General features: G+C 67.2%; 44 protein-coding genes (2 of these 44 cut by a window edge). 18 read left to right on the forward strand and 26 right to left on the reverse strand.

Features of this window, described 5'->3' with window-relative positions:
* The 8 genes from BMY22_RS03370 to yaaA form a co-directional block, all read right to left on the reverse strand.
* A protein-coding gene (locus BMY22_RS03370) for an alginate O-acetyltransferase AlgX-related protein (protein ID WP_090619570.1) crosses the window boundary here: on the reverse strand, window positions 1-566 show its beginning. Its footprint begins 886 nt before the window's first position; 566 of the gene's 1452 nt are visible here — the first part of the coding sequence; the start codon lies at window positions 564-566; its stop codon lies beyond the left edge, outside the window.
* Between the two features lie 12 nt (window positions 567-578).
* Window positions 579-2156, reverse strand: coding sequence for a mannuronan 5-epimerase AlgG (gene algG, locus BMY22_RS03375; protein ID WP_425265959.1), 1578 nt, complete (start codon window positions 2154-2156; stop codon window positions 579-581).
* Between the two features lie 35 nt (window positions 2157-2191).
* Window positions 2192-3673 (reverse strand): alginate export family protein, encoded by a 1482-nt coding sequence (locus tag BMY22_RS03380; protein WP_090619573.1) that lies wholly within the window; start codon window positions 3671-3673, stop codon window positions 2192-2194.
* Window positions 3670-5055: an SEL1-like repeat protein gene (locus BMY22_RS03385; RefSeq protein ID WP_090619574.1), complete on the reverse strand. Its 1386-nt coding sequence runs from the start codon at window positions 5053-5055 to the stop codon at window positions 3670-3672. The genes BMY22_RS03380 and BMY22_RS03385 overlap by 4 nt, the downstream gene beginning before the upstream one ends.
* Window positions 5056-5068: 13 nt before the next feature.
* Window positions 5069-6232 (reverse strand): alginate biosynthesis protein Alg44, encoded by a 1164-nt coding sequence (locus BMY22_RS03390; RefSeq protein ID WP_090619576.1) that lies wholly within the window; start codon window positions 6230-6232, stop codon window positions 5069-5071.
* A 36-nt stretch (window positions 6233-6268) separates the two neighbouring features.
* Entirely contained in the window at window positions 6269-7750 is a 1482-nt protein-coding gene (alg8, locus tag BMY22_RS03395; protein WP_090619577.1) for a mannuronan synthase, read from the reverse strand.
* 115 nt (window positions 7751-7865) lie between these two features.
* Window positions 7866-9176 (reverse strand): nucleotide sugar dehydrogenase, encoded by a 1311-nt coding sequence (locus tag BMY22_RS03400; protein WP_090619579.1) that lies wholly within the window; start codon window positions 9174-9176, stop codon window positions 7866-7868.
* Window positions 9177-9908: 732 nt separating this feature from the next.
* Complete coding sequence (gene yaaA / locus BMY22_RS03405; protein ID WP_090619581.1) at window positions 9909-10688, reverse strand: peroxide stress protein YaaA; 780 nt, start codon at window positions 10686-10688, stop codon at window positions 9909-9911.
* A gap of 639 nt (window positions 10689-11327) precedes the next feature.
* On the opposite strand from yaaA, the gene BMY22_RS03410 reads away from it, so the two are divergent.
* The 4 genes from BMY22_RS03410 to moaE all read left to right on the forward strand — a co-directional run bounded on the left by BMY22_RS03410 (window position 11328) and on the right by moaE (window position 14027).
* On the forward strand, window positions 11328-12722 hold the full coding sequence (locus BMY22_RS03410; protein ID WP_090619582.1) for a PhoH family protein: 1395 nt from the start codon (window positions 11328-11330) through the stop codon (window positions 12720-12722).
* 114 nt (window positions 12723-12836) lie between these two features.
* The gene (moaC, locus tag BMY22_RS03415; protein ID WP_090619584.1) at window positions 12837-13307 is read left to right on the forward strand and encodes a cyclic pyranopterin monophosphate synthase MoaC; all 471 of its coding nucleotides are present in this window, start codon (window positions 12837-12839) and stop codon (window positions 13305-13307) included.
* Between the two features lie 23 nt (window positions 13308-13330).
* Window positions 13331-13579 (forward strand): MoaD/ThiS family protein, encoded by a 249-nt coding sequence (locus tag BMY22_RS03420; protein WP_090619585.1) that lies wholly within the window; start codon window positions 13331-13333, stop codon window positions 13577-13579.
* A gap of 1 nt (window position 13580) precedes the next feature.
* On the forward strand, window positions 13581-14027 hold the full coding sequence (moaE, locus tag BMY22_RS03425; protein WP_090619587.1) for a molybdopterin synthase catalytic subunit MoaE: 447 nt from the start codon (window positions 13581-13583) through the stop codon (window positions 14025-14027).
* A gap of 77 nt (window positions 14028-14104) precedes the next feature.
* Here moaE and rhlB read toward each other — a convergent pair whose 3' ends face one another.
* The 3 genes from rhlB to BMY22_RS03440 form a co-directional block, all read right to left on the reverse strand.
* The gene (gene rhlB, locus BMY22_RS03430) at window positions 14105-15586 is read right to left on the reverse strand and encodes an ATP-dependent RNA helicase RhlB (RefSeq protein ID WP_090619588.1); all 1482 of its coding nucleotides are present in this window, start codon (window positions 15584-15586) and stop codon (window positions 14105-14107) included.
* Window positions 15587-15693: 107 nt separating this feature from the next.
* Window positions 15694-16863: a dipeptidase gene (locus tag BMY22_RS03435; RefSeq protein WP_090619590.1), complete on the reverse strand. Its 1170-nt coding sequence runs from the start codon at window positions 16861-16863 to the stop codon at window positions 15694-15696.
* 63 nt (window positions 16864-16926) lie between these two features.
* Complete coding sequence (locus tag BMY22_RS03440; RefSeq protein ID WP_090619592.1) at window positions 16927-17586, reverse strand: alpha/beta hydrolase; 660 nt, start codon at window positions 17584-17586, stop codon at window positions 16927-16929.
* Window positions 17587-17866: 280 nt separating this feature from the next.
* Between BMY22_RS03440 and BMY22_RS03445 the strand changes: the two genes are divergently transcribed.
* Both BMY22_RS03445 and BMY22_RS03450 read left to right on the forward strand, forming a co-directional pair.
* Window positions 17867-18145 carry a GIY-YIG nuclease family protein gene (locus BMY22_RS03445; protein ID WP_090619593.1) on the forward strand — a complete coding sequence of 93 codons (279 nt, stop codon included), beginning with the start codon at window positions 17867-17869 and terminating at the stop codon, window positions 18143-18145.
* Window positions 18146-18174: 29 nt separating this feature from the next.
* Complete coding sequence (locus tag BMY22_RS03450) at window positions 18175-19110, forward strand: glutathione S-transferase family protein (RefSeq protein WP_090619595.1); 936 nt, start codon at window positions 18175-18177, stop codon at window positions 19108-19110.
* Between the two features lie 7 nt (window positions 19111-19117).
* Here BMY22_RS03450 and yejK read toward each other — a convergent pair whose 3' ends face one another.
* On the reverse strand, window positions 19118-20128 hold the full coding sequence (gene yejK / locus BMY22_RS03455) for a nucleoid-associated protein YejK (protein ID WP_090619663.1): 1011 nt from the start codon (window positions 20126-20128) through the stop codon (window positions 19118-19120).
* 223 nt (window positions 20129-20351) lie between these two features.
* On the reverse strand, window positions 20352-20561 hold the full coding sequence (locus tag BMY22_RS03460) for a hypothetical protein (protein WP_090619597.1): 210 nt from the start codon (window positions 20559-20561) through the stop codon (window positions 20352-20354).
* A gap of 752 nt (window positions 20562-21313) precedes the next feature.
* Here BMY22_RS03460 and BMY22_RS03465 point away from each other — a divergent pair.
* From BMY22_RS03465 to BMY22_RS03485, 5 genes are all read left to right on the forward strand, one after another.
* A complete protein-coding gene (locus BMY22_RS03465) occupies window positions 21314-22657 on the forward strand; it encodes an MFS transporter (RefSeq protein WP_090619598.1) in 1344 nt (447 codons plus the stop codon).
* A 274-nt stretch (window positions 22658-22931) separates the two neighbouring features.
* The gene (locus BMY22_RS03470) at window positions 22932-23633 is read left to right on the forward strand and encodes a fumarylacetoacetate hydrolase family protein (protein WP_090619665.1); all 702 of its coding nucleotides are present in this window, start codon (window positions 22932-22934) and stop codon (window positions 23631-23633) included.
* Window positions 23634-23665: 32 nt separating this feature from the next.
* Complete coding sequence (locus BMY22_RS03475) at window positions 23666-24430, forward strand: SDR family oxidoreductase (protein ID WP_090619600.1); 765 nt, start codon at window positions 23666-23668, stop codon at window positions 24428-24430.
* 36 nt (window positions 24431-24466) lie between these two features.
* Window positions 24467-25423: a 2-hydroxyacid dehydrogenase gene (locus tag BMY22_RS03480; protein ID WP_090619602.1), complete on the forward strand. Its 957-nt coding sequence runs from the start codon at window positions 24467-24469 to the stop codon at window positions 25421-25423.
* 408 nt (window positions 25424-25831) lie between these two features.
* The gene (locus tag BMY22_RS03485; RefSeq protein ID WP_090619603.1) at window positions 25832-26767 is read left to right on the forward strand and encodes a helix-turn-helix transcriptional regulator; all 936 of its coding nucleotides are present in this window, start codon (window positions 25832-25834) and stop codon (window positions 26765-26767) included.
* A gap of 82 nt (window positions 26768-26849) precedes the next feature.
* Here BMY22_RS03485 and BMY22_RS03490 read toward each other — a convergent pair whose 3' ends face one another.
* Complete coding sequence (locus BMY22_RS03490) at window positions 26850-27794, reverse strand: SdiA-regulated domain-containing protein (RefSeq protein WP_090619605.1); 945 nt, start codon at window positions 27792-27794, stop codon at window positions 26850-26852.
* A 266-nt stretch (window positions 27795-28060) separates the two neighbouring features.
* Between BMY22_RS03490 and BMY22_RS03495 the strand changes: the two genes are divergently transcribed.
* On the forward strand, window positions 28061-29503 hold the full coding sequence (locus BMY22_RS03495) for an ArnT family glycosyltransferase (protein ID WP_090619606.1): 1443 nt from the start codon (window positions 28061-28063) through the stop codon (window positions 29501-29503).
* A gap of 82 nt (window positions 29504-29585) precedes the next feature.
* On the opposite strand, the gene lon is transcribed toward BMY22_RS03495, so the two are convergent.
* Window positions 29586-31988 (reverse strand): endopeptidase La, encoded by a 2403-nt coding sequence (gene lon, locus BMY22_RS03500; RefSeq protein ID WP_090619608.1) that lies wholly within the window; start codon window positions 31986-31988, stop codon window positions 29586-29588.
* Window positions 31989-32159: 171 nt separating this feature from the next.
* Here lon and BMY22_RS03505 point away from each other — a divergent pair, with 171 nt between their 5' ends.
* Complete coding sequence (locus tag BMY22_RS03505) at window positions 32160-34181, forward strand: TonB-dependent receptor (protein ID WP_090619609.1); 2022 nt, start codon at window positions 32160-32162, stop codon at window positions 34179-34181.
* Window positions 34182-34249: 68 nt separating this feature from the next.
* Window positions 34250-37417 carry a bifunctional proline dehydrogenase/L-glutamate gamma-semialdehyde dehydrogenase PutA gene (gene putA, locus BMY22_RS03510; protein ID WP_090619611.1) on the forward strand — a complete coding sequence of 1056 codons (3168 nt, stop codon included), beginning with the start codon at window positions 34250-34252 and terminating at the stop codon, window positions 37415-37417.
* Window positions 37418-37458: 41 nt separating this feature from the next.
* Here the strand turns inward: putA and BMY22_RS03515 are convergent, their stop codons facing one another.
* Window positions 37459-40557: a transglycosylase domain-containing protein gene (locus tag BMY22_RS03515; RefSeq protein ID WP_090619613.1), complete on the reverse strand. Its 3099-nt coding sequence runs from the start codon at window positions 40555-40557 to the stop codon at window positions 37459-37461.
* Between the two features lie 135 nt (window positions 40558-40692).
* Window positions 40693-41619 carry a transcriptional regulator MetR gene (metR, locus tag BMY22_RS03520; protein ID WP_090619614.1) on the reverse strand — a complete coding sequence of 309 codons (927 nt, stop codon included), beginning with the start codon at window positions 41617-41619 and terminating at the stop codon, window positions 40693-40695.
* 106 nt (window positions 41620-41725) lie between these two features.
* On the opposite strand from metR, the gene metE reads away from it, so the two are divergent.
* The gene (gene metE / locus BMY22_RS03525) at window positions 41726-44032 is read left to right on the forward strand and encodes a 5-methyltetrahydropteroyltriglutamate--homocysteine S-methyltransferase (RefSeq protein ID WP_090619615.1); all 2307 of its coding nucleotides are present in this window, start codon (window positions 41726-41728) and stop codon (window positions 44030-44032) included.
* Window positions 44033-44175: 143 nt separating this feature from the next.
* Entirely contained in the window at window positions 44176-45165 is a 990-nt protein-coding gene (locus BMY22_RS03530; protein WP_208599220.1) for an alpha/beta fold hydrolase, read from the forward strand.
* Here BMY22_RS03530 and glpD read toward each other — a convergent pair.
* Entirely contained in the window at window positions 45089-46690 is a 1602-nt protein-coding gene (gene glpD, locus BMY22_RS03535; RefSeq protein WP_090619616.1) for a glycerol-3-phosphate dehydrogenase, read from the reverse strand. The genes BMY22_RS03530 and glpD overlap by 77 nt on opposite strands.
* 54 nt (window positions 46691-46744) lie before the next feature.
* On the opposite strand from glpD, the gene ybaK reads away from it, so the two are divergent.
* Window positions 46745-47212, forward strand: a complete 468-nt coding sequence (gene ybaK / locus BMY22_RS03540) for a Cys-tRNA(Pro) deacylase (protein ID WP_090619618.1) — start codon at window positions 46745-46747, stop codon at window positions 47210-47212.
* 5 nt (window positions 47213-47217) lie between these two features.
* On the opposite strand, the gene BMY22_RS03545 is transcribed toward ybaK, so the two are convergent.
* On the reverse strand, window positions 47218-48327 hold the full coding sequence (locus BMY22_RS03545; protein WP_090619620.1) for an ABC transporter ATP-binding protein: 1110 nt from the start codon (window positions 48325-48327) through the stop codon (window positions 47218-47220).
* Window positions 48324-49244 carry an ornithine carbamoyltransferase gene (gene argF / locus BMY22_RS03550; protein ID WP_090619622.1) on the reverse strand — a complete coding sequence of 307 codons (921 nt, stop codon included), beginning with the start codon at window positions 49242-49244 and terminating at the stop codon, window positions 48324-48326. The genes BMY22_RS03545 and argF overlap by 4 nt, the downstream gene beginning before the upstream one ends.
* A 304-nt stretch (window positions 49245-49548) precedes the next feature.
* Between argF and grxD the strand changes: the two genes are divergently transcribed.
* On the forward strand, window positions 49549-49875 hold the full coding sequence (grxD, locus tag BMY22_RS03555) for a Grx4 family monothiol glutaredoxin (RefSeq protein ID WP_090619623.1): 327 nt from the start codon (window positions 49549-49551) through the stop codon (window positions 49873-49875).
* Window positions 49876-49997: 122 nt separating this feature from the next.
* On the opposite strand, the gene BMY22_RS03560 is transcribed toward grxD, so the two are convergent.
* The 6 genes from BMY22_RS03560 to sodB form a co-directional block, all read right to left on the reverse strand.
* Entirely contained in the window at window positions 49998-51092 is a 1095-nt protein-coding gene (locus BMY22_RS03560) for a DUF1513 domain-containing protein (RefSeq protein WP_090619625.1), read from the reverse strand.
* A gap of 9 nt (window positions 51093-51101) precedes the next feature.
* Window positions 51102-52166, reverse strand: a complete 1065-nt coding sequence (locus tag BMY22_RS03565; RefSeq protein WP_090619626.1) for an imelysin family protein — start codon at window positions 52164-52166, stop codon at window positions 51102-51104.
* A gap of 14 nt (window positions 52167-52180) precedes the next feature.
* A complete protein-coding gene (locus BMY22_RS03570) occupies window positions 52181-53599 on the reverse strand; it encodes a di-heme oxidoreductase family protein (protein WP_090619628.1) in 1419 nt (472 codons plus the stop codon).
* A gap of 57 nt (window positions 53600-53656) precedes the next feature.
* Window positions 53657-54982: an imelysin family protein gene (locus tag BMY22_RS03575; protein ID WP_090619629.1), complete on the reverse strand. Its 1326-nt coding sequence runs from the start codon at window positions 54980-54982 to the stop codon at window positions 53657-53659.
* A gap of 113 nt (window positions 54983-55095) precedes the next feature.
* Window positions 55096-57150: a putative bifunctional diguanylate cyclase/phosphodiesterase gene (locus BMY22_RS03580; RefSeq protein WP_167363691.1), complete on the reverse strand. Its 2055-nt coding sequence runs from the start codon at window positions 57148-57150 to the stop codon at window positions 55096-55098.
* Between the two features lie 151 nt (window positions 57151-57301).
* On the reverse strand, window positions 57302-57671 hold the 3' portion of the coding sequence (gene sodB / locus BMY22_RS03585) for a superoxide dismutase [Fe] (RefSeq protein ID WP_090619632.1). 212 nt of this gene lie beyond the right edge of the window; the window shows 370 of its 582 coding nt (coding positions 213-582); the start codon falls outside the window, past its right edge; the stop codon is at window positions 57302-57304.

Here is a 57671-nt window from a genome sequence, read left to right on the forward strand (position 1 = left end):
ATCTTGGCGGTGCGCTGGGCGCCGTAGGAGGTCCAGTGCTGGTCGCCGCGGAAATAGAAGGCCGGCTCGGCCTGCTCGTCGGTCAGCGGCGTCAGGTCGGGAACCCAGAAGCCGAGTTCGGCGAAGCGCGCCAGGGTCTGCCGGTAGTTCTTCACGGCCTTGTCGAAGTCGAAGCCGGCGCGCTGGACGGGGGCCAGCTTGCTGCGGTTGACCATGCCGCGGGTCGGCTGGTAGACCACCACCAGCTCGACGCCGTGGCGCTTGAAGGCCTCGCGCAGCTGCTTGAGCTGGCGGTAGCCCTCGGGGGTGGTGCCGAACTCGGTGCGCAGATCCTCCCGGCTACGGAACAGCCAGTCGCTTTCGTTGCCCTGCACCAGGGTGACGAAGTTCTTCATGTAGCTGGTGGCGTAGAGGCTGGCATCGGCGGCGGCCGGGCACAGGTTGCAGCAGTCCTCGGCGCGGTAGACCGGCGCCTGGCGGTCTTCGGCGCGCAGGCCGCCGGCCGTCAGGGCGAGCGCGGCGGCCAGCGTGGGGATTCCGGTCCATTTGAGGCGATGGGTTTTCATGGGCTGTTCTCGTCAGTTCTGCAGCTCGGCCTGGGTTTCGACGGGGTCGATCAGCACGGCCTTCTGGCGGCGCACCAGCAGGTCGAGGATTTCCTGCTGCTTGTCGCCGAGCACGCCGGTGAAGGACAGGCCGGAACTCTTGGTCGGGGCGAGCATCTCCACGCGGTAGAGTTCCAGGCTCAGCGGCGAGTCCACGGCGATCGGCGCCGAGCCGTTGCCGAGCAACTGGCCGCCGACCACGATCATCGACACCTTGGCGTCGAAGGGGTCGAGCTTGAAGTTCCGGTCGGTATGGCTGAGGTCCTTGATGTGCCCGTAGATGCCGGTCAGCTGGTTGGCGGCGGCGAGGTTCTCGTAGATGCGGACGTTCAGGCTGTTGCGCAGGCGGATGCCGTGGCGCGCGTTGTTGATGATCCGGTTGCCCCAGATGAGGTTGTTCGAACTCTCGTAGAGGGTGATGCCGTCGGAGTGGTTCTGGAACACCTCGTTGTAGGCGATCAGGTTGTGTTCGCTGTTGCGGTCGAGAACGATCCCCGACAGCTTGTTGTCGTGGGTGCGGTTGTTGACGATCCAGCTGTTGTTGACTTCCCGCGAGACGATGATGCCGTGCTTCTTCTTCGTCCCGTAGACGTGGTTCCCGGCGATGATCAGGCGTTCCGAGCGGTCGTGGGGGTCGATGCCGTAGACGATGTTGTCGCGGTAGGTGTTGTCCTTGAGCACCACGTCGTCGGCCTCGTAGCAGTAGAAGCCGTAGTAGATGTCCTCGAATACCGAGTCGATCAGCCAGCCGCTCGGCCGCGGGCGCTGCAGGCGCTTGTGCATTTCCGGGGTGTACTGGGTGATGCTCACCCCGTAGGACTTGCTGGTGTTGTAGCCGAGGCTGGCGAGGGTGCTGCGCGAGATATAGGTTTCGGTGCCGCCCCAGGAGACCAGGAAGGGGCGGAAGACGTTCTCGCCGCGAAAGCTCGACGGGCCGTTGCTCGCCTCGCGCCAGCCGGTCACCTTGGTGTCGGTGATGAACAGCGTGCCGTCGTTGACCAGGAAGGCGCCGCGCTCTTCGGAGAGGCGCAGCTCCTTGACCTTCTTGTCGATGTGCAGGGTCGCGCCGCGCTCGACGACGATCGGCAGGCGCGCCACGTAGACGCCCGGTGCGGTTTCGGCGAACTGGCTGGCCGGCAGCTGCCGGGCCAGTTGGCTCAGCTCGACGTAGCCGCCCTCGATGAAGATCGCCTGGGGGATGCCGCGCTGGCGCGCGATCCACTCGCGCAGGCGCGTCCCGTTGCCGCCGGTGAAGTCCTTCAGGGTGTCCTGGCGCAGCATGCGCTGCACCGCGATGCGCCCGCCGGCCTTGCGCTGGATCTTCGCCTCCACGGCCTCGGGGGTATAGCCGGAGAGGTCCGGCAGCGTAGGCGGATCGAGGTGCAGCGCCTCGATCGAGGCGCTGGTAACGCTGTATTGCTTGGCGTTCAGGGTGGGCGGGGCAGCCTGCCCCGCCTCCTGCGGCGGAGCGGCCTGGCTCCAGGCGCCGGTGGCCAGCAGCACGCCGAACAGCACGGGTTTGAGCGGGGTGGATGCACGTTTCCGTTGCATGTTCATGTTCGATCCTCTCAGCATGCCAGCGGACCTCAGAAGTGCCAGACCATGTCGACGAAGACCCGGTGCATGGTGGTGTCGCCCTTGCTGGCATAGGCGTTGCCGGGGAAGAACAGGCCGCCGCGCAGACGGATCAGCGCGGATTCCTCGCCCTGTTCGCCCCAGCCGGCCGGCAGCATGCCGTCGTTGAAGTAGCGGGTGACCACCAGGTCGACCTCCTGGCCGAGGTCGCTCTTGCCGGTCGCCAGGGCGTCCTTGCCGTTCCTGGCGACCGGGCTGATGGCGTTCTGGCCGAGGTTGTCGTTGTCGTCGACCCGCCAGAAGTGGTGGTAGATCAGGCTGCTTTCGTAGTTCTCGGAGGGCTTCCAAGAGGTGAACAGGGTGCCCACCTGCAGGTTGGTCAGCTCGCCGCGGAAGGCTTCGCCGAAGCGGTGGATGCGCGTCTGCTGGCCGGTGAAGCTGGAGCGGTTGCTGTTCATGCCGGTCTGGACGAACTGGTTGGAGCTGTTGCTGTCCTCGCCGCCGCTGCCGCGGGCATAGGCGGCGCCGACCTTCCACTGGTCGTTGAGGTTCCAGCGCAGGCCGAGGTCCACGGCCCAGGCGTCGACGTCCATGTTGCGGTAGTGGTCGGCGCTGCCGTCGCTGGCGAAGTGCCGTTTGTCCACCTCGCCGGTCAGCCAGGTGAATTCGGCCCAGTAGTTGAGCGGCATGGTCGAGCGGTAGTTGAAGAAGTCGCCGTCCACGTGCAGGCCCAGCCAGGTCAGGTCGCCGGTATAGGTCTTGCTCTGGCTGTCTTCGTAGACCCTCTGCTGGGTGTCCGGCAGATGGCCGCCGTTCCAGGTGTGGTGCACCTTGAAGCCGACCCAGTGGCCCTGCCGCCACTGGTAGTCGAGGCCGCCGAACACGTTGGTGCGGTCCTCGTCCTCGGCGCTCAGGTCCTGGAGGTCGGTACGGTAGTCGCTGAAGCGCTCGGCGGCGCCGATCTGGGCGCGCAGCAGGCTGGTGTCCATGGTCCAGTTCAGCGACTCGATGCGGATGTCCCACCAGGTGGCTTCGCCGCTGAGGCTGCGCACCCGCTGGCGGCCGAGGCGCAGGTGTTCGCCGGGATAGGGGGTGAGGCCGGCATAGTCGATCCAGAACTCGCGCAGGGCGAGGTAGCTCTTGTTCGGGTCGCGGCTCTTGTCGCGGTTGTTGCCGCCGTTGCCCTGATAGTCGACGTTGGGCTGGATGGGGTCGGTTTCGACGATGTCGGTGGCGGTCACCGCCTGGAGCATCACCATGGCGCCCCAGTTGCCGCGCTGGCCGTAGACCCAGGGCCTGACGTCGAGGGCGACGCCCTCGGCATCGCCGCCGCTGCGGGTATCGAGGTCGCGGTCGTCCTCCGACTGGGCGGTGATCTTCACATCCAGGCCGTAGTTGCGGTCGGGTCCCACGACCGATGCCAGCAGCGGGTCGCTGCAGAGCAGGGTGGCTCCCAGACCCAGTCCGGCGCCGATGTAGTGTTTCCTTCTCATAGTGCTTCCTGTTCGTTTTGCAGGGCGTGCAGCTGCGTCGGGGCTTGCCACGCGCCGTAGCGGACCTGTTGTTCGTCGCGCAGCAACCGTTCGCCCCGGCTGCGTTCCTCGGGCGTGATCCGGGACTCGATTTCCTGCAGCAGGGGTTCGGAGTCCGGTCGTCCCTGCAGCACGGCGAGGCGCGCGAAGACGTAGGCGTTGGCCCGGTCGATGCGGATGCCGCGCCCCTGGGAGAACAGCTGGCCGAGGGCATAGTCGGCGCTCGCCTGGCCGCCGCGGGCGGCGGTCAGCAGGCGGTCGACGGCCTTCTGCGGGTAGACCTTGCCGAGGAAGCCGCGGCGGTAGAGCTGGCCCAGGTAGTAGTTGGCGCTGTTTTCCGTGGCGGCGGCCTTGAGGAAGTGTTCCTCGGCCTTGAAGGGGTCCTGGGGAAGCAGCTTGCCTTCGTAGTAGAGCCGGCCGAGCAGCAGGTCGGCCGCCGGCTGGGCGGCGGCGCGGCCGCGCTCGAGATAGTCGAGCAACTGGTCGGTGTCGCCGGTGCCGGGGAAGTCGTAGAGCAGGCGAGCCAGACCGACCCAGGCGGCGGGATGGACCGGGGCGATTTCCTCGAGCATGGCCCGAGCGGTCTTCTCGTCCGACTGGCCGAGCTGCGGGTTGGAGAGCACGCCGGCGACGTCCATGACCAGCTGCGCCGGCACGGTGCCGCTGCGATAGGCGCTCAGCTGCTGTTGCACCAGTGCCTGCAGGCGGTCGTTCTGCCCGCGCTTGAGGTAGACGGTGGCCAGTTCGACGTAGCAGTCGCCGTAGTCGGCGAGGCGCTTCTGGCAGATCCGCTCGATCTCGTCGAGGTGCTGGTCGTAGCTGCCCTGGGTGCGGTAGAGGACGATCTGCGCGATGTCCGCCTGGGGATGCCCGGCGGCCCGCCACTGGTCGATGCGCTGCTGCAGGCTGACGTCCGGGAAGCTCTGCGGATTCTTCAGGTAGAGCATCGCCAGGGGCAGCAGCACGCCCTCCTCGCCGGCGGCGAAGGCGTCGCCGAGCAACTGCGCGGCCTCGCGCTTCTCCGCCTCGCTGCTGGTCGGCTTGTAGGCCAGCAGCTTGCCCAGGCGGGCCTTGGCCCGCGGCGAGGCGTCCAGCGCCATGCGGTAGGTCTGCTCCGCCTTGCGCAACTGCTCGGGGTCGCCGCTGGCCAGCTGCATGTCGGCCAGGCCGAGCTGGGCGTCGGTGAAGCCCATCTCGGCGAGCTGGCGGAAATGCCGCTCGGCAGTCTGGGTATCACCGCGCTGCAGGGCTTCCTTCGCCAGACGCTGGTCGGGCAGGTCGAGGTTGGCGCAGGCCGTCAGGCCGGCCAGCGCCGAGAGCAGCAGGGGCTTGGTCAGGTTCACCTGAGGGTTCCTTTCAGAGTCCGGCGGTCACGGCCTTGTTGATCAGCCAGTCGTAGGAGGGGCCGCGGTCGATGACCACCTCCACCGGCTGGCCGGCCAGGGTGCTGTCCAGCGGTTGCTCGGGCTGGATGATCACGCGGATGTCGCTGGACAGGCCTTCGTCCTGCAGGGCGCTGCTGAGGATCTTCCCGCGGCGCGGCTGCTCCTCGCCGGGCACGCTGAAGCTGACCGGGGTGCCCGGCTTGACCTTGGCGAAGTCGCGGTAGGGGAAGCGCGCCTCGACGGCGGCGGCGGCGTCGCGCGGCAGCAGCTCGAAGATCACCTCGCCCTTGGAGGCGTACTGGCCGTTGGCGACGCGCTGGGCGACGACCTTGCAGTCGCAGGGGCTGGTCAGAGTGCCCTGCATCTGCCGGGTGAACAGCTTCTCGACGTTGGCCGGGTTGAGCTGCTCCTCGTTCAGGTGGCCCTTGAGCATTTCCAGCATGGAGGAGGAGAAGGAGGCGATCGGCGCGCCCTTGGCGACCAGGCCGTCCGGGCCGACCAGGCTCTGCACCGTGCCTTCGCGAGGCATGGTCACTTGCATGCCGGCCACGCTGACCATGCCCGACTCGGCATGGGTGACGAAATAGAGGTCGTAGAGCTGCTTGAGGATCAGGCCGAAGGCGCCGAGGCCGACGACGAAGATCGCCAGGCTGAAGCTGACCGCGCGCAGGCGTTCGAGGGCGGTCTGCTGGGCCAGCCCCTTGCCCTTGCGCGCCTTGGTGAAGTTGTCGCGCTGCAGGGTGCAGATCACGTCGCCGACGGTGACCAGCTCGCCGCTCAGGTGGGAGGTGATCAGCTGGCGCAGGGTGGCGATCTCGCGGGCGCCCAGGCCGTGGAACTGGCAACCGGTGCGGCCGGTTTCCGGATCGAGGTTGCGCACCTGGAACTCGACGTCCATGGCCAGGCCCAGGCTGTCGAGCTGGAACAGCAGCTTGCCGCGGTGGTAGGAGCCCTGCTGGACGACCGGCTTGCCGCTGGCGAAGCTGAAGCCGCCGGCGGAGACGTCGATCAGGCGCTGCTCGATCGTTTCCCGGTTGGCGCCGAGGAAGCGGATCTTGCCGGGCAGCTTGACCCGGGCGTGCTGCCGCTGCGCCTCCGACTCGTGGACCACATTGACATTGAGAGCGGTATTCATGGTTGGTTGTCTTCCTTCTCGATCATTCAGTCCCGGTCAGACCGACAGCATCAGCACAGCGATGAAAATGCTGGTCGCTGAAAAGGTCATGGCCTTTGACGACCAGTTGTTGAACCAGCTCTGGAAGCTGGCGAGTTCTCGGTTGAGCTTGGTGTCCTGGCGCGTCCAGGATTGCTGGTCGAGGCGGAAGAACACGTGGATCTTCACCAGGGCCCCGACGATCTGGTTGTAATAGAGGATCAGCGGGTAGGCCGGTCCGATGTGGTGCCCGGAGGCCGCCAGCAGCAGGGTCAGGACCAGGCGGGTGGAGCAGATCCACAGCAGGTAGGCGATGAAGATGGCGATGCTGTACTTGATGGAGCCGATGATCGCCACGGTCAGGCCGAGCAGGCTGGTCCACATGGACACGCGCTGGTCGAACAGCACCACCGAGGTGAACCAGCCCAGGCGCCGGACACCGAGCTTGAGGGCGCGGGAGTTCTGCCGCAGGTTGTTGCCGTACCAGCGGAACATCAGCTTGCGGCTGGCCTTGACGAAGCGCTTCTCCGGCGGGTGCTCGACGGTGTGGATCGCCGCGTCGGGCACGTAGAAGGTGTCGTAGCCCAGGCGCATCAGGCTGAACCAGCTGGACTTGTCGTCGCCGGTGAGGAACTTGAAGCGGCCCAGACGCCAGTGGTCGAGGTTGTCGTTTTCCACGTCGACGATGAACTCGGGGTCGGTGACGACCTCGGCGCGGAACACCGACATCCGTCCGGTGAGGGTCAGCACGCGGTGGGACAGGGCCATCGAGCACATGTTGATGTGGCGCTGGGCGAAGCGCAGCTTGTGCCACTCGCTCATGATGTAGCCGCCCAGCACTTCGCAGAATTCGTTGGTGGTCAGGCCACCCATGTTGGGAAAGATCTTGAAGTAGGGCACGGTCTTGCGTACTACGCCTTGGTTCAGCACGGTGTCGCCGTCGATCACCGCGACCACCGCGTTTTCGTCGGGCATGTGCCGGGAGATGGCGCGAAAGCCGTTGGCCAGACCGTCGCGCTTGCCGGTGCCGGCGATGCGCACGAAGTCCAGCTTGACCCGCTCGGGCGGGGCGAGCTTTTCCCAGAGGCTCTTGATCAGCAGCTCGTCGGACATTTCCACGATCGAGCAGACCACGGTGGTCGGGTAGCCGCAGTCGATCGCCTCGCGGATCACCGAGCCGTAGACCTTGCCGGTGGTCAAAGCGTCGATGCGAAAGCTGGTGACCATCAGGAACACGTAGGAAGGATCGGCGTCCTTGCCCAGCTTCTGCACCTTGCGCCGGTAGTAGGGGTAAACCACGTAGAGGAACAGCATGCCGCGCAGGAAGTGGATGACCCCCATGGAATAGCGCCAGAGGCCGATCAGGCCGATCAGCAGGATGAACTGCTTCGACTCCGGGTCGAACACCTGCGGCGGCAAACCGAGCGCCAGCAGCATCAGGAAGCTGAGGAAGAGCAGCCAGCCGGTGGCTTCCCCGAGGGCATGCTTGAACCTGTCCATAATCGTCATGAATCCGTCGTCTGTATTCGCGGGCCGGCCGGGGCGGCGCCGTCGTCGTTCTGGCGCACGCCCGGTCCCGGTCCGCCCCCGGCGAAGGGGGCGGACCGGGGGCGGCTTACCAGCAGATCCCTTCGGCGGTGCCGTTGGTGCGCTGGGGCATGAAGCCGATCAGGTCGATGACCTTCTTGCCGGCCGGAACCTGCTTGGCCAGCTTCTCGAAGCGCGGATCGGCGTTGCCGAGGACGATGACGTCGGCCTCCGCGACGACCTTCTCCAGGTCGGAGTCGAGCAGGGAGGAGACGTGGGGGATTTCGTTCTTGATGTACTGGCCGTTGGCCCCGTGCTCGCGGGCGTATTCGACGTTGCTGTCGAAGATGCTCAGCTTGAAGCCCTTGCCGATCAGCATCTCGGCCAGCTCCAGCTGCGGGCTTTCGCGCAGGTCGTCGGTACCGGCCTTGAAGCTCAGGCCGAGCAGGGCGACCTTGCGCGAGCCGTGGTTGTCGATCATGTCGTAGGCTTTCTGCACCTGGACGGCGTTGCTGCGCATCAGCGAGCTGATCAGCGGGGCGTCGACGTCCCACTGGCCGGCGCGGTAGTTGAGGGCGCGCACGTCCTTGGGCAGGCAGGAGCCGCCGAAGGCGAAGCCGGGGCGCATGTAGTACTGGGACAGGTTGAGCTTGTGGTCCATGCAGACCACTTCCATCACCTCGCGACCGTCGACGCCGGCGGCCTTGGCGATGTTGCCGATCTCGTTGGCGAAGGTGACCTTGGTGGCGTGCCAGACGTTGCAGGTGTACTTGATCATTTCGGCGACGGCGATGTCCTTGCGGACGATCGGCGCGTCGAGTTCGGCGTAGATGGCTGCCAGGGCATCGCCCGAGGCCTTGTCCAGCTCGCCGATCACGGTCATCGGCGGGAAGTTGTAGTCCTTGATCGCGGTGCTCTCGCGCAGGAACTCGGGGTTGACCGCCACGCCGAAGTCGACGCCGGCCTTCTTCCCGGAGAATTTCTCGAGGGCTGGAATCACCACGTTGTGCACGGTGCCCGGCAGCACGGTGCTGCGTACCACCACGGTGTGACGCTCGTTCTTGTCGCGCAGGGCGGTGCCGATCTCGCGGCACACCGCCTCGATGTAGTCGAGTTCCAGATCGCCGTTCAGCTTGCTCGGCGTGCCGACGCAGAGCATGGACAGATCGCTGGCGAGAATCGCCTCGGACACATCGGTGGTGCCGCGCAGGCGGCCGGTCTTGACGCCTTCGGCGAGCAGTTCTTCCAGTCCCGGTTCGACGATGGGGGATTTGCCCTGGTTGATCATGTCAATCTTGGCGGCGGAAATATCCACGCCGAGCACATCGTGCCCGCGCGTCGAAAGACAGCCGGCGCATACTGCACCCACATAACCCAGTCCGAAAATACTGATACGCATCGCGTTCACCTCGTCCTTTATTTATGACGCTACAGAAAATCGACGACTAAAATCCTTAGCCGTCAGGTTGCCGGTGACCCATAAGCCAAGTTGTGGGCCAAACTTCAGATATATAAATGCTGCGCCCGCGAAATCAGGCACCAAAAGACAGGCAGGTTATGTCAGGGAGAGTGCGCGGAGACTGCTGGCATATTGCTGCCAATACTTTGGTCCGCTTACGACAGGCCGCGAAGAGCCTATTCTCACTGTGTCGGAGAGTCTTGTTTTTGTTGGTTTTCTTCCGTTTTATCAAACCTTCCGTGACGTTTTATGGTTCATGCTTTGGGGCGATTTCGTCATGGGTGTAAGAAACGGTTTCGCTTCGATAGTTCCCTGGAATTTATCTTGGCGTACCGACTCAAGCAATTTGCCAGTAGTCGTTTCGCCTTGGCCAATACAGATTTCCGGCGTCGAAAGAAGTTCCGTGGCATTGGCTGGCTATCATGGGAAATGCCGAAATTTTTCTTGTTTCGGCGTGAATTAATATCGGGGCGATATCACTTTTCAGATCTTTCGGTGGACTTGCTACTATATGGCTATTATTCAAAGCCGCATCTGCGGCTATTGGCCAGTATAGTAATGACCGTTTGTCGGGAATTAGTGTTGGAAGTTGTAGCGGGTGGTTTTCCGACGAAGTGTCATACGCCGGCAGTCTCGAACGGAAACCGACCGGCGGGCGACGGGAGGGGGCGATCAGTCCTGGGGCGCGTCGCGCAGGAACACCAGGCGGTCGGGGCCGGACTGCCCGGCCGAGAAGCGATAGCCGGCGGCGTCGAAATCCTTGAGTCCTTCCGGGTCGCGCAGGCGCTCCTTGATCACGTAGCGGGCCATGAGGCCGCGGGCCTTCTTGGCATGGACGCTGATGATCTTGTACTGGCCGTTCTTCAGATCGCGGAATTCGGTGTCGATGACCCGGGCCGCCAGCGCCGGGCGCTTGACCGCCGAGAAGTACTCGGTGGAGGCCAGGTTGAGGAGGCGGTCGTCGCCCTGTTCGGCCAGCGCCTGGTTCAGCCAGAGGCCGATGCGCTCGCCCCAGAAGGCGTAGAGGTCCTTGCCGCGGGCGTTGGCCAGCCTGGTGCCCATTTCCAGGCGGTAGGGCTGCATCAGGTCCAGCGGGCGCAGCACGCCGTAGAGGCCGGAGAGCATGCGCAGGTGGGCCTGGGCGAAGTCGAAGTCGGCGTCGTCGAAGTCCTCGGCGTTCAGCCCGGTATAGACGTCGCCCTTGAAGGCGAGCAGGGCCTGCTTGGCATTGTCCGGGGTGAAGGCCGGGCTCCACTCGGCGTAGCGCGCGGCGTTGAGTCCGGCGAGCTTGTCGGACAGGCTCATCAGCTCGGCGATCTGTGCCGGGGTCAGCTCGCGCAGCCGGGCCATCAGCTCGGCGGCGTGGTCCAGGTACTGGGGCAGGGTGTGGCGGGGGGTGACCGGCGGGGTTCGGTAGTCGAGGGTCTTGGCCGGGGAAATCACCATCAGCATCGTCGTTCTCCTTCGCGTCTGCGGCGATTCTAGCGCCCACAGCCCGCCTTTGGCGTTGGGCCGTGCGTGCCCCTTTTTCGCGGAGATTGTGCGATGAGCGAATAGGCGGGGGACTCGTCGGGGCCGGCAGGATGCCGCTCGAGCGGGAGAGGGGCCGCCCATTGGTCGAGCGGGGGCGTGCCACTCTGGAGCGCGAGCCGGATAGCGAGGGAACCGGCCCGCGACCGGGCGTGCCTGACGGGCAGCGCCGGGCCGGTTCGGACACTGTGGAGGTGAACCGCTGGGGGAGTCGCCGGTCACTCCGGCACGCTTAATCCAATGACTCTAGCGGTCCCCGGCGGGGCCGCCAAGGTTATTCCGCAATGGGATAAAAAAAGCCTGGAAGACGCTGAAAAGTATTTTTTCTGTCATCCATTTTGCTGTATCAACGAAGCCAGACTGCCTGACAGACCAAGGAAAACGCCTTGCGCGTCGTACGCTTGTCCACGGTCTGTCGAACGCGAGCACGCCCTGCGGCTTTTGGCCGGCAGCGTGCGCGGCTTCTCCCGCTCGGCGCCGGAGAGGACGGCGGTTTCCCGCGGCGGAGCGCCGTATCCGGCATTCCGTCGCCTGCCCCCCGCTAGAGAAAGGTGACAGATTATGGATGACCACGGATGCGCCCACCCCACCCAGTCGACCCTCTACGTCCTCGACACCAACATCCTGATCCACGATCCCAACGCCTTGCTGAATTTCCAGGAGCACCACGTCGGCATTCCGATGACGGTGCTCGAGGAGCTGGACAAGCTGAAGACCGGCAAGCACACCGTGGCCGCCGAGTGCCGCCAGGCGATCCGGCTGATCGATCAGGTGCTCGGCGAGGCGACGCCCGAGCAGGTCGAGCAGGGCGTGCCCATCCAGCGCGGCAAGAGCGGTCCCTGCGGCTGGCTGTCGATTCTCATGAGCCGCAGCGCGGAGGCTGAGGCCCGGCTGCCGGACCGGGACAACAACGACAACCGCATCATCAATCTGGTGGTGGAGCTGAAGAAGCGCCGTCCGGGGGTTCCCGTGGTGCTGGTCACCAAGGACATCAACATGCGCCTGAAGGCGCGTGCCTGCGGGGTGGCGGCCGAGGACTACCACACCGACCAGTTGATCGACGACGTCAGCCTGCTGTCGCGCGGCTACCACAGCCTGCCCGGCTCCTTCTGGGACCGGGTGAGCAAGGTGGAAACCCGCCAGGACCACGGCCGTACCTGGCATCGCGTGCAGCTCACCGACAACCTGCCGGCGTTGCACCTCAACGAGTTCATCCTCGACGAGCAGGGCTTCGTCGGCTGGGTCAAGGGCATCAAGGGCGACGAGCTGCTGATCCTCGACCTGCACCAGGAGCCCCTGCTGCACCAGGAGGCCTGGGGGCTGCGGCCGCGGGACGTCTACCAGTCCCTGGCGCTGTTCGCCCTGCTCGATCCGGACATCCACCTGGTCAACCTGACCGGCGCCGCCGGCTCGGGCAAGACCATCCTCGCCCTGGCCGCGGCCATCGAGCAGACCATGGTTAACAAGCGCTACCGGCGGATCATCGCCACCCGCAGCGTGCAGGGGCTGGACGAGGACATCGGCTTCCTGCCCGGCACCGAGGCGGAGAAGATGGAGCCCTGGCTCGGCGCCATCACCGACAACCTGGAGGCGCTGCACATGGACGACGAGAACACCCACGGTAGCGTCGACTACATCCTGCAGAAGGTGCCCCTGCAGTTCAAATCGCTGAACTACATCCGCGGGCGCAGCTTCCAGCAGAGCCTGATCCTCATCGACGAGTGCCAGAACCTCACCCCGCACCAGATGAAGACCATCATCACCCGCGCCGGCAGCGGCTCCAAGGTGGTCTGCCTGGGCAACCTGGCGCAGATCGACACGCCCTACCTGTCCGCCACCAGCTCCGGTCTGACCTACCTCACCGAGCGCTTCAAGGACTTCCCCCACGGCGTGCACATCACCCTGCAGGGGGTGCCGCGCTCGGCCCTGGCCGAATACGCCGAGGTGCACATGTAGCGGATCGGCCGCGGGGCTGCCGCCGGCACCCCGCGGTTCCTGCCGGGAATCGGCGGGCGCGCCGCCGGCGTATACAATGGCTTCCCTTTCGCTTCGCTGCAGGAGCCGCCGTCCATGCTCACCCACCTCGATTCCCAGGGCCATGCGCACATGGTCGACGTCACCGACAAGGCCAGCACCGCCCGCGAGGCCGAGGCCGAGGCCTGGGTGCGGATGCTTCCGGAGACCCTGCGGCTGATCCAGCAGGGCGGCCATCCCAAGGGCGACGTGTTCGCCGTGGCGCGCATCGCCGGGATCATGGCGGCGAAGAAGACCCACGAGCTGATTCCGCTCTGCCATCCGCTGCTGCTGACCGGCGTCAAGGTCGAGCTGAGCGCCGTGGGCGAGGACCGTGTGCATATCGTCGCCCGCTGCAAGCTGGCCGGGCAGACCGGCGTGGAGATGGAGGCGCTGACCGCGGCCAGCGTCGCCGCGCTGACCCTCTACGACATGTGCAAGGCGGTGGATCGCGGCATGTTCATCGAGCAGATCCGCCTGCTCGAAAAGCAGGGCGGCAAGAGCGGCCACTACCGGGCCGACGCCTGATTCCGACGGAGAGCAGCATTCCGATGATTCACGTGCATTACTTCGCCCGCTACCGCGAGGCGCTGGGCGTCGATTCCGAACAGCTCGGCTGGGAGGAGGGCTTCGCCCGCCTTGACGACCTGCGTCGCCACCTGCTGGCACGCGGCGGCGACTGGGCGGTGCTCGGCGAGCGCAACCTGATGTGCGCCCGCAACCAGGAACTCTGCGGCCTGGACGAGCCCTTGGCCGACGGCGACGAAATCGCCTTCTTCCCCACCGTCACCGGAGGCTGAGATGGGCATTCGGGTGCAGGTCGCGGCCTTCGATCCGGGGGCCGAACTCAACGCGCTGCACGCGGCCAACGTCGGGGTCGGCGCGGTGGTCGGCTTCGTCGGCTACGTGCGCGACTTCAACGAGGGCCGCGAGGTCGGCGGGATGTTCCTCGAACACTATCCGGGGATGACCGAGAAGGCCCTGGGCAAGATCGCCGACGAGGCCGCGCAGCGCTGGCCGCTGCTCCGGCTGGAGATCCTCCACCGCATCGGCCGGCTGGAGCCGGGCGAGCCGATCGTCTTCGTCGGCATCGCCAGCGCCCACCGCCAGGCGGCCTTCGACGCTTGCAACTTCGTCATGGACTACCTGAAGACCCGCGCGCCCTTCTGGAAGAAGGAGGACACTGGCGAAGGGCCGCGCTGGGTCGAGGGCCGCGACAGCGACCAGGCGGCGGCACAGCGCTGGTAGGGGGGCAGCCCGCCGATTCCGGTGCAGGCCCTTGCCACGTCTGGCGGGTTTCGCCCGCCCGACGGGTTCGCCTGGTTTCAGGCGTGGCGCGGCACCGGCTGGAGCAGTTCGGCCGGCGGCATCTCGCACTGGATCTTGCGACCGATCAGCGCCTCGATCGGCGGCAGGGCGAAGGCGTCGTCCTCGCCGGCGAAGCTGATCGAGGTGCCGCTCGATCCGGCCCGGCCGGTGCGGCCGATGCGGTGCACGTAGTCGTCCGGGTCTTCCGGGAGGGTGTAGTTGATCACGTGGCTGACGCCCTCGACGTGGATGCCGCGGCCGGCGACGTCGGTGGCCACCAGTACTCGGATCTGGCCCTCGCGAAAGCCCTCCAGCACCTTGATGCGCTTGTGCTGCGGCACGTCGCCGGACATCTGCGCGGCGCTGATGCCGTCGCGGGTCAGGCGTTCCTCGATGCGCCGTACCTCGTCCTTGCGGTTGGCGAACACCATCACCCGCGCCCAGTTGTTCTGCGCGATGAGGTTGTACAGCAGGCGGTACTTGTCGCTGCCGGCCACCGCGTAGACGTGCTGCTCGACGGTATCGCTGGCGACGTGCTCCGGCTCGATCTCGACGATCGCCGGATCGACCGTCCATTGCTTGGCCAGGTTCATCACGTCCTCGGTGAAAGTCGCCGAGAACAGCAGGGTCTGCCGCTCGCCCTTGTAGGGGGTCTGGCGGATGATCTGCCGCACCTGGGGGATGAAGCCCATGTCGAGCATGCGGTCGGCCTCGTCGAGCACCATCACCTCGACCATGTCCAGGTGCACCTCGCCGCGCTGGTTGAAGTCCAGCAGGCGGCCGGGGGTGGCGACCAGGATGTCGCAGAACTTCTCTTCCAGCTGCTTGAGCTGCTTGTCGAAGTCCATGCCGCCGACGAAGCTCATCACGTTGAGGCCGGTGTAGCGGGTCAGGGCCTGGGCGTCCTTGGCGATCTGCACCACCAGCTCGCGGGTCGGCGCAATGATCAGCGCGCGCGGCTCGCCCATGTAGCGCTCCTTGGGCGGCGGGGTCTGCAGCAACTGGCTGATGATCGAGACGAGGAAGGCGGCGGTCTTGCCGGTGCCGGTCTGGGCGCGGCCGATGGCGTCGCGGCCCTTGAGGGTGAAGCCGAGCACCTGGGCCTGGATCGGCGTGCAGTAGGGGAAGCCGGCGTCGTGGATGGCGTGCATCAGCCGCGGATCGAGGACGAAGTCGTGGAAGCGGGTCTTGCCCGGCACAGGCTCGACGACGAAGTCCTCCAGCCGCCATTCCGCTGCCGGCTTGCTCGGCGGCGGCTCGCGGCGCGGTGGCTCGACCCTCGGCTTGTCGGCGGCCTTGAGGTTGCCGGGCGTCTTGTCGCTGGAGGGTTTCCGGCCGGCGGGCTTGCCTTCGGCGCGGGGCGGCTTGGTTTTCTGCCGGGGCGGCTTGGGTGGGGTAGCGGGAGCAGCGGGGCGGGTGGCGGGAGCTGGCGTGTCAACGGCTACAGACGGTGGCGTCTGTTCGCCCATGCCTAGGAGTTTCTTGAGTGCTTTGAGCACGATTATCTCGTCGATGGATGAGGGAATTAGAATTAATTGTTGTCAGTGTAAAGCATGAGGCCGGTCTGGCGAAGGGCGAGGCCGGCCGCAGGGTGGTGCGGTGCCGGCTAGCGCTCCGGCAGGCCGGCGAGCAGCAGGCGGCGCACGTTGCCGCCCATGATCGCGGCGATTTCGGCTTCGTCGAAGCCGGCGGCGAGCAGACCCTCGGTCAGCAGCGGCAGGCCGCCGACGTCGAACGGGGTGCGCACGGTGCCGTTGAAGTCCGAGCCCAGCGCCACGTGCTCGACGCCGATCAGATCGGCGGTATAGCGGATCGCTTTGACGATGGCCGCCACCGACGTGTCGCAGACGGCGATGTCCCAGAAGCCGATGCCGACCAGCCCGCCGTTGACGGCGATGCGCCGCAACTGCTCGTCGGACAGGTTGCGCACGCCCGGGCAGGTGCCCTGGACGCCGCCGTGGGAGTACAGCACGGGGCGCTTGGCCATGGCCAGCACCTCGTCGATCACCGCGGGCGAGGCGTGGGCCAGATCGACCAGCATGTGTTTTTCCTCCAGGCGCGCAACCACCTGATGGCCGAAGGGGGTGAGGCCGCCCATGTTCACGCCATGGGCCGAGCCGCCGACCTCGTTGTCGAAGTAATGGGTGATCCCGGCGATGCGAAAGCCCGCGTCGTAGAGGCGGTCGACGTTTTCCAGACGGCCCTCCAGCGGGTGCAGGCCCTCGGCGGCGAGCACCGCGGCGACCCGGCCGCGATCGCTCGCGCGCCGGTCGAGGAAGGCCTGCAAGTCGGCCCGGTTGCGGATCTGCACCAGGCGTCCGTCGCTGGCGGCAGCCGCCTCGCGCAGCCGTTTGGCCTGGTAGAGGGCGCGTTCGAGCAGGCTGTTCCAGGTCGCCGGCGGCCAGCGCTGGGCGATGGCCAGCAGGGTGATGTCGTCGGGGCCGTCGGCGGCGTTGTGTTCCTGCTTGAGTCCGTGCGGGCTCTTGGTCACGGTGGAGAACACCTGCAGGGCGAGGTTGCCCTCGAGCTGGCGCGGCAGGTCGCTGTGGCCGCGCCACGAGCGCTCGAGCAGGCTGCGGTTCCAGAGCAGGGCGTCGTTGTGCAGGTCGGCGACGAACAGCCGTTGGTGCAACTGCCGGGCCGCCGGCTCGACCGGGTAGGGCGGCGGGTTGGCGACGGCGTTCAGGCGCCAGTCGGCGACGACCGGCAGCAGGAAGAAGAAGCCGCCCAGGGCGAGCAGGACGAGCAGGAGCAGGGCGATGGACAGTTTGCGCATGGGGTGGTCCGTGCGAGGGAGGCGCCTTTCGGTCTGACAAGGCGCAGGAGGGTTGCGTCCGGCTCAGCGCGCCAGGCGCTCGGCCAGCCAGGTGCCGATGTCGTGGATTTCGTCCGGGATCACCTCGTGGCCCATCGGATAGTCCCGCCACTCCACCGGCACGCCGCGGGCAGTGAGAGCGTCGTAGGCGGCGCGACCGAGCGCCGGGGGCACCACCTCGTCGTGGCTGCCGTGCAGGTGCAGCACCGGCAGGCGGGCCTGCTCCGGGTCGAGGACGAGCCGGCTGAAGGTCGGCGCATAGGTGGAGAGGGCCAGGACCCCCGCCAGCGGGCCCTTCCAGCGCAGGAAGGCGGTATGCAGGACCACCGCGCCGCCCTGGGAGAAGCCGGCCAGGACGATCCGCGCCGGATCGATGCCGGTCTCGCGCTGCGCCTCGATGAGGTCGATGGTGTGCTGTGCCGACTCCTCCAGCTGCTCCTCGTCGATGGCTCGGGAGCTTGGGCTCATGGCGAGGATGTCGTACCAGCTGGGCATGCTCCAGCCGCCGTTGATGGTCACCGGCCGGCTCGGTGCCTGCGGCAGGACGAAGCGCACGCCCTTCAGGCGACGCTGCAGGAGGCGGGCGACCGGCTCGAAGTCGTGGCGGTCGGCGCCGAGGCCGTGCAGCCAGATGACGCAGGCATCGGCAGCGACCTGCGGTTCGAGGATCAGCGGTTCGGTCATGGTGGGGGGCTCCGGGCTGTGGTCTGGCGCAAGAGTACACAAGTTTGCCGCGGCTCTGCGCTGTGCCACGGTCGGCGATTGGAGATCCGCCGGATAATCGCCTACCCTCGCCCCAGACCCCTCGCCGGCCTGCGCCCATGATCAGCTTCTACCCGTTTCCCACCGCCTGCGGCGTGCCCACCCCCAGTCTCCGCCGCTTCCCGACGAGCCTTCCGCGCCTGCCTGGGCGCCGTGCCCGGAGGCCGGCCTACGGCGAGCGGCGGCACGCGAGGGGGCGGGCATGAGTGCGGAACTGCCCCGGCCCTGGTTCGTCTACCTGGTACGCGCCGCCAATGGCGCGCTCTACTGCGGCATCAGCGACGATCCGCAGCGGCGCTTCGCGATGCACCGGAGCGGCCGCGGTGCGCGTTTCTTCCACACCAGCCCGGCCCGCGAGCTGGCCTACGTGGAAGCCTGCGCCGACAAGAGCGCCGCCCTGCGCCGCGAGCGGGCGATCAAGCGTCTGGCCAAGCCGGCCAAGGAAGCCCTGGTGGCCGCCGGCGTCGGCGTGCGCCTGTAGTCCCCGACCTATCCCCGGAGGAAGTTGCGATGCACGAGCCTATCCTGCACCACTACCCGAGTTCGTCGTTCGCCGAGAAGGTGCGCCTGATCCTCGGCTTCAAGCAGCTGTCCTGGCATTCGGTGACCATTCCGCGGGTGATGCCCAAGCCGGACCTGCTGGCCCTGACCGGCGGTTACCGGCGCACTCCGGTGCTGCAGGTCGGCGCCGACATCTACGGCGACAGCGCGCTGATCGCCCGCCGCCTGGAGGCGGAAAAATCCACCCCGGCGCTGTTTCCGGAGGGCCAGGAGTTCACTGTCGCCAGCCTCGCCGCCTGGGCCGACGGGGCGCTGTTCCTGCACGCGGCGAGCCTGGCCTTCCAGCCCGAGGCGGTCGCCCAGCGCTTCGCCCAGTCGCCGCCGGGGACCCTCAAGGCTTTCGTCGAGGACCGCGCCGCGCTGTTCAGCGGCGGCGTCTTCGACCGCCTGCCGCTGGAGCAGGCCCGCCAGCAGTGGCCGACCCTGATGGCGCGGCTGGAACGGCAGCTGGCGCATGCGGACGGCGACTATCTGTTCGGCGCGCCTTCGCTGGCCGACTTCGCGGTGGCCCACCCGCTCTGGCTGCTGCGCGCCATGCCGCTCACTGCCGCGCTGGTCGACGCCTGGCCGGCGGTGGCCGCCTGGCTCGACCGGGTGCTCGACTTCGGCCACGGCTCGTCCAGCGAGCTGTCCGCGGCCGAGGCCATCGAGGTCGCCCGCGCGGCGATCCCGGCGCCGCTGCCGGCCGAGCCGGATATCGAGGGAAGCAGCTGGCGCATCGGCCAGCGGGTGGCCGTCGCCGCCACCGACTATGGTGTCGAGCCGGTGGAGGGCGAGCTGCTGCATGCCGGCCTCGAGGAGCTGATCCTGCGCCGCGAGGACCCGCGCGCCGGTCTGCTGCACGTGCACCTGCCGCGCCTGGGGTTTCGCGTCGAGGGCCGCTGAGCCTGCGCTATGGGTCCTGGCGGCGCTTGAGCTGGTCCTTCAGCTGGCTCGGTAACTGGCGGATGGTCAGGGTGTCGTGCTCCTCGTCGTACTCGACCCGCGAGCCGAGCAGGTGCGCCTCGAAGCTGATCGACAGGCCCTCGGCGCGCCCGGTGAAGCGGCGGAACTGGTTGAGGGTGCGCTTGTCCGGCGGGATCTCCGGCGCCAGGCCGTAGTCCTTGTTGCGGATGTGCTCGAAGAAGGCCCGCGGGCGGTCCTCGTCGATGATCCCGGACAGCTCCTCCAGGGCGATCGGTTCGCCGAGGCGGGCCTGGGCGCTGGCGTAGTCGACCAGCGCGCTGGTCTTCTCGCGGGCGTCCTCCTCGGCCAGGTCCTCGCTCTCGACGAAGTCGCTGAAGGCCTTGAGCAGGGTGCGCGTTTCGCCGGGCGCATCGACGCCCTCCCGGCAGCCGATGAAGTCGCGGAAGTAGTCCGAGACCTTCTTGCCGTTCTTGCCCTTGATGAAGGAGATGTACTGCTTCGACTGCCGGTTGTTCTTCCACTCGGAGAGATTGATCCGCGCCGCCAGGTGCAACTGGGCGAGGTCCAGGTGCTTGGCCGGCGCGACGTCGAGGCTGTCGGTGACGGTCACCCCTTCGCTGTGGTGGAGCAGGGCGATGGCCAGGTAGTCGGTCATGCCCTGCTGGTAGTGGGCGAACAGCACATGGCCGCCGGTGGACAGGTTGGACTCCTCCATCAGCGTCTTCAGGTGCTCGACGGCCTGGCGGCTGAAGGCGACGAAGTCCTGGCTGCCCGCCAGGTAGGCGCTCAGCCAGCCGCTGAAGGGATAGGCGCCGGACTCCTCCTGGAACAGCCCCCAGGCCTTGCCCTGCTTGGCGTTGTAGCTGTCGTTGAGGTCGGCGAGCAGGTTCTCTAGGGCCTGCGAGTCGGCCAGCGCCGAATCGCGGGCATGCAGCGCGGCGGGGCTGCCGTCGGGTTTCTTGTCGATCAGGTGAACGATGCAGTGGCGTATCGGCACGGCGGTCTCGGGCAATGGAAAGGATCGCGGAAGTTTAACCGAGGTGCGCTACGGGTGCGGGACGAGGTTCCGGCAAAAGCGCCGTGGGGATCGATGGAGGGACTGGCGGAGGGGGCAGCGGTTTGGCTCGACCTGCCCGGTATCACTGCGCATGCGCGCGGAGCCGGCTTCACGCAGCCTGAAAAGCCCGCGTCCTGCGGGCTTTTCGCTTTTTACGCTCGTCCTATCTTCTTCTCTTGCGGCCCGCCAGCTGCTGCAGGTGCCGCCAGGCCTGTTCCTGCGCGGCGATCTCCTGCCGGTCCCATGGATCGGCCCGCGTGGCCTCGAATTTATCTGACGCCCTCGCTCGCATCCAGCGATTCAGATACAGCCTCCGGCCAATCAGGGCGCAGCCCAACAGCACAAGGATAAGAGTGGTACTGATCGTGAGCATCGGTCGCTCTCCATTGCGGGATGTTCTGTAACTCTAGCAGGCGATCGCGATGGGCTCGGCGGATGGGGGAGGAGCGGGTTTGCCTGCCGTACACCGGGGGCTGCCGGTCGATACGGTGTGGGCATGTGTTCTGAGCGAGCAGTCGCCAAAATCCGCACCTGATGAAAGATGTCGTATGACTTCTCGAAAAGCAGGTTTCAAAGGCGCCGTTTGGATTCTGGTGGCGTCCAATAATCTGTCGTGGCTGTAAGTGCCTTTTGATGGCTCTATAACGGGTTTTACAGAGATTTTTTTGTTGGCTTGACGGGGCCGGCATTCGATCCGTTTTTCTTGGATAAGTTTGATTTTGAGGCCTGTAAAATTCAAAAACGTTATAAAAACAACCTTGTCTTTCTGATGTTGTACGATAACTTTGGGGTGCGTTTTAACCAGATACCTATCAAAAATAACTAGAAGGTGTGCATGCGATGATCCCCAATCCAGTGGCCGTTCCTACCCGTTTCCACCCTCCTTCAGCGTCTTTGTGCATCGCCACGCTCGGTTCGTGCGTATCGGCCCTCGGGGCGAGCCAGCCAAAGGTTGCCAGCGACCGATAGGCCGTGTGCTGACGCTGTTTCGCTGTCTTCAGTCATCGCTGACTGTCCAGTGCGCGCTGACGACTCAAATGAGTCACAGGCGTCGCAAAGGCCCGATATCGGCTCTGAACAGCGTATCCACAACTCGATACCAAATAAGAACAATGAGGAAGTCTCATGTCGAGCAATCCTGAAATCCATGCTCTCGATGTCGATATGTCCGCTCCTGCGGCAGCAGCGCCAACTCGGCTGCCTAGCCGCCGCCGGTGGTTCATCTTGTCGCTGTTGCTGATAGCAACCATCATCAACTACGTAGACCGTGTGAACATCTCCATCGCGGCGCCCTTCATGGCGAAAGATCTGGGCCTGGATAAGGTCGAGATGGGGCTCATTTTTTCGGCATTTGCGTGGACTTATGCCTTCGCCTTGGTGCCGGCAGGTTTTATCGCCGACCGATTCGGGTCGCGTTTCACCTATGGCGTGTCGCTGATTTCCTGGTCCGCGGTAACGGTGTGCCAGGGTCTGGCCGGCGGTTTTGCATCCCTGCTGGGTTTGCGTCTCGCTGTTGGTGCGATGGAAGCGCCCGCGTTTCCGGCCAACAGCCGGGCGGTGACCGTCTGGTTTCCGGCCCGAGAGCGGGGATTGGCCAGTAGCGTCTATGTCTGCGGTCAATACTTGGGAACGGCACTCTTTTCCGGCGCGCTGCTCTGGCTGGCCAATACCTATGATTGGCGTCATATCTTCTACAGTACGGGCGTAGTGGGGATCTTGTTCGGCATCGTATGGCTCTATTTGTACCGCGATCCGATGTCCTGCAAGAAAGTCAGCAAGCAAGAGCTTAAGTATATCGAGGACGGCGGTGGTCTGGTCAAAAGCAGCCAGGAGCGCACCAAGTTCAACTGGCGGCAAATAGCGGAGCTGTTCCGCTATCGGCAGGTTTGGGCCATCTGTATCGGTAAGTTTGCCAGCACTTCCGCACTCTATTTTTTCCTGACCTGGTTTCCCACCTACCTGATCGAAGAGCGTCATTTGACCATGGTCAAGGCCGGGATTTTTGCGGTGCTTCCGTTTGTCGGCGCTACGGTAGGTATTCTCCTGGCGGGAATTGTTTCGGATGGTTTGATCCGTCGCGGATATTCTTTGTCGTTTGCCAGGAAACTTCCTTTGGTGGTCGGGTCGATGTTGGGAATGTCGATTGTGTTGGTCAACTTTACCGACTCCAACACCGTTTGTATTGCCTTGCTGACCTGCGCTTTCTTTGCTCAGGGTATCGCCTCGTCGTCATGGGCCGCGGTATCCGAGGTCGCTCCCAAGGAGTTGATTGGACTGACTGGCGGCGTCACCAGCCTGGCGGCCAATATAGGCGGCATCGTTACCCCCATCGTGATCGGTGCGATCGTGCAGGCCACCGGGTCCTTTGCATGGGCGTTCTGGTTTATCGGCGGGGTGGCCTTGATGGGGACATTATCCTACTCGCTGTTGCTGGGGCGGCTGTATCGCATCCAATTGAAGACCCATTGATTATTGGTTCGGCCTAAGAGCTGATCTGCTGTGGGGTCGGATCTTTAGCGAGTTTGACGGATTTTCAGACTTTCATTTAAGCGTCTTCTCAATAACCGGCATGCTGCTGGATTGGCTTTCATACCATGGGTGTGAGGCGTGCTTTGGCACGCCTTTTCCAGGATTGGATTCGCGTTGTTTACTCCAGTCGAAGCATGGTTTTGTCCAACTGTGGTCTCGGGTTATCCCGTACGCTGTCATTCGCATACTGTCCGTAAACGAGCGCAAGCGAGGAATAAAAATGATCAACTACGTGTTCGAACCCACTATCGTACCCAGCTTGCCTGTGGACAAGAGTCATGAGCGTTTTCCTGTATCGAGAGTGTTCTGTCTCGGTCGTAATTATCATTGGGGAGACGCTCCGAATACCAAAAGGGAAGTGCCGGTTTTTTTCATGAAACCCGCCACCTCGGTCATCGACGCCGCGGGTGAGTTGGCATTTCCGCCTTTGACCGAGGAGTTTTGCCACGAAATCGAACTGGTTGTCGCGATAGGCAAGGGTGGTTTTGACATATCCGAAGAGCATGCGCTGGAACATGTCTGGGGGTACGCCGCCGGCATGGACCTTACTCGCCGCGATATGCAAATGGCGGCCAAAGCCGCCGGGCACCCTTGGGAGCCCGCCAAGGCTTTCGATGGTTCCGCACCGATCACCCCCATCGTCCCGGCAAGTCGTTCGGGGCATCCCACCCAAGGCGCGGTCTGGTTGCACGTCAATGGTGCGGAGCGGCAGCGCTCCGACCTCGAGAGTCAGATCTGGTCGGTCGCCGAGGTGATCAGTCAACTCTCCCGTTCTGTGACCCTGCGGGCCGGCGATCTGATCATGACCGGCACTCCCCCGGGTGTGGGGGCTTTGCAGCCCGGCGATGCGATCAGCGGGGGCATCGTCGGTATTGGTCAATTCGAAGTCGTTGTGGGTAATCGCCGGAACAGTTGATTCATACAAGCGAGAAAGCAGGAGAAAGCACAATGTCTAACAATTCACTTTCGAAAATTGCCCTGGTGACCGGTGCCGGCAGCGGCATCGGCCGCGCGGTCGCCCTCGGGTTGCTCGCCGATGGCTATAAGGTCGTGTTGGCAGGGCGGCGGCCGGAGCCGCTCCAGGCGCTCGTCGAGGCTGCCCGAACTGAAGGTCGCGAGGCGCTGGCCGTCCCTACTGACGTCCGCGATCCGGCCAGCGTCGATGCGCTGTTCTCGACGATCGCCGAGGTGTACGGCCGGTTGGACGTCATGTTCAACAATGCCGGCGTGAATACGCCAGCCGTGCCAATCGATGAACTGGCTGTCGATCAATGGCTGAACGTGATCGATACGAACCTGACGGGCGTGTTTCTGTGCAGCCGTGGTGCTTTCGGCTTAATGCGCAGACAAGTGCCGCAGGGGGGAAGAATCATTAACAACGGATCTATTTCCGCGCACACGCCACGCCCCTTCAGCGCTCCTTACGCAGCCAGTAAACATGCCGTGCTGGGGCTGACCAAGAGCCTCGCGCTCGATGGCCGCGAATTCAACATCGCTTGCAGTCAAATAGACATCGGTAATGCACTGACCGAACTTTCCGTGCGCATGACGAAGGGCGTGCTTCAGGCCAATGGGCAAATTGCCGTCGAGCCCATGCTGGATGTGAAGCACGTAGCCGATGCAGTGCGCTATATCGCCGCTCTTCCCTTGTCGGCGAACGTGCTGAACATGACGGTGATGGCCACCAACATGCCGTTTGTTGGACGCGGTTGATATCGAGTCTTTAACCCCGAGTTGAGCGAGTCTGCCATGAAACCTGAAGTGCTACAGTTGAGCCCCATATTAATCCCGGAGATCAACGCGAAACTGCACGATCTTTATACCGTGCGTCCTTACTATCAGCAGTCCGACAAGGCCGCTTATATACGCGAGCACGGCGCCCATATTCGCGGTGTTGTCACCGGTGGGCATACCGGCATCACCCAGGCACTGATGGCGCAGCTGCCGGCCCTGGAGGTTGTCGCGGTGAACGGCGTGGGAACCGATGCAGTGGACCTGGCCTATGCGCGAGACCGAGGCATTCACGTCACCGCCACTATTGGCGCCCTGACCGAAGACGTTGCCGATCTTGCCATCGGCCTGCTGATTGCCGCATGCCGTGGCCTGTGCACGAGCGATCGCTATGTGCGCTCCGGCCAGTGGCCGCAAAGCCCTTCGCCACTTGCTCCGCTGCCGCTGGCTCGGCAGTTCAGCGGGATGCGGATCGGGATCGTCGGTCTTGGCCGGGTCGGGCGGGCGGTAGCGACGCGAGCCGCCGCGTTCGGATGTCCCGTCAGCTACACCGATCTGCATCCCATGACGGACGTACCCTATGCCTTTGTGTCCGACCTGACCGAACTGGCCCGGCAAAGCGATGCCCTGGTCTTGGCCGCCGCGGCCGACAAGGCGGAGGGCATCGTCGATGCCCAAGTGCTGGAGGCGCTGGGAGAGCATGGTTACCTGGTGAACGTGGCGCGCGGCCGTCTGGTCAACGAAGCCGACCTGGTCGCAGCGCTCGCGGCGGGCTCTATTGCCGGCGCAGGGCTGGATGTGTTCGTCGACGAGCCCAATGTGCCTGCGGGCCTTTTCGACCTGGACTCCGTGGTGCTTCAGCCGCATCGGGCCAGTGCCACGGTGCAAACCCGCACGCGTATGGGCGAAATGGTGCTGGCGAGCCTGGCGGATACGTTTGCCGGTAAGACGCCGACAGGATGCGTGTGCTCTTGATACCGGCAAGGGCGCTGCGGCGGCCGTTCGACTAGCGGCTGCTCGCCGATCCGGCACAGGTCGGGATTGCGCACGCGGTCGACGTACTCTCGCCGCGGGTGCGTCGAGCAGCCGCTTCCGGCAACGCGGGCAGCCCTTGCGTGGATGGGCGGCTGCCGCCGCCCTCGGGGCATCGAGTGGGGACTGCCTCGGCAAGCGTGGCCTGCAAGAGGTGGCGGGGCTGCATGCCGGGTGCGGTTTTCGCTGGGCGACAGACAGCGTCGCCGGCTCCTGCGGATCTTTTCAAGTTCCACCTCATTGAGCTTTCCGGGAGGTTTCGGTGGATCGCTCGGGGGGACTGTGATAGATCGGGCGACTCGGTCGCTATCCTCGACCGGCTGACGATGTTGCGAGAACAAGGACGCTTCCATGGATTCACTAGCTCGAGTGCCCACCTACGGCATGCAGCAACGCTGCGATCGACCGGATTTCCATATTCGAGACAAGGCCGCCCATAGCGCCGAGACGGGTCCGCACCGCCATGAGTATTTTCAGATACAGGTCAATCTGGGGAGCGATACGGTTCAGCATATAGGCGGCGTGGTACGTCCCTTTCCTCGGAATAGCCTCGCATTCATTCTCCCCCACAGGCTCCATTTCATACCGCATCCACTGGACGGTAATTTTCTGCTGATCAATTTCTCGCAGACATTCCTGTTGCCGCAGTTGCAATGCGATCCCCTGGACCTGGAAGACGTGTACATCGCTCTGGCACCGGAGCTATCGCCCTTTCGGTTTCAAGAGCACTTGGATTTCATCCTCGAAGCACCGGACTTCGACGAAGTTTGCCGGTTGCTCGTGCGGATGCAGGAGCTTGACCAGCGTCGTCGGTTCGGTACCCGCGAGATCATCAAAGGGTGTCTTCTGCAACTGATAGGCACGGTCTGCGAGCTATTCGGGGCGCCCATCAAAGCCTTGGCGGAGGACAACGCCCCACAAAAAAGCCGGCGAGATGCCTTGGCCAGAATGTCGGAGTACGTGCGGCAAAACCTGAGCGATCCGGAGCTGAGTTTGAAAAAGGCCGCGTCGGCCGCTTTTCTCTCTCCGAACTACCTGACCCACTGGTTGCGCAAGGAAACCGGGAAGACATTCAGCGAACTGGTGCTGGAACGTAGAATGCATCTGGCCCGGACGCTGTTGCTCAATGGAACCAGGCCCGTGGGTGAAATTGCACGGCTGTGTGGATTCGCCGATGAGGCTTATTTTTCTCGACGGTTCCGGCATGCGCATGGGCTGCCGCCTGGACAATTCAGGCGACAGGCGGAGCCTGAGTGGGCGCCGGAAATTTTCCGGAAAGATCCATGAGGCCGGATTTGAACGGATCCGCAGGGGCCGGCAGCGTTGCCGGCCGCCAAACGCCGGCAGCGTCCCCGGCCCCCAGCAGTCTTCAGTCCCCGCGACTGAAGACGTAAAACAGGTTCGGCTCGCTGACCAGATAGAGATTGCCGTCCCCGTCGAAGGTCACCCCCTCGCCCTGCGGCACGCTCTGCTTCAGCCCGGCAAAAACGCCCCACAGCGAGCGATAGCTGACCAGATTGCCGTCCTGGTCCAGTTCCATCATCAGTTTGGATTTGTCGCTGAGCAGGACCAGGTGACCGGTACGCTCGTCGAACTCCACGGAGGACAGGTCGGCGGCGAAGTTCTTGTTGCGAACCCAGGCGTCGCGGTCGATCACCGTCAGGTTGGGGTCTCCGCGCAGGTTGGCCTTGAAGCCGCGGATCTCGTACAGCCGGCGCGGCGACTTCTCCTTGACCACGAACAGGCGGTCGCCCGCGCGGTCGTAGCCGAGCCCCTCGAGGCCATGGTTTTTCCGCTTCGGATTGTCGATGTCGAGGGTCAGCGCCCGATAGTCGGCGCGCCGCAGGGGACCGGGCAGGCTCGGCAGCGGCACGGCGACAAGCTCCTGGCGGCGCTCGTCGGCCAGCACCAGCAGGTCGTCGCCGAGATAGGCCACGGCCTCGACGTCCTGGAAGCCGTTCAGCGGATAGCGCGCCAGCACGTCGCCCCGCGTGCTCATGGCGAGCAGCTCCGGTGGCGTGTTGATCACCGCCCAGAGCTGCTGGCGGTCGTCGTCGTAGCTCAGCCCGGAAAGGTTCCGGGTGACCCCTGCCACCGGCCGCGCCTCGACCCGTACCCGGTATTCCGACAAGCGCAGACTGCGCACTTCCGAGGGGGGTGCGGACGAGGCGGTCTTCAACCAGAAGTACAGGCGCTCGTGCAGATGCAGCGTCAGCGTCGGGTAAACCAGCAGCATGGTCAGGCCCAACAACGTCCATACTTTGTTGCGCCGGCCGGGCAAGCGCCCGAGCAGGCTTTTGCTAACGACGGTCATCCTGATCGTCCTTGTCGTGGGGGCAATGCTGGAGAGTCTAGGCGGGGAATGCTGTCGCCGTGGGGTAAGCCTTGCCGTCGAGGCACCCGCGGATCGGCCGGCCGCCCCGAGTGGATGACCCCGAATACGCTTCGGTACTTTCCGGAGCGCGCCGGCGGGCCGCGGCGTCGTTTCAGGATGCAACGTTGCGCTGGAGGCTATCCGTATCACCCCGCCAGCGCTGTGCAAGGACGCCAGATTGACCATTTCCCGAGACCGTCGAAAAGATGAACTTCCGCGCCGATGAAGCCGAGGGCACGCTGCTCGCGGTTGCCGTCCTGGGGCTGGTGGCCCTGTTGTGTTTCTGGGGGCTGGGCGATATCCCCTTGCTCAGCGTGAACGAGGCACGCCGCGCCGTGGCGACCCGCGAAATGTACGAGAGCGGTCAGTGGCTGCTGCCGTACATGAACGGCGAGCGCTATCTGGCCAAGCCGCCGTTGTTCAACTGGCTGACGCTGCTGCCGACGCAACTGCTCGGCGCCGCGACGGAGTGGGCGCTGCGCCTGCCTTCGGCACTGTTCGCGTTTTCCTCGTGCGCGGTCGTCTATGTGCTGGGCAAGCGCCTGGGCGGGCGGCGGGTCGGCCTGTATGCGGCGATCATTCTGGCAGCCAATACCGGCTTCAGCATGTTCGCCCGGCGTGCGGAAATCGAGATGACCCTGACCGGGCTGAGCCTGTTGTCCCTGCTGGTCGCCTGGCCCTACCTGTTCGGCCAGGGCGGCCGGAGCAGGGTGTGGCTCAGCTTCGGCCTGATCGGCCTGTGCCTGCTGAGCAAGGGGCCGGTCAGCCTGTTGTTCGTCGCCGCGCCCCTGCTGGCGTTCGCCGCGCTCCGCCAGCCGCGGGCAGGCGCCTATCTGCGCGACGTCCCCGGCTGGCTGCTCGCGCTGCTGATCGGGGGCACCTGGTACCTGGTCGTGAGCCTGCGCCTGGGCTGGGACGTGTGGTCCTCGATTCTCCACCAAGACATCGTGGCCAAGGTCGGCGGCCTGCAGGGTGGCGAGCCGTGGTATGCCTACCTGATCTACCTGGCCGGCGATTTCGCGCCGTTCTGGCTGGTGCTGCTGGTGCGGCCGCGGCAGCTCTGGCAGCAGATCCGCGCACGTGCCGAGCTGCAGTTGCTGGCCTGCAGCGTGCTGCTGCCGCTGCTGGTGTTTTCCCTGTTCACCGACAAGCACGGCAAATACCTGTTGCCGGCCTACCCGGCCGTCGCGCTGCTGCTGGCCTGGCACTGGAGCGGCGTGCGCGATTCGCTGCAGGGGTGGCGGCGCGAGCTGATGACCTGGCTGCCGCCGCTGCTGTTGCTGGCCTTCGTCGGTTTCTACGCCTTCTTCGAGGCGCGGGTGTTCGCCTACCGCCTGCAGGCGCTACCCGAGATCGAGCAGGCGCTGCTCGACTACCCCGGCCGGCCGCTTTACAGCCTCGGTACCCCGGACATGCGTCTGGTGTATTACGCCGGCCGCACGGTGGCGGCGCTGAAGGCGGACGCCGTGGCGAAGCATGCCGGCGAAGACGCCTTGCTGTTCGTCCGGGAGCCGCTGCCGAAGAAGCTGGACTGGCTGGCGAACTGCACCCAGACGCGCTTCGCGCCCTACCTCAAGCGCAAGAAAACCGCGCTGCTGATTCGCCTGGGCCCGACCTGCCGGAGCACCCCGCCAGCCCAACCCGGGTAGAGAAACGCTCATCCCCGGCCCGCTGGGGTCTGGGGAGCGCGGGAAACGGGAGGTGGCGGGCGGGGGCGCCCGCGCGGATCGATCAGGCCCGGTCCTGGGGAAACAGCACCTTGGCCACGTCGGCGAAGCGTTTGGCGAAGTGCACGGTGAGGCCTTCCTTGAGGTAGTCCGGCAGCTCCTCGAAGTCGCCGCGGTTGGCTTCCGGCAGGATCAGCTCGAAGAGCTTCTGCCGGCGGGCGGCGATCACTTTCTCGCGCACCCCGCCGATGGCCAGCACCTGGCCGGTGAGGGTCAGCTCGCCGGTCATCGCCACGTCCTGCTTCGGCGCCTGGTTGCGCGCCAGGGAGAGCAGGGCGCTGGCCATGCTAATGCCGGCGCTCGGGCCGTCCTTGGGGGTGGCGCCTTCCGGAACGTGCAGGTGGACGAAGGCCTGGTCGAAGAAGCCCGGGTCGCCCTTGTACTGCTTGAGGTGCGAGCTGACGTAGCTGTAGGCGATCTCCGCCGATTCTTTCATCACCTCGCCGAGCTTGCCGGTCAGCTTGAAGCCGCGGTTGAGGGTGTGGATGCGCGTCGCCTCGATCGGCAGGGTGGCGCCGCCCAGACTGGTCCAGGCCAGCCCGGTGACGATACCGACGCCCGCCAGATGCTGCTCCTTGCGAAACGGCGCCATGCCCAGGTAGTCCTCGAGATCCTTCGGCCCGATCTTCAGCGTGGCGTCGGGGGCTTCCAGCAGCCGGACCACCGCCTTGCGCACGATCTTGCCGAGCTGCTTCTCCAGCTGGCGCACGCCGGCCTCGCGGGCGTAGCCCTCGATCACCGCCTTGAGCGCGGCGTCGCCGATGCTCAGGCGCTTCTTCGGCACCCCGGCCTTCTCCAGCTGGCGCGGCCACAGGTGGCGCTTGGCGATGGCGAACTTCTCCTCGGCGATGTAGCCGGACAGGCGGATCACCTCCATGCGGTCGAGCAAGGGGCCGGGAATCGAGTCCAGGGTGTTCGCCGTGCAGACGAACAGCACCTTGGAGAGGTCCAGGCGCAGGTCCAGGTAGTGGTCGAGGAACTCCGCGTTCTGCTCGGGATCGAGGGTTTCCAGGAGCGCCGAGGCCGGGTCGCCCTGATGGCTGGCGCCGAGCTTGTCGATCTCGTCGAGCATGATCACCGGGTTCATCACCTCGACCTCCTTCAGCGCCTGGACGAGTTTCCCCGGCAGGGCGCCGATGTAGGTGCGGCGGTGGCCCTTGATCTCCGCCTCGTCGCGCATGCCGCCGACGCTGAAGCGGTAGAACGGCCGGCCGAGCGATTCGGCGATCGACTTGCCGACGCTGGTCTTGCCGACGCCGGGCGGGCCGACCAGCAGCACGATGGAGCCGGCGATCTCGCCCTTGAAGGCGCCGACGGCGAGGAACTCGATGATCCGCGCCTTGATGTCGTCCATCCCGGCGTGGTGCTGGTCGAGCACCTTGCGGGCGTGGGCCAGGTCGAGGCGGTCCTTGCCGTAGACGCCCCACGGGATGCTGGTCGCCCAGTCCAGGTAGTTGCGGGTGACCGCGTATTCCGGCGAGCCGGTCTCGAGGATCGACAGCTTGTTGAGTTCCTCGTCGATGCGCTTGCGCGCCGCCGCGGGCACCGTCTTGCCTTCCAGGCGGGCGCGGAACTCGTCGGCGTCGGCGCTCCGGTCGTCCTTGGTGATGCCCAGCTCGCGCTGGATGATCTTCAGCTGCTCCTTGAGGAAGAACTCGCGCTGGTGCTCGCCGATCTTGCGGTTGACCTCGGCGGACAGTTCGCTCTGCAGGCGCGCGACCTCGACCTCCTTGCGCAGCAGCGGCAGGACCTTCTCCATGCGCTTGAGCACCGGCACGGTGTCCAGCACCTCCTGCAGCTCGTTGCCCGGCGCGGTGGTCAGCGCGGCGGCGAAGTCGCTCAGCGGCGAGGGGTCGTTGGGGCTGAAGCGGTTCAGGTAGTTCTTCAGCTCCTCGCTGTACAGCGGGTTGAGCGGCAGCAGTTCCTTGATCGCGTTGATCAGCGCCATGCCGTAGGCCTTGACCTCGTCGCGCGGGTCCTGGGCGCTCTTCGGGTAGTCGACTTCGGCCAGGTAGGGCGGCTTGCGGCTCAGCCAGCCGCGGATGCGTACCCGCGCCAGGCCCTGGGCGACGAACTGCAGCTTGCCGCCCTCCTGGCTGGCGTGGTGGATGCGCACCAGGGTGCCGTGCTCGGGCAGCTTGTCCGGATCGAAATCCTCGGCGTCCTCCGGCGGCGGGTCCATGTAGAACAATGCCAGGCTGTGGTGGGGGGTCTTGCCCACGCGCTTGAGGGTTTCCGCCCAGGGCTCGGGATTGACCACCACCGGCAGCACCTGGGCCGGGAAGAACGGGCGGTTGTGGATCGGGATGACGTACACCTGGTCGGGCAGGGTCTGGTCGGGCAGGGCGAGACTGTTGGCCGAGGTTTCTTCCTCGACGATCTCGGGTGCGATTTCCTGGTCGTTCATGACTCACCTGGTCTGGCAACTTTGCGCACTAGATGGGGATCGCGACGGTTTTTTCAATCCGTGGAGCGGGGCGTCGGGGGGTTAATTGTTATGATATAACATGTTATTTTTCCGCCCCGACGCGGCCCGGCTCCTGCCCGCCCTTCCGCCATCCGTACCCTGGAGACACACATGAAGCGCCATCCCCTCGCCTGGACCTTCGGACTGAGCCTGGTCCCGGCTGTCTGGGCGAGCGAGCCGCTGGAGCTGGAGTCCACTGTGGTCAGTGCCAGCGCCCTGGCCAAGAAGCCCCACGAAATGACCACCCCGGCGGAGGTGCTGGAAGGCGACGCGCTGATCCTGCGCCGCGAGGCGACCCTCGGCGAGACCCTGGAAGGGCTGCCCGGCGTGCGTTCGGCGAGCTTCGGCGCGGGCGTCGGGCGGCCGCTGATCCGCGGCCAGCAGGGCGCGCGGGTGAAGATGCTGAGCGACGGCGTGGACACGCTCGACGCCTCGAGCGTCAGCCCGGACCACGCGGTGAGCAGCGAGCCGCTGCTGGCCGAGCGCATCGAGGTGCTGAAGGGGCCGGCGACCCTGCTCTACGGCGGCGGCGCGATCGGCGGGGTGGTCAACACGATCGACAAGAAGGTGCCCACCGCCGTCCCGGAGAAGGGCTACGAGGGCGAGCTGGAGCTGCGTGCCAACAGCGTGGCCAACGAGGGCTCGGGGGTCTTCGGCATCACCGCCGGCAGCGGCAACCTCGCGGTGCGGGTGGAGGGGGTCAAGCGCCAGGCCGACGACTACGAGATCCACGGCTCGCCGAGCAAGCAGGAGGGCTCCTACAACGACACCGACACCTTCAGCCTGGGCGCCAGCTATATCGGCGAGCGCGGCTACCTCGGCGCGGCCTACAGCGAGCAGAACAACCGCTACGGGCTGCTCGGCCACCAGCATGCCGAGTGCCATCTCGACGGGCCGGCCGCCTGGCATTGCGGCGACGAGCACGAGGACGAGCACGAAGGCGAGGAGCACGACGAGCACGCGGAGGAGGGCGTGCCCTACGTGGATCTGCGCCAGTATCGCTGGGACCTGCGCGGCGAACTGGCCGATCCGCTGCCCGGCTTCGAGCGGGCGCGCCTGCGCGTCGCCCACAGCGACTACCGCCACGAGGAAATCGAGGGCGGCAAGGTCGACACCCGCTTCGACAACGACGCCAGCGACGCCCGCCTGGAACTGACCCACCAGCCGCTGTTCGGCTGGCACGGCGTGCTCGGCGGGCAGAGCCTGCGCCGCGACTTCGAGGCCACCGGCGAGGAGGCCTACGTGCCGCCGACCATCACCCGCAACCACGCGCTGTTCCTGCTCGAGGAATACACCGCCGGCGCCTGGCGCTATGAGGTGGGCCTGCGCCACGAGTGGCAGGACATCGAGGCCGAGGGCCGGCCGGACACGGACCACCGCGGCACCTCGTTTTCCGCCGGCGCGGTGTGGAGCTTCGCCCCCGAGTACTCGCTCGGCTTTTCGCTGAGCCGCTCGCAGCGCCTGCCGAGCGCCGAGGAGCTGTATGCCGACGGTCCGCACGCGGCGACCCGCACCGTCGAGCTGGGCGATCCCGAACTGGACGAGGAAACCTCGCAGAACCTCGAACTGACCCTGCGCAAGTTCGCCGGGCGCACCACCTTCAGCCTCACTCTGTACCGCAACCAGGTGGACGACTACATCTACGCCGCCGACACCGGCCGCGACATCGGCTCCGGCTACCGGGAGATCGAATACCGCCAGGAGGACGCGCTGTTCACCGGGGTCGAGGGCGAGGTGCGCTTCCAGGCCAGCGACGCCACGGCCGTGACCCTGTTCGGCGACCAGGTACGCGGCAAGCTGCTCGATGGCGGCGGCGACCTGCCGCGGATTCCCGCCGGGCGTCTCGGCGTGCGCTTCGACCATGCCTTCGCGTCCCGTCTCGACGGCCAGCTGGAGTTCTATCGGGTCGACCATCAGCACCGGCTGGCCGATTTCGAGACCGAAACCTCCGGCTACAGCATGCTGGGCGCCAGCCTCACCCATCACGGCCTGCTCCGCCATGCCGACTATCAGGTCTACCTCAAGGGCGACAATCTGCTGGACGAGAAGGCCCGCGACCACAGCTCCTTCATCAAGGACGACGTCGTGCAGCCGGGGCGCAACCTGACCCTGGGGGTGCGGATGACCTTCTGAGCCCTGGGCGACTGGCCAGCCTGCCACTTGCTATCGTCTAATCCGACTCAGGCAAAAGGAGGTGGATGATGTTCAAAGCCAGTCGGGTCCTGCAGGGCGATGTGCTCGACACCAGCGCCGGGGAGTTCTTTCCGCTCATCAGCGCCAACTACTGCGTCGACGAGGCGGCCTGGCTCGGCGAGCTGATGCCGCTCGCCGATCCCGGCGAGGCCGGTACCGCGGCGATCCGCGAGAAGGCCCGCGCGCTGATCGAGGCGGTGCGCCGGCGCGGCAACGCGGAGGACACCCTGGACGCCCTGCTGCGCGAGTACAGCCTGGATACCCAGGAGGGGCTGATGCTCATGTGCCTGGCCGAGGCGTTGCTGCGGGTACCCGACCCGGCCACCGCCGAGGCGCTGATCCGCGACAAGCTGAGCGCGGCGCAGTGGGCGCAGCACCTCGGCCACAGCGACAACCTGCTGGTCAACTTCGCCGCCTGGGGGCTGCTGATGACCGGTCGGCTGGTCAGCCCGGAAAGTGCCGACGGCCAGCCCAAGAAGGTGATCGGCCGGCTCCTGCAGCGCTCCGGCGAGCCGGTGATCCGCGCCGCGTTGAGCCAGGCGATGAAGCTGATGGGCAGCCAGTTCGTCCTCGGCCGGAGCATCGTCGAGGCGCTGCGCAACGGTCGCCGGGACCGCGAGCGGGGCTACAGCCATTCCTTCGACATGCTCGGCGAGGCCGCCCTGACCGAGGGGGCCGCCGAGCGCTACCTGACCGACTACCGCCTGGCCATCGAGGCCCTCGGCCGCGAGCCGCAGGTCGGCAGCGGGCCTCGGCCGTCGATCTCGATCAAGCTCTCGGCGCTGCATCCGCGCTACGAGGCGGCGCAGCGCCAGCGGGTGCTCGTCGAGCTGTTCGCCAGCGTGCGCGAACTGGCCGAGCTGGCCCGCTCGCTGAACGTCGGCATCACCATCGACGCCGAGGAGGCCGACCGCCTGGAGCTGTCGCTGGAGCTGTTCGAGAAGCTCCTCTGCGATCCGGCGATCCGCGGCTGGGGCGAGTTCGGCCTGGTGGTGCAGGCCTATTCCAAGCGTTGCTTGCCGGTACTGGTTTGGCTGACCCTGCTGGGCCGCGAGCTGGATACGCGCATCCCGGTGCGCCTGGTCAAGGGCGCCTACTGGGACAGCGAGATCAAGCAGTCCCAGGTGCAGGGGCTGGATGGCTACCCGGTGTTCACCCGCAAGGAGGGCACCGACATCTCCTATCTGGCTTGTGCCCGCTACCTGCTCGGCGAGCACACCCGCGGGGTGCTCTACCCGCAGTTCGCCACCCACAACGCACATACCGTCGCCTGCATCCTGACCATGGCCGGCGAGGCCCGTGCGCCGCGCGACTTCGAGTTCCAGCGGCTGCATGGCATGGGGGATGCCCTGTACGACTGCGTCCTCGAGCAGCACCGTGCCCGGGTGCGCATCTACGCGCCGGTGGGGGCGCATCGCGAGCTGCTGCCCTATCTGGTCCGGCGTCTGCTGGAGAACGGCGCCAATTCCTCGTTCGTGCACCGGCTGGTCGATCAGCGGGTGCCGGTGGAGGCGCTGATCGAACATCCGCTGGAGCAACTGCGCCGCTACAGCGCCCTGGCCAACCCGCGCATTCCGCTGCCGGCGGAGATCCATGGGGCGGAGCGGCGAAACTCGCGGGGCATCAACCTCAACGTGCGCAGCCAGTGGGAACCGTTCGAGCGGGCCTTGCGGGTGCAGCTGGAGCACCGCTGGCAGGCCGCGCCGCTGATCGACGGAGAGGTCCTCGCCGGCGAGGTGCGCGAGGTCCGCAGCCCTCAGGACCTCGACCGGGTGGTCGGTACCGTCTGGTTCGCCGCTACCGAGCTGGTCGGCCAGGCCATGGAGCGGCTCGCCGCCGCCTGGCCGCGCTGGAACGCCACGCCGGTGGGGCAGCGTGCCGCGATTCTCGAGCGGCTCGCCGAGCTGCTCGAGGAGCACCGCACCGAACTGGTGGCGCTGTGCACCCTGGAGGCCGGCAAGACCCTCCAGGACAGTCTCGACGAAGTGCGCGAGGCGGTGGATTTTTGCCGCTACTACGCCCGCCAGGCGCGCCTGACCCTGGGGCGCACGGAGCTGCGGGGGCCGACCGGCGAGCGCAACGAACTCTTCTACGAAGGGCGCGGCCTGTTCGTCTGCATCAGTCCGTGGAACTTCCCCCTGGCAATCTACCTGGGGCAGATCGCCGCCGCGCTGGTCGCCGGCAACTGCGTGCTGGCCAAGCCGGCCGAGCAGACCAGCCTGATCGCCGCGCGCGCCCTGGAGCTGCTGTTCGCCGCCGGCCTGCCGAAGGAGGCGATCGCCTTCCTGCCCGGCGACGGCCCCGGCCTGGGCGCCGCCTGCTGCGCCGATCCGCATCTGGCCGGGGTCTGCTTCACCGGCTCCACCGACACCGCGCGGCTGATCAACCGCCGCCTGGCCTGGCGCGACGGGCCGCTGGCCACGCTGATCGCCGAGACCGGCGGGCAGAACGTGATGATCGTCGACTCCACCGCGCTGCCCGAGCAGGTGGTCAAGGACGTCCTGCATTCGGCCTTCACCAGCGCCGGGCAGCGCTGCTCGGCGCTGCGCGTGCTCTACCTGCAGAACGAGATCGCCGGGCGGGTGATCGGCCTGCTCAGGGGCGCCATGGCCGAGTTGCGGATCGGCCAGCCGCAGCGGCGCGACAGCGATGTCGGCCCGCTGATCGACGCCGAGGCCCGCCAGGGGCTGCTGGCGCATGTCGAGACCCTGCGGGGCGAGGGCCGGCTGCTCGCCGAGGCGCGCCTGCCGTCCGGCCTGAACGGCCACTTCCTCGCCCCGCTGGCGTTCGAGATCGGCGGCATCGGCGAACTGAAGAAGGAGCACTTCGGGCCGATCCTGCATGTGGTGCGCTATGCCGCGGAGGATCTCGAGCAGGTGGTCGCGGCGATCAACGCCAGCGGCTACGGCCTGACCCTCGGCGTGCACAGCCGCAACGAGGCGACCGCCCGGCGCATCGAGGCCCTGGCGCGGGTCGGCAACCTCTACATCAACCGCAACCAGATCGGCGCGGTGGTCGGCGTGCAACCCTTCGGCGGCTGTGGCCTGTCCGGCACCGGGCCGAAGGCCGGCGGGCCGAACTACCTGCTGCGTTTCGTCCACGAGCGCTCGACCGCGGTGAACACCGCGGCGGTGGGCGGCAATGCCTCGCTGCTCTCCCTGACCGACGTGGAGTGAGGGCGCCGCGCTCCCCGCTAGGGAGCGCGACGGCCTTGCGCTCAGTTTTGCGCCGTTGCCGTCGGCGCCTGGCAGAGGCTGTTCGGTCCCTGCAGGTAGGGCTGGAGGATCGGTGCCATGCCCTTGAGCACCTGCACCGGCAGGGCCGAGGTGAACTGGAACTTCTCTGCGGCACGGCCGGGGACGTAGGCGGTGAGCGTGCCGAAGTGGTTCGGCCCGAGGTAGAAGACGAAGGTGGCGGTGCGGTTCAGCGCCTGCGAGCTGACCACGTAGCCGCCGCGGGCGACCCGCTGGATGCGGTTGTCGCCGGTGCCGGTCTTGCCGCCGACTTTCAGCGGCGAGCCGTCGGCCTGGCGGAAGCTGCCCAGCAGACGCCGTGCGGTGCCCTTTTCGACCACCTGGGCGACGGCGTCGCGCAGGGCCGCCGCGATTTCCGGGGCGAGCACCCGGCGGGCGCGGTCCGGAGCGAGGCCGAGACGGGTCTCGTAGGGCGTGTCGACGGCGAATTCCAGGTTGTCGATTCGCACTACCGGCAGGCGTACGCCGTCGTTGAGGATGATGCCGATCAGCTCGGCGAGCGCCGCCGGGCGATCCCCCGAGCTACCCAGGGCGGTGGCCAGCGACGGCACCAGGTGGGAGAAGGGGTAGCCCAGCCGCTGCCAGCGCTGATGGATGTCGAGGAAGGCCTCCACCTCCACCATGGTGCGGATGCGGCTGTCCCGGGCGCTGCGGTGACGGCTCTTGAACAGCCAGCTGTAGACCTCCTGGCGCTCGTCGCGGCTGGCTTCCACGACCTCCTCGTAGCTGGCCGCCGGATGCTGGATCAGGTAGCCCAGCAGCCACAGGTCGAGGGGGTGGACGCGGGCGATGTAGCCTTGGTCCGGGAGGCTGAAGGCGCCGGGGCCGTAGGTCCGGTAGAGGCTGTCGAGACGCTTCTCGGTGAGGGTAGGGTCGTTCGGCAGCTGGGCGCGCAGGAAGGTGTCGAAGGTGGCGCGGTCGCTCTGTGGCAGCAGGTAGCGGTGCACCGCGGCGAGCCGCACCGGGGTGACGCGCAGGCCTTCGAGGAAGGTGGCCAGGCGCACGTCGGTGTTCTTGCCGCGGTACTTGTTCCAGAAGCGCTTCAGGTACACCGTGCCCTCGCGGTCGGCGAAGCGGGTCAGGTACTCCAGGCGGCGCGGGTCCTGGTCGTCCTTGAGCAGGGCGACGCTGTTGTTCGGCGAGTGGTAGGTGGTGTAGCGGACGATGTCGCGCAGCAGGCGCACGAAGGGCAGGTTGATCGACTCGCGCAGCGCCTCGCGAAGGGTCGGCAGGCGGCCGTTGTCCTCCTTGCGGAAGTTGGCGAAGGTGTGCAGGCCGCCGCCGGTGAAGAAGCTCTCGCCGGGGCTGGCCGAGTACTTGCGGTCGAGGGCGGCGTCGAGCATCGCCGGCAGGCTGGCGGAGGGATTCTCCATCAGCCACCCCAGCGCCCAGCGGGTCAGCAGGTCCAGCGGCTCCAGTTCCGCCTCCGCTGCCCGCAGCGCGGTCCGATCCTGCCCGGCGAAGCGCGCGTGCAGTTCGGCGACGATCTCCAGGTAGGTGGTCAGCACCCGCAGCTTGGCGGTCGAGCCCAGTTCCAGCTTGCTGCCCTCGTTGATGTCGAAGGGCTGCGTGGTGCTGTCGGTCTGCACCCGCACGAGGAAGCTGTCGCCGCTGCGCTCGAACAGCGTGAAGCTGTAGCGCACCTCGTGGGTCTTCTCCGGCGACAGCAGGTGCTCGCCGAACAGGCCGACGCGTTCGGCGAAGGCCGGGTCGGTCAACTGGCCCAGATAGCGGGTGACGGCATCCTGCAGCTCGCCCTGCAGGGGGGTGCTGGCGGACAGGTCGAAGCGGTCGAGGTCGTACAGCGAACGCTGCAGCAGGGTGGCCAGGCGGCTGCGGGCGACGCTGATGCCCTTGGTGGTTTCGATGGGCTGGACGGCGGGCTCCTGCAGCCAGTCGCGGAACACGGCGTGCTGGGCCAGGGCGGCCTCGGCCAGGCCGGCGTCGAGCAGCCCGCCGCTGCGCAGCAAGCGGATGTGGCTGTCGGTGAGGGCGGCCAGTTCGTCGCGGCCGAGAATCAGGTAATGGGAGGGGCGGCGCTGGGCAATCAGCAGCGAGAGCACCTGGCGCAGCGCCAGGCCGCGTTCGGCGGGCGGGGCGTCCGGCGCGGCGAGCAGCTGGTTGACCCGGGCGAAGTCGGCGCCGTACCAGACCCGCAGGCCGTCGGCCAGGCCGTGCACCTCGCCGTAGCCCGGGGCGGCGGAAAGCGGCACGCTGTTCAGGTAGTCGCGCACGATGTTCTGCCGCGCTTCCATGGTCTGCGGCCCGCCCTGGTAGGCGCGCACGCTGGCGGAAAACATCTGCCGCAGTTTTTCCATGGCCGAGTCGGTCAGCCCGTCCGGCGAGTGGCGGTATTTCTCGATCTGCGTGGCCAGGGTGCTGCCGCCGGCCGCCTGGCCGGACAGGCCGAACAGCTCGCGAACCTGGGAAAGCGCAGCCTTGGCGAAGCGCGGCCAGTCCACCGCGGGGTTGGCCAGCGGTTGCGCGGGATCGAGCAGGTAGCGGTTCTCGATGAACAGCAGGCTGTTCACCACCAGCGGCGGGATGCCGCCGTAGTCGGGATAGAACTCCTTCGGCAGGCGGTAGCTGTAGAGCGGCACGCCGCGGCAGTCGCTGATGGTCAGCCCGGCCTGGGCTTTTTCCGCGTAGGGCGGGAACAGGTTGTGGCGGCTGTAGTCCAGCAGCGGCTGGGAGAAGCGCGCCTGCCGGGTGATCTGGAAGCCCCGCTGTTCGAGCCGCGGCAGCCATTCGGGCAGCGCCGTGTAGCCCAGGCGACGGTCGTAGGGGCCGCGCGCGGGGAAGTGGATCGCCGGGCTCGGGCCGTCGCCCACCGAGTAGCCGAGGGTGGCGGCGTAGCGGCTGAGTTCCCGCGATTGCAGGCGCGAGGTCTGCAGCTCGCTGCGCAGCAGCACGCCGAGCACGCCGGCGCCGACCAGCACCAGGAACCCGAACAACAGACCCCAGCGCAGCCGGCGTGGCGGCGGCGACGGCGGCGCGCAGACCGGCAGATCGTGTTCGGGGAGTTCGGGGCGTTGTTCATCTGTCTGCCAAAGTGCACCCATGTCGACCTGTACCCGGCGGTTCCCGCCTATCTGCCTGTCCTGTCAGCTCATTAGCTTAGCCGTTGCCTGAATGGCCTGGGGGGCCTCTTTTGCCACTTGGTCGTGCTTTGTCTCGCCTGACCGGGGGCTTTCCGTTCAGCGGCTTTTCTGCGCCGCACTGACGCCCTCCAGGGTGGCGAAGGAGGTGTCCTTGGCGGTCAGCAGGAAGTCGCGCATGAAGGGCGCATCCAGCATGTCGGCGCGGATCGCCGCTTGCAGCGTGGCGTACAGGCCCTTCTCGCCGAGCCGCCGGGCGGTGACGTAGCCGCGCGAGCTGTACTCGTGCAGCGCCCAGTTCGGCAGGCAGCAGACCCCGCGTCCGGAGGCCACCAACTGCAGCATCATCACCGTCAGCTCGGCGGTGCGCACGCCAGCCGGTTCGATGTCGGCCGGATCGAGAAAGCGGGTGAAAATGTCCAGGCGGTCGCGCTCCACCGGGTAGTGGATCAGCACTTCCCCGGCTAGGTCGGCGGGCTGGATGTACGGCCTGCCGGCCAGCGGGTGCTGGTTGGCCACGGCGAGCAGCGCCTCGTAGGTGAACAGCGGCACGTAGGCGATGCCGGGCATCTCCAGCGGGTCGGAGGTCACCACCAGGTCGAGATCGCCGCGGGCCAGCGCCGGCAGCGGGGCGAAGGGGAAGCCGGAGGCGAGATCCAGCTCGACCTCCGGCCAGGCGTCGCGGAACTGGTCGATGGTCGGCATCAGCCACTGGAAGCAGCTGTGGCACTCGATGGCCATGTGCAGGCGGCCGGCGGTGCCGCCGGCGAGGCGCGCCAGGTCGCGCTCGGCGCTGCGCAGCTGGGGCAGCAGGGCGTCGGCCAGTTGCAGCAGGCGCAACCCGGCGCTGGTGAAGCGCAGCGGCTTGGTCTTGCGCACGAAGAGTTGCAGGCCGAGCCGATCCTCCAGCTCCTTGAACTGGTGGGAGAGTGCCGACTGGGTCAGGTGCAGGCGCTCGGCGGCCTCCACCAGGCTGTCGGCCTCGCGCAGGGCGTGCAGGGTGCGCAGGTGGCGCAGTTCGAGCATGACGGCCTCTCATGAAAATTTCTAAAGATAATCAGGAATTAGTTGAGTTTGTCTCATGCCTTGCGCCTTGTCGACAATGCGTCCCTCACTGACATGGAGAAAGCGCATGGCCCTGGCCCATACCCTCGGATTCCCCCGCATCGGTCGCGACCGCGAATTGAAGCAGGCCCTCGAAGCCTACTGGCAGGGGCAGCTGGACGAAACCGGCCTGCGCGCGGTTGGCTGCTCGCTGCGCACCGCCCACTGGCAGATGCAGAAGGACGCCGGCATCGAGCTGCTACCGGTCGGCGACTTCGCCTGGTACGACCAGGTGCTCGCCCATTCGCTGCTGGTCGGCGCGGTTCCCCGGCGCTTCCGCCCGGCCGACGGGCGAGTCGGCCTGGACACCCTGTTCGCCATGGCGCGTGGCGCCGGGCAGGGCTGCGCCGGCGCCCAGGCCCTGGAGATGACCAAGTGGTTCGATACCAACTACCACTATCTGGTCCCCGAGTTCGCCGCCGACCAGCGCTTCCGGCTGAGCTGGGAGCAGCTCTTCGAGGAGGTGGCCGAGGCCCGCGAGCTGGGCTATCGGGTCAAGCCGGTGCTGATCGGCCCGTTGACCTATCTCTGGCTGGGCAAGGCCCGGGACGGTGCATTCGACCGCCTGGAACTGCTCGAACGGCTGCTGCCGATCTACGGCGAAATCCTCGGCCGGCTCGCCGCGCTCGGCGTGGAGTGGGTGCAGATCGACGAGCCGATCCTGGTGCTGGATCTGCCGCAGGCTTGGAGGAGCGCCTTCGAGCGCGCCTATCACCTGCTCCAGCAGGCGCCGCTGAAGAAACTGCTGGCGACCTACTTCGGGGCGCTGGACGACAACCTCGGCCTGGCGGCGAACCTGCCGGTCGACGGCCTGCACATCGATCTGGTCCGCGCCCCGCAGCAGTTGGCCGGGGTACTCGACCGCCTGCCGCCGTACAAGGTGCTGTCCCTCGGCGTGGTGAACGGCCGCAACGTCTGGCGCTGCGACCTGGAGCAGGCGCTGCAGCCGCTGCGGCTGGCCGCCGAGCGCTTCGGCGAACGGCTGTGGGTGGCGCCGTCCTGCTCGCTGCTGCACAGCCCGATGGAGCTGGCGCGGGAGGACCGGCTCGACGAGGAGCTGAAGGGCTGGCTGGCCTTCGCCGTGGAGAAGTGCCGGGAGGTCGCGCTGCTGGCCAAGGCCGTCGAGGCGCCGGAATCGGCCGAGGTACACGCCGCCCTGGCGGATAGCCGGACCGCGCAGGACGCGCGCCGGCATTCCCCGCGCATCCACAATCCGGCCGTGCAGGCCCGTCTGCGGGGTATCGGCGAGAACGACTGGCGGCGCCCGACGGCCTTCGTCGAGCGCATCGGCAGGCAGCGCGCGCAGCTCGAGCTGCCGCCGTTCCCCACCACCACCATCGGTTCCTTCCCGCAGACCGCACAAATCCGCCAGGCGCGCCAGGCCTACCGGCGCGGGACGCTGGACGAGGCCGGCTATCGCGCGGCGATGCAGGCCCAGATCCGTCGGGCGATCGAAGTGCAGGAGCGGCTCGGGCTGGATGTGCTGGTGCACGGCGAGGCCGAACGCAACGACATGGTCGAGTACTTCGCCGAGCAGCTGGAGGGCTATGCCTTCACCCGCTTCGGCTGGGTGCAGAGCTACGGCTCGCGCTGCGTCAAGCCGGCGCTGGTGGTCGGCGACATCCAGCGGCCGCGCCCGATGACGGTGGAGTGGATCCGCTATGCCCAGAGCCTCACCGCGCGGCCGATGAAGGGCATGCTCACCGGGCCGGTGACCATGCTGATGTGGTCCTTCCCTCGCGAGGACCTGCCGCGCGAGGAGCAGGCGCTGCAGCTGGCCCTGGCGATCCGCGACGAGGTGCAGGACCTGGAGGCGGCCGGCATCCGCATCGTGCAGATCGACGAGGCGGCCTTCCGCGAGGGCCTGCCGCTGCGCCAGGCCGAACGCGGGCATTACCTGGACTGGGCGGTGCAGGCCTTCCGCCTGTGCAGCGCGGGAGTGCGCGACGAAACCCAGATCCATACCCACATGTGCTACAGCGAGTTCAACGACCTGCTCGAGGCCATCGCGGCGCTGGATGCCGACGTCATCTCCATCGAGGCCTCGCGGTCGCAGATGGACCTGCTCGAGGCCTTCGAGGACTTCGCCTACCCCGGCGAGATCGGCCCGGGGGTCTACGACATCCATTCGCCGCGGGTGCCGGGCCGGGAGGAAATGCTCGCGCTGCTGCGCCAAGCCGCCGAACGCATCCCGCCGGAGCGCTTGTGGGTGAACCCGGACTGCGGCCTGAAGACCCGCGGCTGGAGGGAGGCCGAGGCGGCACTGGCCAACATGGTGGCGGCGGCGCGGGCGATGCGCGCCTCCCGGGCGCCGGTGAGCGAAGGCGACGCCTGAGCGGCCGGTCGCGGCGGGAGGGACGGGGCGGCGTTCGACCGTCCGGCAGGCTTCATCAAATTGTCACGGTTCTGTGGTAACGCGCTCGAACGAACATCCGCACAATCCTGCTCCAATGGGGTTCTGTTTTCCGGGTGTTGGCGATGCGCGCATTGTTCCTTCTGGCTCTCCTGCTGTGCGGCCTGCCAGGCCTGGCGGCTTCCCGCTGCGATCTCCAGACGCCGACCGCATTGGCCGATACGGGCGCGGTGCGGCTGGCCTACCAGAGCATCGGGCGGGATTCCGACCCGGCGCTGCTGCTGGTCATGGGGCTCGGCGGTCAGCTGATCGACTGGCCCGACGAGGTGCTGCTCGGCCTGTGCCGGCAGGGCTTCCGGGTGATCCGCTTCGACAACCGCGACGCCGGCCTGTCCGTCTGGGCGGGGGAGGCACCGCAGGCCAGCCTGACCTACGGGCTGCTGCGCCACCGGCTCGGGTTGTCGGTGCCTGCGCCCTATGCGCTGCGCGACATGGCCCGGGATGCGCTGGCGCTGATGGCGCGGCTGCAGGTGCCGCGCTTCCATGTGCTCGGCGTCAGCATGGGCGGGATGATCGCCCAGCACATGGCCGATCTGGCGCCCGAACGGGTGCAGAGCCTGACCCTGATGATGACCAGTTCCGGGGCGACGGGGTTGCCGGCGCCCAGCGAGACGCTGCTGAAACTGCTGGCGCGGCGCGAGGCGGAGAGTCGTGAGGTGGCGATCGAGCGGCAGGTCGAGCTGCTCGCCGCACTCGGCAGCCCGCGGGTCGAGGTCGACCGCGAGCAGCTCCGGCGGCAGGCGGCGACGGCCTACGACCGCGCCTTCAATCCGCAGGGCGTCCAGCGGCAGATCCTCGCCCTGCTCGCCGAGCCCAGTCGCGTCGAGCTGCTCGAGCGCCTCCGCCTGCCGACCCTGGTGGTGCACGGGACCGCCGATCCCCTGCTGCCGGCGATGCATGGCGTGCATGTCGCCGCCCATGTGCGGGGCAGCGAACTGCGGCTGATTCCCGGTCTGGCCCACCGCTTCCAGGAGGCTTTCAAGGAGCCGCTGCTGGCGGCGGTGCTGCCGTATCTGCGCAGCCAGCGCAAGGCGGCTGCGCTGGCTCGGCTGTAGCCGGGGCGCGTGGGACGGCCGGCCGTTCGCGCAGATACTCGGCGAGCCGCCGCTGGGCGGCCGGCGGCAGCTGCAGGCCGAGCTTGGTGCGCCGCCAGAGGATGTCCTCGGCCTGCTCGGCCCATTCCTCGCGGCACAGGTAATCCACTTCCCGGCCGTACAGTCCGCCGCCCAGGTGCTCGCCGAGATGGGCGGGCTGGCTGGCGCCCTCGAGCAGCCGATAGGCGCGGCTGCCGTAGGTATGGGCCCAGCGCTGGGTGAGTCCGTCCGGCAGCCAGGTGAACTCCTGCAGCAGGGTGCCGGCCAGCACGTCCGGATCGTCCAGTTCTTCGCCGCCGGGCAGCGCCGTGCCGGCGGTCCAGCTCGGTCCCATCGGTGGCAGGAAGGGCGCCAGCCGCTCCAGCGCCGCCTCGGCGAGCCGGCGGTAGGTGGTCAGCTTGCCGCCGAACACCGACAGCAGCGCCGCCTGGCCCGGCCCGGCGGAGAGGCTGAGGCAGTAGTCGCGGGTGAGGGCGGCGGGATCGCGGGATTCGTCGTCGAGCAGCGGGCGTACGCCGGAAAAGCTGTGGCGGATGTCGCTGCGCTGCAGCGGCCGCTTGAAGTGGGCGTTGACCACCCGCAGCAGGTAGTCGATTTCCGTTTCGCTGATGGCGACCTGGGCCGGATCGCCGGCGAACTCCCGGTCGGTGGTGCCGATCAGGCTGTAGCGCTGCAGGTAGGGGATGACGAAGACGACGCGCCGGTCCTCGTTCTGCAGGATGTAGGCCTCGTCGCCTTCGTAGAGGCGCGGCGCGATCAGGTGGCTGCCCTGGACCAGGCGGATGCGATGGGGCGGGCGCTGGTGCAGGGCGTCTTCGATGAAGCGGGTCACCCAGGGGCCGGTGGCATTCACCAGCGCCCGGGCGCGAACGCTCTGGCGACGGCCATCGGCCTGCTGCAGCTCGATCTGCCACAGGCCCTGCTGGCGCTGCGCGGACAGGCAGCGGGTGCGCGGGCAGATGGTCGCGCCTCTTTCCCGCGCGGCGATGGCGTTGAGCAGCACCAGGCGGGCATCGTCCACCCGGCAGTCGGCGTATTCGAAGCCGCGGCGGATTTCCGGCTTGAGCGGGCTGTCCGCCGTGAAGCGCACGGCATGCGAGGCGGACAGCTGCCCGCGGGCACTCAGGCGGTCGTAGAGGAACAGGCCGGCACGGATCAGCCAGGCCGGACGCAGCTGGGGGCGATGGGGGAGGATGAAGCGCAGCGGTCTGACGATGTGCGGCGCCTTGGCGAGCAGCACCTCGCGCTCGGCCAGTGCCTCGCGCACCAGGCGGAATTCGCCGTGTTCGAGGTAGCGCAGGCCGCCGTGGATCAGCTTGCTGCTGGCCGAGGAGGTGTGGGCGGCCAGGTCGTGCTGTTCGCACAGCAAGACGCGCAGGCCGCGTCCGGCGGCATCGGCGGCGATGCCGACGCCGTTGATGCCGCCGCCGACCACGACCAGGTCGTAGAGTGGGGTGTCGAGCGAAAGGGGGGAATTGGTGTCCATATTCGGCTAAGGTAGCGGTTCAATGCGCAATGCGTCCATTTTCCACTGTCGAACATGACTCCCGCCATCGATCTGCTGAAAAAAGCTCGCGCCGAGTTCCGGGTGCACAGTTACGCCCACGATCCGAAGTCCGCTTCCTATGGCCTGGAGGCGGCCGAGAAGCTGGGCTTGCCGCCGGAGCAGGTCTACAAGACGCTGCTGGCCGCGACCGAGAGGGGCGAGCTGCTGGTGGCGGTGGTGCCGGTCGCCGGCAGTCTGGACCTGAAGGCCTTGGCCACTGCCGCCGGGGTCAAGAAGGTCGACATGGCCGACCCGAGCGTCGCCCAGCGCAGCACCGGCTACCTGGTCGGCGGTATCAGTCCGCTGGGACAGAAGAAGCGCCTGCGCACCTTCGTCGACGAGTCGGCCCGGCGCTTCCCGAGCATCTTCGTCAGTGCCGGCCGTCGCGGGCTGGAGGTGGAACTGGCGGCACAGGTGCTGGCCGATCACACCGGGGCGAGTTTCGCGGCCATCGGGCGCTGAAGGGATCAGCCGTCCTCGCTGTAGCGGCGCACGCCCGAGCAGGCCGGGTCGGGCTGGAGGGTGCCCTCGCCCTGGGCGGGGAAGACCACCAGATGTTCGGCCGCTACGCCGATGCCGACCTGCTCTCCGGGCAGATGGTCGATGTGGCTGGGGAAGATGGCTTCCAGCGGGCTGCCGGTAGGCAGCTGCAGGCGGTAGAGGGTGGAGGCGCCGAGGAAGGTCTTGCCGGTGATGGTCGCCTTGAGAGCGCTGTGGGGCATGTAGACGATATCGTCCGGACGCAGCAGGACCTCCACGGTACTGCCGGTGGGGCAGGAATAGGCGCGGTTGCCCTGGATCGCGCCGAGTTCGGTCTGCACCGTCTCCGGGCTCAGTAGCTGGCCGCGGATGAAGTAGCCCTGGCCGACGAAGCTGGCCACGAAGGGGGTGAGCGGTTCGTGGTAGAGGTTGTAGGGGGTGTCCCACTGCTCCAGGCGGCCATTGCGGAAGACCCCGACGTGATCGCTGACGGCGAAGGCCTCTTCCTGGTCGTGGGTCACCAGTACCGCGCTGGTGCCGCGCGCCTTGAGGATCTCGCGCACCTCGTGGCTGAGCTTGCGGCGCAGTTCCACATCCAGGTTGGAGAAGGGCTCGTCGAGCAGCAGCAGTTGCGGCTCAGGCGCCAGGGCTCGAGCGAGGGCGACGCGCTGCTGCTGGCCGCCGGAAAGCTCGTGGGGGTAGCGCTGGGCCAGCGGGGCGAGTTTGACCAGCTCCAGTAGTTCGGCGGTGATGCGTTCGCGCCGGGGATGCTGGCGGATGCCGAAAGCGATGTTCTCCGCCACCGTGAGGTGCGGGAACAGCGCGTAGTCCTGGAACACCATGCCGATGTGGCGCTTCTCCGGCGCCAGGGTGAATCCGGCGCGGGAGATCACCTCGCCGGCGAGCTGGATCTCGCCGTCCTGCACCGGCTCGAAGCCGGCGATGGCGCGCAGGGTGGTGGTCTTGCCGCAGCCGGAGGGGCCGAGCAGGCAACCGATATCCCCCGCGTTCAGGTGCAGGTTGATCTGCTGGACGACCTTGTGACCCTGGTAGCCGCAGACCAGGTCGCGCAGGTTGAGCAGCAGCGGATGGGTCATGCGTGGTGGTAGGCGGGTTCGATGAGAAACTCCAGCAGCGCCTTCTGCGCGTGCAGGCGGTTTTCCGCCTGGTCCCAGACCACCGAGCGCGGGTCGTCGAGCAGGTCGAAGCTGATCTCCTCGCCGCGATGGGCCGGCAGGCAATGCATGAAGAGGACGTCGGCGGCCGCCAGGTCGAGCAGTTCGCCGCTCACCTGGTAGGGCTTGAAGAGCGCCAGCCGGTCTTCGGCCTCCTTTTCCTGGCCCATCGAGGTCCACACGTCGGTACTGACCAGATGGGCACCGGCGACGGCTTCGCGCGGATCGCGGACGATCTGCACGCGCTCCGGGGCGATGGCGACAAATTCGGGCTTGGGTTCGAAGCCCTGCGGGCAGGCGACCCTGAGCTGGAAGTCGAACTGCCGGGCCGCTTCGATATAGGTGTTGCACATGTTGTTGCCGTCGCCGACCCAGGCCACGGTCTTGCCCTGGATCGAACCGCGCTGCTCGAGGAAGGTCTGCATGTCGGCCAGCACCTGACAGGGATGCAGATCGTCGGACAGGCCATTGATGATGGGGACCTGGGAATTCTCGGCGAACGTCGTCAGGGTGCTGTGGGCGAAGGTGCGGATCATCACGGCATCGAGCATGCGCGACATGACGATGGCCGTGTCGCTGATCGGTTCGCCGCGGTCCAGCTGGCTGTCCCGCGGCGAGAGGAAGATGGCCTGGCCGCCGAGCTGGATCATCCCCGCTTCGAAGGACAGGCGGGTGCGGGTCGAGGCCTTCTCGAAGATCATGCCCAGCACCCGGTTCTTCAGGGGCTCGAACAGGGCGCCGCGATTGCGCAGATCCTTCAGCTCGATGCCGCGACGAATCAGGTTGGCCAGCTCCTGGGGCGTGCAGTCCATCAGTGATAGAAAGTGCCTTGCGCTCATCATCGGTTCCTTTCTTGTATCGGTACAAGCCGCAGGTTGAGAGCGGATCTCCGCCGGAAATGACTGTGCCTGCAGCGGCCACTCAAGGGGTGGCGAAAATGGGAAAACGGCGATCTTATAGGGAAAAGGCAAAACCGCGCAAACCGCCCCTTAGAACGAAGAAAGCAAAGTCCATGCCTGTATTGGATCGTGGAGGTGTGCCGTCCGGCGGGCGGTTTTCGTGAAGTCTGAGCGCTGAGCTTGGTTTTACGTTACACTGCCGCCATCGCTCGACTTCGTCGGAAATCCCAGCCGAGGTGACTTAATGGATATCATCGAAACCATCAAAGAACAGATCGCCAGCAACAGCGTGCTGCTGTACATGAAGGGCTCGCCGAATGCGCCGCAGTGCGGCTTCTCGGCCCGCGCCTCGCAAGCCCTGATGGCCTGCGGCGAGCGGTTCGCCTATGTCGACATCCTGCAGAATCCGGAAATCCGCGCGACGCTTCCGAAGTACGCCAACTGGCCGACCTTCCCGCAACTCTGGGTCAAGGGCGAGCTGATCGGCGGCAGCGATATCATCCTCGAGCTGTTCGAGAAGGGCGAGCTGCAGCAGATCGTCAAGGGAGCGGCCGATCAGGCCGATGCCTGAGGCGCGGTAAAACCGCACCATCGCCGCGCCCGGCCCCTCGGACGCGGCGATCCGGGAAATGCCCGCATCGAGAGATGCGGGCATTTTCGTTTCCATGCCCTGCGTATCTCCTGCCCCGGCGTTCAGGCCAGGCGCAGATGGTTGTCCCAGAGCCCGGCCGGCAGCGCCAAGTGGCGGGTTTCGATCCGGGCCCGGCGGCAGTCGTACAGCCGGCAGCGACTCTGCCCGGAGCTGACGACGAAGCCTTCGGCGATCGCGGCGACGCCGGCGCAGTCGGCCAGCGGGGCGTCGAGGCGCAGCTCGGCGCTGTCCAGACTCCAGATCAACACCCGGTTGCCGCGCGGTGCGGTCACGGCCAGCAGGCGCAGTTCGTTGTGGATCGCCACGCTGGCGGTGTACTGGTTCATCGCCCGGCGCTGGGTCTCGCCGAGGGGGAAGGCCCGGAAGGGCTGGCCGGGACGCTTGATCGCCAACAGCGGCACGGCGTCCTGCGGGCCGCCCTCGTATTGCTGGCCGCTGACCACGGTGCCGTCGCTGGCCACGGCCAGGTGGCGCACGCTGTTCATCGGTTCGGGCAGCCGTTCCTTGGCGAGCAGGCGGCCGTCGCGGTGCAGCAGCACCAGGCTCGGCTCCATGGCGTCGAGGTTCATCTTCTCGCGGCTGTCGGCCTCGGTGCGGATGCCGCCGTTGGCCACCACCAGCGTCTCGCCGTCGGGCATCCACAGCAGCTGGTGCGGGCCGATGCCGTGGCTGGGGTGCTCGGCCACGCGTTGCAGCCGCTGTGCCTGCAGGCGATAGACGCCGATCACCCCGCGGCCGGGCTCGCGGGTATCGTTCTCGGTGCCGTAGAACCACTCGCCGCCGGCATGGAACACGCCGTGTCCGTAGAAGTGCCGGTCGGCGGGGGTTGCCAGCGTCTGCAGCAGGCGGCCGTCGCGGGTGTCGATCAGGTAACTCTCGCGGCTCGGCCGGCGGCCGACGAACAGCGCCAGCGGCAGGTGCGGGTGGGGCACCACGTCGTGGCAGCGTTCGGCCACCGGGGTGGCGAAGGCCCGGCCGCCGTCCAGCCGGTAGCCGACCGCCTGGTGACGGCCATCGGCATCGTCGCGGGCGGAGAGCAGCAGCGGCTGGCGGCTGCCGGGCATCAGTCGCCAGCCACCCAGCGTGGCGGCGGCGAGCAGGACGCCACCGCCGGCGAGCAGGGTGCGTCGCTTCATCGTCGTCCCTCAATCGCCGTCGTGGGCATTGAAGCCGAGCTGGATGCCGAGCGCCTTGGCCAGCTCGCGCTCGTGCAAGCGGTGCAGGCGGTCGAGGCTGTCGTAGAGGGCGCCCAACTGGTCGCGTCCGGCCTTGTCGGCGAGCAGTTGGTCGAGCGGACGCTGCGGGGCGGCGAGCCGTTCACGGCTGTCGCCGAAGGCTTGGTCGAGGCGCCGCGCGAGTTCGTCGCGTTCGCTGCCGAGCAGGCTGCGCAGGCCGTCCTGCTTGACGCCGAGCCATAGGCGCTCGGCCGTCGCCAGGCTGGCGGCAAGGTTGGCGAGCGTGGCCTGGCTGCGCCAGGCCTCGGCCTGCAGAGGCTGCGGCACGCCCTTGCTCTGCCGGCCGAGCGGGGTGCCGAGCTTTTTCTTCAGGCCGTCGAGGGCGTCGACCTCGGCGCGCAGGATATCGGCGACGGCTTCCTTGGCCTCGGCATAGCGGCTGTTGGGGAACTTGTTCAACTGCGCGGCCATGCCGGCCTCCCCCTGCCATTGCTGGTGGATTTCCGCGGAGAGGGTCTGCTGGTGCTTGCCGACGGCAATCAGCAGCGGGCAGTAGCGTTGGCGCTGGGTGGCGTCGGCGAGGTTCAGGCCCGCGTCGAAGAGCAGGTATTCGTAGGCGCTGAGACCCTGGACCACCACGCTGGCCTGGTCCAGGTCGTCCTGGGTCAGCTGCGGCTTCTGCTGCAGCAGGCTTTCGACCTGGCGGGCGACCAGGTTCTTCTTGTCCGGCCAGAACTGCACCTGCCAGGCCAGGTTGCCTCCGGCCAGCGGTCCGATCAGCAGGGGTTGCAGGGCGGCCCAACTGCCCTGGGCGGCCAGGAAGCTCTGCCGTGCCTGCTGGAGGTCCTCGTTGCCGGCGCAGAAGGCCAGGGCGCTGGCCGCCAGCTGGCGGTCGGCTTCGGTCCAGGCACCGTAGGCCGGCAGCAGCACGCCGTCGCTCAGGGCGATGCTGGTCTGCAGGTGGGGCTCCTTGGGCGTGCAGGCGCCGAGGAGCAAGCCGGTCAGGACAAGGAGGAGCGGGGTGGTGCGGAACATGCCTTGGTTCCTTTTCAGAGGGAGTTCAGGAAGGCCAGAAGCGCTGCACGCTGGCCGGCGTCGAAGGTGAGGACCCGGTCCCTGGCCGCTTGCGCTTCGCCCGCGTGCCAGAGTAGCGCTTCCAGCAGGCTGCGCGCTCGGCCGTCGTGAAGGAGCCGGATGTGGCCGGCGACTTTTTGCGTCTGGCCGATGCCCCACAGCGGCGGAGTCCGCCATTCGCGGCCGTTGGCCTTGAATTCCGCGCGATTGTCGGCCAGGCCGTCGCCCATATCATGCAGTAGCAGGTCGCTGTAGGGGCGGATCGTCTGGTTGGCCAGTTCCGGCTCGGCGGAGTTTGCGGCGGTGACGAAGGCGGGGGTGTGGCACTGCGCGCAACCGGCGCGGTAGAACAGCGCCTTGCCGGCCAGCACCTGCGGGTCGTCCACGGCGCGGCGTGCCGGCACGCCGAGGTGGCGGGTATAGAAGAGCACCCGGGCGAGCAGGTGGTCGCTGACCTCCGGCACGCCGCCGTCGGCACCGGCGAGGCAGTCGCCCTGGGCTGGCGTACAGCTGCTGCCGGGCAGCAGGCCGCTGGAGAGGCCCAGATCGTTGAAGAAGGCGTCGGCGTTCTGCTGGTTGAGATTCGGTTGCCCGGCTTTCCAGCCGAAGCGGCCGAGGGCGGTGCTCTGGCAGGCCAGGTCGCGGACCCGGTTGGGACGGCCGGAGATGCCGTCGCCGTCGGCGTCGTCGGGATCGGCGTTGGCGAGGATGGCCGCCTCGGGGATCGCCTCCAGCAGGCCGAGGCCGATCATCGGCGGGGCGATACGCAGGGAAAAGCGGGTGTCGGGGTGCAGCGGGCCGTAGCCCAGGCGGTCGAGCTGCAGCCGGGGCTGGCGCAGCGCCACTTCGAAACCGTCGGAAAAACGCAGGCGGTGGCTGTCGTAGCTCAGGCGCACCCGGGCTTCCGGGACCACGCCGGGCACCGCCATGCTTTGCAACTGGGTGCCGTAGCGCGGTTCGGGCACCACGCCGAGGCGTTCGGCGAGGGGCGCGGTTGCCGGCGTCTCGGGGAGCGACAGGCGTACCAGCAGGGACACCGCATTGTCCGCCCGGCCCTCCGGCGGATGGCCGCGACCGCCGCGGAGGTGGCAGTTCTGGCAGGCGTTGGTGTTGAACAGCGGGCCGAGGCCGTCGCGGGCGGTGGTGCTGGCCGGGGCGGTCACCCAGGGCTTGCGGAAGAAGCTGTTGCCGACGGCGAATTCCAGGCGTTGCGCAGGCGTCAGGTTGGCCGAGGGCTGGGCGAAGGCGTCCCGGTCGCTGCGCCGGACGGTGGCGCTGCCGGCCGACAGGGCCTCGCCGGGCTCGGGTCGACTGAAGTCCGGCGGCTGTCCGTCGCAGGCGCCGAGGCCGAGCACCAGCAGCAGGGAAAAAAGGCGGCGAAGCGGTGACGGCATCGACGGCGTCTCGGGGAAGGGCGCGGCGGCGAACCGCGCCCGGCGTGCGGCGGAGGGTCAGAAGCCGTGGTCGGCGCTGTCCGGATTCAGTTCGCCGATGCCCAGCCGGGCCGCGGCCTGCTCGATCGAGCCGGTCTGCTTGACCAGCGCGGCGATGGTATCGCGCACCAGTTGCTGGCCGGCGGCGTTGTCGGCGGCGATCAGTTGGTCGAAATGCTGCCCCTTGGCGGCGCTGTCGACCAGCGCCTGCAGGCGGGCTTCGCTGGCTGCGAGGTCGGCCTTGAGGGCGGCGTCGGCCTGGGCGTCGGCCCGGGCGACCAAGGCCGAGAGGCTCGGACCGCTCAGCAGGCTGCCGTCGAGCCGGCGGTATTCGCCCAGGTAGACGTTGCGGATGCCCTTGCCGTCGTAGAAGTGCGCATTGTGGGTGTTGTCGCTGAAGCAGTCCTGCTCGTCCTCGGTGGAATTGGCCTCCAGCGGCACCTTCAGGCGTTCGCCGGCCAGTTCGCCGAGAGACAGGCTGCCCATGCCGAAGAACATCTTGCGCAGGCCGTTCACCGCCGGTTCTCCTTCCAGGCTGGCGCGGTAGTTGCCGGCCGTCTTGGGCTGCCACTGGCCGACCATGTACTCCAGATCGCTCACCAGCAGCGCGGTGACGGCCTTGAGGTAGGCGCGGCGGCGTTCGCAGTGGCCGCCCGTGCAGCCTTTACCGGCCAGGTAGTCGCTGGCCGGGCGCTGGCCGGCGCCGGGGCCCGTGCCGTTCAGGTCCTGGCCCCAGAGCAGGAATTCGATGGCATGGTAGCCGGTGGCGACGTTGGCTTCCGAGCCGGCCAGTTCGTTGAGGCCGGCCAGGGTCTCGCCGGTGATGGTGGCGACGTCGATCTTCTCCTCGCCGACCTGGATCTCGGGATTGGCGACGATGTTGGCGGTGGCGCCGGGATTGCCGAGGGCGTGCTGGTAATCGGCGGCGACATAGTCGATCAGCCCTTCGTCCAGCGGCCAGGCGTTGAGCCGGCCTTCCCACTCGTCGACCACCGGATTGCCGAAGCGGAACACCTCGCTCTGCATGTAGGGCATGCGGGCCGCCACCCAGGCCGCGCGGGCCGCTTGCAGGGTATCCGCGCCCGGCTTGGCGAGCAGGGCATCGACCGCCTGTTGCAGGGCCTTGGCATTGTTCAGGGCGTCGCCGTACACCGCCAGCGCCAGGTAGGCGTAGTGGCTCACCACCGCCTTGGCGGCCGTCTCGTCGACCTGCGGCGCAGCGCTGGGAGCCGTGGCCGACGGAGCGACGGCCTGGGAGGGGGCTTGTTCTTTCTTGTCGTCGCAGCCGGCGAGCGAGAGAGCGACGGCGAGCAGGCTGGCGGCGGCCAAGGGGATGCGGGGCATGGCGGAAGTCCTTGCGGCGAGGTCGGCGGGGCGCGATGCGCGGTGGTGGTTATGATGCGAAGGGTGTGCATTTGTGAACAGTAGACCATGGCCGGTCGGCGCTGCTCCGGCCGCTAGCTGACGGGCGCCTGGAAGGGCTGCGCCTGGCGGATGAAGGCCGCCAGCTCCGCCGCCGGCAGCGGTTTGCTGTACAGGTAGCCTTGCCCCTCGTGGCAGTCCTGGCTGATCAGGTAGGCTTCCTGTGCGACGGTTTCCACGCCTTCGGCGGTCACCTGCTTGCCCAGGCTGCGGGCCAGCTGGATGATGGTGCGGACGATGGTGCCGGCATCGCGGTCGTCGTCGTTGAGCAGGTCCATGACGAAGCTCTTGTCGATCTTGATCTTGTCCAGCGGCAGGCTCTTCAGGTAGCTCAGCGAGGAGTAGCCGGTGCCGAAGTCGTCGATGGCGATCCGCGCGCCGCAGCGGCGCAGGCTGCGCAGGTGACGGGCGGCGACCTGGATGTCCTCCATCAGGCTGGTTTCGGTGACTTCCAGCTCCAGGCTGCCGGCGGGCAGCCGGTAGGTGCGCAGCAGCCGGTCGATCAGGCGCGGCAAACCGTCGTGGCGCAGTTGCACGGCGGACAGGTTGACCGCCATGTGCAGTTCGCCGAAGCCCTGGTCGTGCCATTCCCGCAGCTGCCGGCAGGCCTGTTCGAGCACCCATTCGCCGATGGGGATGATGCTGCCGCTGTGTTCGGCGAGCAGCACGAACTGGTCCGGCGGTACCAGCCCGTGGCGCGGATGGCGCCAGCGCAGCAGGGCTTCGACCCCTTCCACCCGGTGGTTCCGGTAGTTCAGCTGCGGCTGGTAGAGCAGTTGCAGCTCGTCGCGTGCCAGGGCCTCGCGCAGGTCCTTTTCCAGCTCGCGGCGGTGGCGCATCTTGCGGTCGACGCTGGCGATGTAGAAGTGGTAGCGGTTGTGCGAGCGCTTGGCCAGGGTCATGGTCTGCTCGGCCTTCTGCAGCAGCTTTTCGGGGGAGCGGCCATCCTCGGGGTAGAGGGTGATGCCGATGCTGGCATGCAGGTGGACGTCCTGCTGTTCCAGGCGAAAGGGCGTCTCCAGGTCGTCGAGGATGCCCTGGGCCAGCTCGGCGGCCAGGTAGGGCTCCTCGATCTCGGCGCGGACCAGCACGAAACGGTCGCCGCCCAGGCGCGCCAGGGCGCCGAGGGCGGTGTCGTGGCCGCGCAGGCGGTCGGCCAGGGCGAGCAGCAGTTCGTCGCCGATCCGGTAGCAGAACTGTTCGTTGATCGACTTGAAGTCGTCCAGGCCGACGCAGAGCACGGCCACCCGCCGCTGGTGGCGGCGCGCGTCGAGCAGGACCTGGCCGAGCAGGCGCAGCAGGTGCTGGCGGTTGGGCAGGCCGGTGAGCACATCGTAGTAGGCCATGCGCTGCAGGCTGTGCTCCGCCTCGTGGCGCAGGCGGGTGTTGCGCTCGATGGCGGCGAGCAGCTGGTTGGCGGTGCGGGTCCACAGCCCCAGCTCGTTCTGCTCGTGGCCCTCCAGCATCGGCAGTTGCCGGGCGCCGGGGTGTTCCGGGTCGATCTGTGCCAGGTGGGCAATGATCCGATCCAGGGGCTTGGTCAGCAGCCGCTGGTAGATCAGGTAGAGCAGCAGGGCCAGGACGACGGCGTGCAGCAGGCCGGAGAAGGCGATGACCTGGGCGCGGGTCAGGAAATCGTGGCCGTAGGCGGCGGTGTCCAGGGTGATGTGCAGGTCGCCGTAGTGCTCGTTGTCCGGGGGTCGCCCGAGCAGCGCAATGCCGAAGTGCCGCTCGCGGCCGAGCAGCGGATCGGTCAGCGGGCGGCTGGCGAAGGTCGGCGGCTCGCGGGAGCGCTCGGCCAGGGGGGCGCCGGAAGCCGGGTCGATGCTGCCCGAGGCGACGGCCTCATGGTGCAGCAGGCCTTCGACGATCTGCAGGCCCGTCGCCCGGTCCCGGCTGTGGAGCGCCTGGGTCGCGGGGGTACGGAACATGGCGAGGATCCGTTGCGCCTCGCGGTCGATCTGCTGGCGGGTCTTCTGCAGCTCGAAGGCGATCTGGGCACAGCTGAACAGCGCGCCGAGCAGAAGGGCGCAGAGCAGTACGACACGGAGCAGTTTCAGCGACAGGCTGTTGCGCGGGACCGGCTTCACATGGGAGTCCTGGTGGAGTACCGCCTCGGCCAAGTATTGGCACGCCGGGGATGGACGTCAAAAACGGCCTGTTTTGCTCTGCAAAAGACTTTTTCGCCGCCAGAAACGAGAAAACCCGACCGAGGTCGGGTTTTCCGCAGCGCTTCGGGGATCAGGCGGCGTAGTTGGCGGCCACGAAGTCCCAGTTCACCAGGTTCCAGAACGCCTCGACGTACTTCGGACGCAGGTTGCGGTAGTCGATGTAGTAGGCGTGTTCCCAGACGTCGCAGGTCAGCAGCGGGGTGTCGCCGCTGGTCAGCGGGCAGCCGGCGCCGATGGTGCTGGCCAGGGCCAGGGAGCCGTCGGCCTTCTTCACCAGCCAGGCCCAGCCGGAGCCGAAGGTGCCGATGGCGGTCTTGGTGAACTCTTCCTTGAACTTGTCGAAGGAGCCGAAGGCGGCGTTGATGGCATCGGCCAGGGAGCCGGTCGGCTGACCGCCGCCCTGGGGCTTCAGGCCGTTCCAGTAGAAGGTGTGGTTCCAC

Source organism: Azotobacter beijerinckii, assembly GCF_900110885.1.
Taxonomy (GTDB): domain Bacteria; phylum Pseudomonadota; class Gammaproteobacteria; order Pseudomonadales; family Pseudomonadaceae; genus Azotobacter; species Azotobacter beijerinckii.

Excerpts from the sequence above, each read along its gene's own strand:
- algG (WP_425265959.1), bottom strand. The coding sequence starts at position 2,156 with ATGCAACGGAAACGTGCATCCACCCCGCTCAAACCCGTGCTGTTCGGC.
- BMY22_RS03380 (WP_090619573.1), bottom strand. The coding sequence starts at position 3,673 with ATGAGAAGGAAACACTACATCGGCGCCGGACTGGGTCTGGGAGCCACC.
- BMY22_RS03390 (WP_090619576.1), bottom strand. The coding sequence starts at position 6,232 with ATGAATACCGCTCTCAATGTCAATGTGGTCCACGAGTCGGAGGCGCAG.
- alg8 (WP_090619577.1), bottom strand. The coding sequence starts at position 7,750 with ATGGACAGGTTCAAGCATGCCCTCGGGGAAGCCACCGGCTGGCTGCTC.
- BMY22_RS03400 (WP_090619579.1), bottom strand. The coding sequence starts at position 9,176 with ATGCGTATCAGTATTTTCGGACTGGGTTATGTGGGTGCAGTATGCGCC.
- yaaA (WP_090619581.1), bottom strand. The coding sequence starts at position 10,688 with ATGCTGATGGTGATTTCCCCGGCCAAGACCCTCGACTACCGAACCCCG.
- BMY22_RS03410 (WP_090619582.1), top strand. The coding sequence starts at position 11,328 with ATGGATGACCACGGATGCGCCCACCCCACCCAGTCGACCCTCTACGTC.
- moaC (WP_090619584.1), top strand. The coding sequence starts at position 12,837 with ATGCTCACCCACCTCGATTCCCAGGGCCATGCGCACATGGTCGACGTC.
- BMY22_RS03420 (WP_090619585.1), top strand. The coding sequence starts at position 13,331 with ATGATTCACGTGCATTACTTCGCCCGCTACCGCGAGGCGCTGGGCGTC.
- moaE (WP_090619587.1), top strand. The coding sequence starts at position 13,581 with ATGGGCATTCGGGTGCAGGTCGCGGCCTTCGATCCGGGGGCCGAACTC.
- BMY22_RS03435 (WP_090619590.1), bottom strand. The coding sequence starts at position 16,863 with ATGCGCAAACTGTCCATCGCCCTGCTCCTGCTCGTCCTGCTCGCCCTG.
- BMY22_RS03440 (WP_090619592.1), bottom strand. The coding sequence starts at position 17,586 with ATGACCGAACCGCTGATCCTCGAACCGCAGGTCGCTGCCGATGCCTGC.
- BMY22_RS03445 (WP_090619593.1), top strand. The coding sequence starts at position 17,867 with ATGAGTGCGGAACTGCCCCGGCCCTGGTTCGTCTACCTGGTACGCGCC.
- BMY22_RS03450 (WP_090619595.1), top strand. The coding sequence starts at position 18,175 with ATGCACGAGCCTATCCTGCACCACTACCCGAGTTCGTCGTTCGCCGAG.
- BMY22_RS03460 (WP_090619597.1), bottom strand. The coding sequence starts at position 20,561 with ATGCTCACGATCAGTACCACTCTTATCCTTGTGCTGTTGGGCTGCGCC.
- BMY22_RS03465 (WP_090619598.1), top strand. The coding sequence starts at position 21,314 with ATGTCGAGCAATCCTGAAATCCATGCTCTCGATGTCGATATGTCCGCT.
- BMY22_RS03475 (WP_090619600.1), top strand. The coding sequence starts at position 23,666 with ATGTCTAACAATTCACTTTCGAAAATTGCCCTGGTGACCGGTGCCGGC.
- BMY22_RS03480 (WP_090619602.1), top strand. The coding sequence starts at position 24,467 with ATGAAACCTGAAGTGCTACAGTTGAGCCCCATATTAATCCCGGAGATC.
- BMY22_RS03485 (WP_090619603.1), top strand. The coding sequence starts at position 25,832 with ATGGATTCACTAGCTCGAGTGCCCACCTACGGCATGCAGCAACGCTGC.
- BMY22_RS03490 (WP_090619605.1), bottom strand. The coding sequence starts at position 27,794 with ATGACCGTCGTTAGCAAAAGCCTGCTCGGGCGCTTGCCCGGCCGGCGC.
- BMY22_RS03495 (WP_090619606.1), top strand. The coding sequence starts at position 28,061 with ATGAACTTCCGCGCCGATGAAGCCGAGGGCACGCTGCTCGCGGTTGCC.
- lon (WP_090619608.1), bottom strand. The coding sequence starts at position 31,988 with ATGAACGACCAGGAAATCGCACCCGAGATCGTCGAGGAAGAAACCTCG.
- BMY22_RS03505 (WP_090619609.1), top strand. The coding sequence starts at position 32,160 with ATGAAGCGCCATCCCCTCGCCTGGACCTTCGGACTGAGCCTGGTCCCG.
- putA (WP_090619611.1), top strand. The coding sequence starts at position 34,250 with ATGTTCAAAGCCAGTCGGGTCCTGCAGGGCGATGTGCTCGACACCAGC.
- BMY22_RS03515 (WP_090619613.1), bottom strand. The coding sequence starts at position 40,557 with ATGGGTGCACTTTGGCAGACAGATGAACAACGCCCCGAACTCCCCGAA.
- metR (WP_090619614.1), bottom strand. The coding sequence starts at position 41,619 with ATGCTCGAACTGCGCCACCTGCGCACCCTGCACGCCCTGCGCGAGGCC.
- metE (WP_090619615.1), top strand. The coding sequence starts at position 41,726 with ATGGCCCTGGCCCATACCCTCGGATTCCCCCGCATCGGTCGCGACCGC.
- BMY22_RS03530 (WP_208599220.1), top strand. The coding sequence starts at position 44,176 with ATGCGCGCATTGTTCCTTCTGGCTCTCCTGCTGTGCGGCCTGCCAGGC.
- glpD (WP_090619616.1), bottom strand. The coding sequence starts at position 46,690 with ATGGACACCAATTCCCCCCTTTCGCTCGACACCCCACTCTACGACCTG.
- ybaK (WP_090619618.1), top strand. The coding sequence starts at position 46,745 with ATGACTCCCGCCATCGATCTGCTGAAAAAAGCTCGCGCCGAGTTCCGG.
- BMY22_RS03545 (WP_090619620.1), bottom strand. The coding sequence starts at position 48,327 with ATGACCCATCCGCTGCTGCTCAACCTGCGCGACCTGGTCTGCGGCTAC.
- argF (WP_090619622.1), bottom strand. The coding sequence starts at position 49,244 with ATGAGCGCAAGGCACTTTCTATCACTGATGGACTGCACGCCCCAGGAG.
- grxD (WP_090619623.1), top strand. The coding sequence starts at position 49,549 with ATGGATATCATCGAAACCATCAAAGAACAGATCGCCAGCAACAGCGTG.
- BMY22_RS03560 (WP_090619625.1), bottom strand. The coding sequence starts at position 51,092 with ATGAAGCGACGCACCCTGCTCGCCGGCGGTGGCGTCCTGCTCGCCGCC.
- BMY22_RS03565 (WP_090619626.1), bottom strand. The coding sequence starts at position 52,166 with ATGTTCCGCACCACCCCGCTCCTCCTTGTCCTGACCGGCTTGCTCCTC.
- BMY22_RS03570 (WP_090619628.1), bottom strand. The coding sequence starts at position 53,599 with ATGCCGTCACCGCTTCGCCGCCTTTTTTCCCTGCTGCTGGTGCTCGGC.
- BMY22_RS03575 (WP_090619629.1), bottom strand. The coding sequence starts at position 54,982 with ATGCCCCGCATCCCCTTGGCCGCCGCCAGCCTGCTCGCCGTCGCTCTC.